The organism is Thermovibrio ruber, from assembly GCF_055380895.1.
This window is the reverse complement of record NZ_AP042397.1, coordinates 766,196-819,274: the sequence shown is the minus strand read 5'-3', so window position 1 is coordinate 819,274 and position 53,079 is coordinate 766,196. Positions and strand designations below refer to the sequence as shown.

Here is a 53,079-nt window from a genome sequence, read left to right as displayed (position 1 = left end):
AGGCAGAGAGAAGAGTTCCCCTCCAGTACGCAAGGAGAACAGTTGGCAGACAGGCGGTAGGTAGGTATGCAAGTTATCTCCCGGTAAAGCTCAACCCGGCAGGTGTTATGCCCATTATCTTTGCCGCTTCCGTTCTCATGTTCCCTGCGACGGTTGTTCGCTTTATCCACCACCCTATAGCCCAGGCTATTTACGATGCTCTTAGGCCAGGGACAACTCTTTACATGTTGGTTTACGGAGCTCTTATCTTCTTCTTTACCTACTTCTACACTGCCATTATCTTTAACCCGGAAGAGATTGCAGAGAACCTTAACAAAGCCGGCGGTTTTATCCCCGGAGTTAGGGCGGGAACTGATACGGCAAAGTACCTTGACAGGATAGTTTCAAGGTTGACTTTTGCAGGGGCTATTTTCCTAACCCTCGTTGCTATTATTCCCTTAATAATCGTTCAGAGAATGCACTTACCTTTTTACTTCGGTGGAACGGCAATTCTTATAGTCGTTGGTGTTGCACTTGACACTCTTCGCAGAATGGAAGCCTTTGCTTTAACTCTTTCCTACGAGAACTTTTTCCGCAGACGGCAGAGAAGGTTTAGCCTTGGAGGTTCAAGATGATAAGGCTTGTTTTTTTAGGCCCTCCTGGTGCGGGTAAGGGCACTCAGGCTCAGAGAATAGCTGAGAAGTATAACGTTCCCCATATCTCTACTGGAGACATCTTAAGGGCTGCCGTGAAGGAGGGAACAGAGCTCGGAAAGCTCGCTAAATCTTACATGGACAGAGGTGAGTTAGTTCCCGACGACGTTATTATTGGAATCATAAGGGAGAGACTATCACAGCCAGACGTTAGGGAAAGAGGTTTCATCTTAGATGGTTTCCCAAGGACTCTTCCTCAGGCAGAGGCCTTAGACAGGATGCTTGAAGAGCTCTCAATGCCCCTGGATAAGGTTGTCTACTTGAACGTTGACGACGAGGAAATAGTTAAGAGGCTCCTTTCAAGGGGAAGGGCAGACGATACGGAAGAGGTTATAAGGAACAGGCTGAAAGTTTACAGAGAACAGACTGCTCCCCTCATTGACTACTACTCTGAGAAGTGCCTCTTGGTTGAGGTTTACGGAGTAGGAGAAATAGACGAAATAACTAAGAAAATTGAAGAGCTCTTAGGTTTGGAAGGTTAAGCCTTGAGGAAAACAAAGCACGGAATCATTCTCAAGACCCCTGAAGAGATAGCAAAGCTCAGAATCGCTGCTGCGACAACGATGGAGATTCTTTTAAAAGTGGCAGAGGAGGTGGCTCCCGGGATTACTGCCTTAGACATAGATAAGCTTGCAAGGAGCTACTGTAAGGATTACGGCGTAAAGCCCGCTTTTTTGGGCTACGGAGGTTTCCCAGGAGCCATCTGCGTTTCTGTTAATGAGGAAGTGGTTCACGGGTTGCCCACGAAGAAAAAGGTTTTTAAGGAAGGGGATATCGTCTCCTTAGACTTTGGGGCAATCGTTGACGGCTGGATAGGTGACGTTGCCGTTACAGTTCCGGTTGGAAAGGTTAGTGAAACAGCCCAAAAACTCATTGACGTTACGAGGGAAGCCCTATACAGGGGAATTGAAGCTGCAAGAGTAGGAGGAAAGCTTATAGACATCTCAAGGGCAATTCAAAAGTACGTTGAATCTCACGGTTTCAACGTAACGAGGGGGTATGCAGGTCACGGAATAGGCCGCTCCCTCCACGAAGAACCCCAGATAACCAACTACGTCTACAAGGGTTACCCAGATATAAACCTTGAGCCCGGCATGACCTTTGCAATTGAGCCTATGGTAAACGAGGGAACTGGAAGGGTCAAAGTAAAGAGGGATAGGTGGACAGTTGTAACGAAAGACGGTAAACTTTCAGCCCACTTTGAGCACGATGTTGCCCTAACGGAGAACGGGACTATAATTATGTCCGCAATTTAAACTGGTTTACGGAGAAAGAATGGCTAAAGAGAAGGGTATACAGGTTGAGGGTAAGGTAGTAGAGGCTTTACCCAACGCCTATTTTAAGGTTGAACTTGATAACGGGCATCAGGTTCTTGCCCACGCTTCTGGAAAGATGAGAGTTCACTTTATTAGGATACTGCCAGGCGACCGTGTGGTCGTTGAGCTTAGTCCTTACGACTTAACGAGGGGAAGAATCGTTTACAGAAAAGGATAAACCGTCCCTTCACATACCGCGGCTAACGGCACGAATCACAAAAGGAGAGGTTGAGATGAAGGTGAGGCCATCTGTCAAGAAGATCTGCCCCAAGTGCAAGATCATTAGACGTAAAGGGGTAGTAAGAGTTATCTGTGAAAACCCGAAGCACAAACAGAGACAAGGTAAGTAAGGAGGAAGGCTGTGGCAAGGATAGCTGGAGTTGACATTCCAGACAACAAAAAGGTTCCTTATTCCCTTGCTTACATCTACGGCATAGGGATTAAGAGCGGCTTTAAGATTTGCGAAAAGGCTGGAGTAGATCCTGAAAAGAGGGTTAAAGACCTTACAGAAGACGAGATCGCAAGGATAAGGAAGATCATTGAGACTGAGTATAAGGTTGAGGGTGACCTGAGAAAAGAGATTGCAATGAACATTAAACGCCTTATTGAGATTGGATGCTACAGAGGCGTGCGCCACAGGCTTGGTCTTCCCGTTAGAGGGCAGAGAACCAGAACGAATGCAAGAACCCGTAAAGGACCGAGGAAGACCGTTGCCGGTAAGAAGAAGGCGCCTAAGAAGTAATTGAAGGAGGTAATTGATGGCTAAGGCTAAGAAAGGAACGAAAAAGAAGCAGAAGAGAACAGTTGGTTTTGCAATAGCTCACATTCAAACCTCTTTTAACAACACTATCGTTACTTTTACAGACAAAGAGGGTAATACGCTTTGTTGGGAAAGTGGCGGAACTGTCGGTTTTAAGGGAACAAGGAAGAGCACGCCATACGCTGCTCAGCTTGCAGCTACTAAAGCTGCGCAGAGGGCTATGAAGGAGTTTGGGGTTAAGGACGTTGAAATAAGGATTAAAGGTAACGGTGGCGGAAGGGAGACAGCCATCAAGGCCATAGCTGCAGCTGGATTAAACGTCAAGGTAATCCGTGATGTTACTCCTATTCCCCACGACGGTTGCAGACCACCAAAGAGAAGAAGGGTTTAACGGAGGTAGTAGATGGGTAGGTATACAGGACCAAAGTGGCGCATTGCAAGAAGGCTTGGAGTTAACATATACGTTGGTGAGGAGAAGTCCCAAAAGGGTAAGGCTATCCTTGACAGAAGACCTTACGCTCCAGGACAGCATGGTCGCTCCCGTAGGAAGATTTCCTACTATGGCCGTCAGCTTATGGAGAAGCAGAAGGTTAAATACTACTACGGTATAAGGGAAGGCCAGTTTAGGCGCTTTTACGAGATGGCCGAGCGTATGAGGGGGCAGACTGGAGAGAATCTCCTTAAGCTCCTTGAGAGCAGGCTTGACAACGTTGTTTACAGACTTGGCTTTGGTAAGTCCCACAGGCACGCAAGGCAGCTCGTTGTTCACGGCCACATCCTTGTAAACGGTAAGAAGGTAGACAGGCCTTCATACCTTGTGAAGCCTGGAGATGTTATTGAAGTTAAGGAGAAGAGTAGAGACATTCCTCAAATTAAAGAAGGAATAGAGCTTGCCCAGAGGAGGGGAATTCCATCCTGGCTTGAGCTTGACGCTGAAAACTTTAAGGGAGTTATTAAAGCAGAACCTACAAGGGAAGAGATTGAGATTCCTATTGAAGAGCACCTCATAGTAGAGCTCTACTCTAAGTAATAGCTAACGTCTTGTGGAGGAAAATAATGGTTGAGTTTATAACTCCCGATAATTTTAAGTGGGAGGAGCACTCCAGTACATACGGCCGTTTCGTAGTTGAGCCCCTTGAGAAGGGTTACGGTATAACGATAGGAAACGCTTTAAGGAGGGTTCTCCTTTCGTCAATAGAGGGAGCAGCTCCAACGGCTGTGAAGTTTGAAGGGGTTTACCACGAGTTTACAACTCTTCCCGGCGTTGTTGAAGACGTTACCGAGATTGTTCTCAACATTAAGAAGTTGAGGTTCGTTCTTCACGGAGAAGGTCCCGTTTTCATAGACCTTAAGAAGAAGGGAGCAGGTAAGGTCTACGCAAAAGATTTTAACCTTCCCTCTCAGGTAGAGCTCCTTACTCCAGACCAAGAGATAGCTACACTTGACAACGAGAACTCTGAAATAGAGATACACCTAAGGATAGACAAAGGAAAAGGTTTTGTCCTTTCTGAGGACATTCAGGAGATATTTGAGATAACGACTCTTGGCTGGATACCTCTTGATGCAGATTTCTCACCTGTTAAGAAAGTTACCTACAAAGTTGAGGACACGAGGGTAGGAAGGAGGACGGACTACAACAAGCTGACCTTTGAGATCTGGACTGACGGTAGCATTTCTCCGAAAGATGCCCTTGTAAGAGCTTCTAACATTCTGATAGATCACTTTTCCCTTGTTAGGGATAGGTTGGTTGAAGCTCTCTTTGCCGTTGAGGATGTTAAAGAGAAGACGGAATCTTCAGAGGTTCTCTCTCAGACCCTTGAGGAAGCTGGTTTAACCGGAAGAGCCCTTAAAGTTCTTAAGGAGCACGGTATAGAGACTGTTGCTGACCTTGTAAAGCTTACGAAGAAAGAGCTTGAAGGCTTGAAAGGGCTCGGTAAAAAGTCCATTGCTGATATAGAGAAGTTTTTAGCTTCTCTCGGACTTGAATTGGGAGGTAAAGAGTAATGAGGCATAGAGTAAAGAGAAAGAAGTTAGGTAGGCCTACAGAGCATAGAGTTTTGATGCTCAGGAACCTTGTTACGGATCTAATGGAACACGGGAAAGTCGTTACTACCGTTGCTAGGGCTAAGGAGCTCCGCCGTATGGCCGACAGGCTCATTACAAAGGCAAAGCAGGAAGATAAGGTAAAGGCAATAAGGGATGTTTTATCAGTTGTTACTAAGAAAGAGGTTGCTTACAAGGTAGTTAACGAAATAGCTCCAAAGTATAAAGATAGAAACGGTGGTTACACGAGACTTCTTCACTACGATTTCAGGAAGGGAGACGCTGCTCCTACCGCAATAGTTATGCTTGTTGAGCCTACAGAAGAGGTTGCTACAGAAGAAAAGTCTGAGTAGAAAATGAAAGGGAAAATCCAGAAAGCCCCCGTTTGGGGGCTTTTTTATTTGGGTTTTAGTTGTTCTTTACGGGAACTTCTATCTCTATTTTACCCTTCGTATTTTCACTTTCTGTTATGTGGATGTTTACTCCGCTTGTGTCTATAAATGGAAAATCCTCAAGGGCTTTCAGTATAGCTTCTTTAACTGCTTCAACGGCGTTTGGCGGAAGTCCGGCCCTATCGTATTTCAGAATCAGCTGAAGTCTCTTCTTTGCAACTTCCTTCGCTGGTGGTTTACTGAAAGCCTCTTTTAATCTATCTATAATTCCCATCATTTACTCCCAAAGAGCCGTTTTAGTTTTTCCAAGAATCCTTCTGAGTAAGTCCATTTAGGTATAGGAACGTCCTTTCCTAACAGTCTCTCGGCAATGTTCCTGAGCTCTTTTCCTGCAATTGAGTCTTCAAACAGGACTGCCGGCTCTCCTCTGTTTATGTATGAAACCATGTTCTTATCCTCAGGAACGACTCCTAACAAATCAAGGCTTAGCACCTGAAGGACGTCTTCAACGTCTAACATGTCTCCCCTTACGACTTTCTTCGGGTCAAGCCTGTTTATTACGAGTTTAGGTTCAGGTTTTTGCATTGCTTCACAGAGCCCCACAACCCTGTCTGCATCCCTTATAGAAGCCATCTCTGGGTTTGCAACGACAATGATCGTATCTGCAGGGGTTACTGCAGTTTTAAATCCTTCTTCAATTCCCGCAGGGGAATCTATGAATATAAAGTCAAACTTGTCCCGGAGCTCCTCAACAATCCTCACCAAATCCTCAGGCTTTACGGCGCTCTTGTCCTTTGTTTGAGCTGCAGGAAGGAGAAAAAGGTTCTTTGTTTTCTTATCCTTTACTAAGGCCTTTTCCGGAGGAACTACACCTTCAATTACGTGGACTATGTCGTAAACTATTCTGTTCTCAAGCCCCAAAACCAGGTCTAAGTTTCTAAGGCCTATATCTGCATCTATGGCTACAACTTTGTAGCCTTTCATTGCAAGCGCTGTTGAGATGTTTGCGGTTATCGTGCTCTTTCCTACTCCTCCCTTTCCAGAGGTTATGCAGATTACCTTTTCAGCCATTAACTTCTCCCCGTTTTGTGTTCAATTTTTATTCTGCCATCTTTTACTTTAATTTTAAAGTTGGTAAATGACTCTGCCCTTTCAAAGGGAACCTGTTTCCCGCAGACTTCTATTATCGGAGCTTTAAAGTAGAGAGCTCTCACCTCGCACTCTTTCTTCCCTATCCCCGCCTTTACAAACCCCATAAGGTTTCCTATAACGTAAACGTTCCCCCCTGCCTCTACTTCCGCTCCGGGGTTAACATCTCCCATGATTATTACGTCTCCCGTTGATGTAATTTTATCCCCTGAGCGCAAGGTTTTTTTAATAAATTTTATCTCTTCGTTTTCAGACCTCTCCTTAACCTTTTCAATCTCTAAACTTGAAAGGTCGCAAGGAATTCCCATTTTTATGCAGAGCTCCCTGTTCTCCTTCAGGTTTGTCTTGAAACCGCAGAATGTAATTTCATCCAAAGACTTGAACCGGTTAAGAAGCTCCTCAATTTCCGTTTCCTTCAGTTTGTAGTTCTCTACCGAGAGAATAAGCCGAGAGCCTTTTAGTAACTGTCTCTTCTCTAAAACGAATCTTTTGATATCCTCTACGTTGAAATTTGAGTCGTCGGTTAGGAGCTCTATTGCGATTACGTTCGTTCCCCTTAGTTTATAGTCCATTTTAAACTCCTTGTTTGGTTAATTTTAACAGCAACCGGAGGGTAAATGAAGTTTCTCTGTTCAAAGAAGAGTGGAAGAATAGGAATTTTCGGCGTTCCCTACGACTCAACGACCTGTTTTAGACCCGGTGCACGGTTTGGTCCCGACGGTATCAGGTTTTTCTCTGAGAACTTAGAGGAGTTCAGTTTGGCCTTGGGAAAGTCTTTGGAAAGTGTTGACTTTTACGACGCCGGAAACCTTGCAGTTCCGTCAGAGCCGGAGAAGATGGTTGAAACCGTTTACTCTTTCGCAGAAGATGTAGAAGTTCCGATTACGTTGGGAGGTGAGCACTCCGTAACCTACCCGGTAGTCAAAGCCCTATCTGAGAGGTTTAAAGACTTAACAGTTGTTCACTTTGACGCCCACGCAGACTTAAGGGACAGATACTCGGGAACTCCTTACTCCCACGCCTGCGTTATGAGGAGGGTTTTAGAGTTGGGAGTTTCAATTGTTCAGGTGGGAATAAGGAGTGCAACGAAGGAGGAGGCGGAGCTCCGAGCTGGAAGCCCCCAGATAACGGTTGTGGACTCTTTGGGGGAGCTCCTTACTCTCCTTCCGAAAGTTAAAACTCCTGTTTACTTTTCAATAGATATAGACTTCTTTGACCCTGCCTTTGCCCCCGGAACGGGGACTCCGGAGCCCCCGGGAGCAAATCCGGTTGAATTCTTTGAGTTCGTCTATAAATTACCAGCCGTCAACCTTGTAGGGTTTGACGTTGTGGAAGTATCTCCCCCTTACGACCCAAGCGGAATTACTCAGATGCTGGCAGCGAAAATGGTAAGGGAACTCTTAATTAAGTTCTGGGGGTAGCTATGCTCTGGTTTACAGAATACTACGAAGGTGAAGGGATGGAACTCTCCGGAACCGGTTTAACGGTGAAGGTAAAGAGCGCCCTTAGGAAGAAGACTCCCTATCAAGAGCTCCTCCTCTTAGAGACCGAAGACTGGGGGAAGATGCTTGTTTTAGACGGTGCCGTCCAGACAACTGAGAGGGACGAGTTCGTCTACCACGAGATGATAGTTCACCCTGCGGCCTTCTCTTTTACCAGAGATATTGAAAGGGTTTTGGTTATAGGTGGAGGAGACGGCGGAACTGTCAGAGAAGTTTTAAAGCACAGTCCGAAGCAGGTTGACATGGTTGAGATAGACAGGGACGTCGTTGAATTCGCTAAAGAGTATTTGCCGACCATCTCTTCTGGCCTTAGCGATGAGAGGGTAAACCTCGTATTCGGAGATGGAAGGGAGTTTATAAAAGACAAAGAAGGGGTTTACGACCTTATAATCGTTGACTGTTCAGATCCTATCGGCCCCTCAAAAGTTCTCTACGAGGAAGGGTTCTACAGGGATGCGCTGAAGGCTCTAAAGCCTGATGGAATCTTCGTTACTCAGTCTGAGTCCCCGTTTGCTCAGAACAGGGTTCATAGGCAGGTTGTAAAGGAGCTCTCTACGGTCTTTAAAATTGTCCGTCCATACCTTGCCTTCATCCCGACCTACCCAAGTGGAATGTGGAGTTTTACCATCGCCTCAAACAGGCTGGATCCCCTTGGCGTTCCCCCTTCAGCCCTCGGGAAACTCTATAAGGAGTTTATTGAAAAGAACGGGGAGCTCCGCTACTACAACCCCGAAGTCCACTACGGAGCCTTTGCAATACCAAACTTTGTTTATAGGGAGGAGTGAAAATGGAGATACTTGAGCAGATTGCAAGGGAGGCAGAGGCAAACACTCAGGTTCCGGCCTACCCGAGAAGCGTTGAGAAGGTCATTGCAGCTGTAATGTCCTCTTCAAGTTTTTGGAAAATCGTTGACCTGTCTGACGAGCCTCTTCCACTGGTTGCAGAGATTCTAAAGCTCTTAAACAAGCACGACATCGTTGTCTTTGAAGGAACACAGGTACTCCTTACTGAAGCTGGTGCTGAGCTTGCTAAGAAGCTCGGAATTGAGCCCTTTGTTTCCCACAGGTGCCCAACCTGCAAAGGTAGGGGAGTTATCATTGACGAGTCCTTAAGGCCTGCCTTTGAGAAGTTCTTAGAGATTCAGAAGAACAGGCCGCCTGCTATCCACCAGTACGATCAAGGTTACGTTACCCCTGAGAACACCTTTGCAAGGGTGGCACTTGCAGACGACAGGGGAGATTTAAGAGGTAAAAAAGTTGTAGTTCTTGGAGATGACGACCTTATGAGCATCGCCCTTGCTCTCTCTGGGCTTCCTGCAAAGGTAACGATCCTTGAGATAGACGAAAGATTGGTTAACTTTATCAGAGACGTTTCAGAGAAGTACAACCTCAACATAGACGCAAGGGTTCACGATCTCCGTCAGCCCCTTCCTGAGGACGTAGTTGGAGCTTACGACACATTCTTTACAGACCCACCTGAAACTGTTGAGGCTATAAAGGCCTTCGTCGGAAGGGGAGTTGCAACTCTCAAAGGGCCAAGGTGTGCCGGTTACTTTGGGGTTACCCGTAGAGAGTCCTCTTTAGACAAGTGGAGGAAGATTCAGGAAGTCTTAATCAATATGGGACTTGTCATTACAGACCTTCTCCACAACTTCAACGAGTATGTAAACTGGGACTACTACGAAGAGATGAGGGGCTGGCAGCTTACTCCTGTTAAGGAACCACCTAAAGACATTTGGTATAGGTCTACACAGTTTAGGGTTGAAACGGTAAGAGGCTTTGAAGGTTTCAATGAGTCCATTGTTGGAGATATATACAACGACGCAGAGAGCTCCACTACCTAAGGTTAAACTGCGGGCTTTTTGCCCGCTTTCTCTATCATCCAACTGAAGAGCTTAACGACGAAGGGGCCTACCAAGTTCTGAACGACACTGTAGAAAATGGCCGGAAGTGCGGCGAGAGCTCCCCAGTGTGAAACTGCCAAAACCGTAGCAAGTCCAGAGTTCTGCATTGCCGTTTCTATTGAGATAGTTATCCTCTCAACCTTTGGAACTCCCAAAAGTCTCGGAATTACGTATCCAAACCAGAAGCCGAAGAGCAGGTGTAGAAGAGAGCCTAAGAGAAGTATTTCAAATGTTTTTATCGGGAGAGAGAGGATTTTGTCCCTTCCGGCAGCAACGACAAACCCAACGATAAGGACTACGGCTACAGTTGAGTAAGTCGGTAGGTAGCGTTTAACCCTTCCCAACTTTTCACCGAAAGAGGTATTTATCCAGATTCCCACCAAAACGGGAATGAGGGTTATCTGAACCATGTCTAAAAAGAGCTTCAGAGCTTCCACCTTAACCACTTTTCCGGCAAGTAGTTTTGTTAAGAGTGGTGTAAGGAAAGGAGAAACAACGGTGTTTATGCCAGACAGCGTAAGTGAAAGTGCAAGGTTTGCTCCGGCTAAGAAGTTGTAAACGTTTGAAACGACGCCTGTAGGGCAGGAACCGGTTAATACCTGTCCTGCAACGAAAACTTTCGTAAGTCCGCTGTAGAGAAGAAGAGCAACAGCCCAACCTAAGAAGGGCATTACAGAGTATTGGGTTATTAACCCTATAAGAACGGTTTTCGGCTCCTTAAAAACGGCCTTAAAATCCTCAAACTTAAGAGTTAATCCCATTGAAAGGATGACTGAACCTAAAAGGGGCTTTATGATAGGTTTAAGTGGAAGGAATAGCATAGGAAATTTAAGTGCTACCGGCGTAATCAGTAAAACCCACAGCCAGAGGAGGTTGGCTATCAACTTTCACTCCCTAACTGTTTTCCAAAATTCTACTGCGGTTTTCAGAGAAAGGAGATTCCCTACTCTGAGTTTGTTAAAAGGGCAAATAAGAAAGCGGAACTGTTTAAGGTTGAGAAGTTGAGTGACGGGAGTGTAATCGTCTGGTTTAAGTGGTGATTTTAATTTGGTGGAGGTGGCGGGATTCGAACCCGCGTCCGGAGATGCGGCCCAGGTAGCTTCTACAGGCTTAGCCTGTGTTTTGACCTCTCGCTCCGGGGTTAGCCCACAGGCAGGCGCCCCGGAGCCAGCCCTCTCTCTTCTCGGGAGCTCCCCCGAGGGCGAGGGGAGACTCCCCAGCCCATCTCTCTGTCGCCCTACCCGGAGCCGACGGGCGGAGCTCCGGGGGACGTCGCTGCGCTAATTAGGCAGCGAGAGCAAGTTCTTCGTTGGCAACTATCTTAGGTGCCTTTTTTTACGAGGTTGGCTCCTCGGCCTGCCGCTACCTGAACCTCTGCATCCCCGTCGAAACCGGTCACCCCCGTATTCAACTGTCCTGAAATAAATATATACGAGCACAAATTTTGTGCAAGACTTAAAACTCTTTGTTTTTCAAAGTTTAAACAGCCACTCTTTCCAATTTTCTCCTATCTTTCCCTTACGGCGGTAGCGCTCCATCAGTCTTGGGCAGGGACATTTCCTCTCGTATGAGTTGAGCTTTTCAGAAACCCTCAGGACAATTTCCGGAAAGAGGGAAACCGCTCTGTCAACCTGTTTTCTCTCTTCATCAGACAGCATTCCCTCAAATAGAACCCCTTCTTTAAAGGAACTCTCTTTTATCCCTTCGGCGTAGTTGGTTACGTAACAGAGAGCCCCATAACACATCTCAAGTTCCTTTGCCAGGAAAACCTCGGGAACTAAAGTCATTCCAACGAGATCTGCTCCTAACTGCTTGAGCATTTTGATTTCAGCCTTCGTCTCAAGCCTCGGTCCTTCAGTGCAGGCGTAAACTCCCTTCGTATGGAAGCGCACCTTCATTTCTGATAACGAATCAGAAAGAGCTCTCCTGACGCCCGGGCAGAATACTGGACTCTGCCTTACGAAACCGAGGCCTCCGTTTTCAAAGAAAGTCGTTTTCCTCTGCCTTGTAAAGTCTAAAACGTCGTCCGGAACTACGAAATCTCCCGGTTTTAACTCCTCTCTCAGAGAGCCGGGTCCCGTCCAAGAAACGATAATTTCTGTGCTTAACTCCTTTGCGGCGTAGATGTTTGCTCTGTAGTTAACAAAGAGAGCGGTTGTGTCGTAGTCCTTCTCACCGTGCCTTGAGAGGAAGAGGTATCTAAAACCGTTGGGGTGTTTAATCTCGTAGATAGGGTTTGATAAACCGTAAGGGGTTTCTAACCTTTTAACACTCGAAATTTTTCCGAAGAGCTCCTTTTCAAGGGTGTAGGCTCCGCTTCCTCCGATTATTAAAACCTTAGCCACGGTTTCTCCTTATATCTGGAGGGGTTATCCTGTGAAGCTTAAACCTCTCTTTTGCAAGTTCTTCTACCCAGTCTACCTTCTGGAATCTTTGGACAAACGGGTCAATGGAGATACCCCCTCTCGGGTTAAACTCTCCGTAAACCTCTATGTAGAACGGGTTTAAGAGGTTAAACAGGTCGTCGGCTATCTGGTTAACGGCATCTTCGTGGAATCCTTTAGCGTTCCTAAAGGAGAACAGGTAGAGCTTTAAAGATTTGCTCTCAACCAACCACTTGTCGGGGATATACTGGATGTAGATGGTTGCAAAGTCCGGCTGGCCGGTTATGGGGCACAGCGTTGTAAACTCTGGGCAGTTAAACGATACCCAGTATATCCTGTCTGGGAACTTGTTCGGGAACTTTTCAAGGAGTTTCGGGTCGTAGTTAAACTCATACTCGGTTTTCTTCCCGAGCTTAGAAACTGTTCCGAAGTCTCTTCTCTCCAATGGGAGCTCCTAAAGTTTTTAGGAGATTTTACTACTGATTGCCGATTCTCGGTTTAAAATTTTGGAAAGAGGGGGCAGCCTCAGGCTGCCCATTTCTCCATAAAGGGGAGGGAGGGGGAAAAGGGGGGATTATGAAAACAATCCACCCTACATAATCTAAATCATAAAAAATTGGCGTCCCCAGGGGGATTCGAACCCCCGTCGCCGGCGTGAAAGGCCGGTGTCCTAGGCCGGGCTAGACGATGGGGACGCTTTGTGTTGATGGGAAATATAGTCGTCTTGCTTAGTTGTGTCAACCTGTTTGAGGAATATATTGGTTGAAAGTAAATAGGGAGGGAAATTATGGAGCAGTTAGTTGTTCTTTACGATAACAGGGCCGTAGAGGGGTTTAAGGCCGATTGGGGTTTTTCTCTTTTAGTTGAGCTTGAAGGAGAGACTATCCTCTTTGACACGGGGGCAAAGCCCGAAATTCTAAAACATAACGTAGAAGCGGCTGAGGTTGACGTTTTGTCCATAGATAAAGTCTTTATCTCCCACAACCACTGGGACCACGTTGGAGGTCTATCCTACATTCTTCAGTTTAATACGGAATTTGAGTTCTACGTTCCCGAGACCGACTGTTTTAAGTTTGAAGAAGAGTTCCCCGAGTCAGTTATCTGCGTTCCCGTTTCTGCTCCTACCTATATCTCTGAGAGAGCTCTCTCCACCGGCGTTATGCCAACGGGAATGGAAGAACCGGCAGAGGAGCAGTCTTTAGTTGTTTTCTCGGAAATGGGGCCAGTTCTCATAACTGGTTGCTCCCACCCTGGTATAGTAGATATAGCAAGGAAGGCCGTTTCACTCGTCGGAGAAGGGCTCTTCCTTACAATAGGCGGTTTTCACCTCTACAAGTCCACCAACGACGAGATAAGGGAAGTTTCTGAGGAATTAAAGAGATTTACTCGGTTTATAGCTCCTTGCCACTGCACGGGAGAGAGGGGAATTGAGATATTTAGGGAAACCTGGGGAGACCGCTTTGTGGAAGCTATGGCAGGAGTGGAAATTCCCTTAACGGAGGATTAGATGTTTGACGCTCTGGCAGAGAGAATTCAGTCAACTTTAGAAAAGCTCGGAAGAAAGGGAAGGATTGATGAAGAGACCCTACAAAAAGGGTTAAGGGAGATAAAGCTCGCCCTTTTAGAGGCCGATGTCAATTACAGAGTTGTCTCTCAGTTTATAAACGACGTTAAAGAGAAGGCCTTAGGAGCAGAGGTTGTAAAGGGAGTAAACCCTGCCCAGCAGCTTGTAAAGATAGTTTACGACGAGCTTGTTGAGGCCTTAGGAGGAGAAGAGTCAAAGCTTCAGCTGAAGAGTAAGCCTTCTGTAATCCTCCTCATAGGTCTTCAGGGTTCGGGTAAAACTACTACTGCAGCGAAGCTTGCCAACTATTTGAAGAAACAGGGTAAAAAGGTTCTACTTACCTCTGCAGACGTTTACAGGCCTGCTGCTATGCTCCAGCTCAAAAAACTGGGAGAGAAGATAGGAATTCCCGTTTTCTTGGAAGAGTGTGAAAAGGACGCCGTAAAGATAGCGAAAGATGCCCTTGAGAAAGCAAAGTCTGAAGGTTACGACGTTTTAATCATTGACACTGCAGGAAGGCTTCACATAGATGAGGAGCTCCTTGACGAAGCCCGCAGGATAAGGGAGGCAACAAACCCCGACGAGGTCCTCTTCGTTATAGACGCAATGACAGGTCAGGAGGCCGTAAACATAGCCAAGGCCTTCAATGAGGCCGTTGGAATGACTGGAACTGTTCTTACGAAGATGGATTCAGATTCCCGCGGTGGCGTTGCCCTTTCCGTTAAAGGGGTTACAGGAAAGCCCATAAAGTTTGCCGGAGTTGGAGAGAAGATAGAGGATTTTCAGCCTTTTTACCCCGACAGGGTCGCTTCAAGGGTTTTGGGAATGGGAGACGTTGTTTCGTTAGTTGAAAAAGCTCAGCAGGTTATAGACGAAAGGGAAGCCCTCTCTATGCAGGAGAAATTACTCTCCGGAGAGTTTACCCTTGAGGACTTTCGCCAACAGCTCAGGATGATTCAGCGTTTAGGTCCCATTCAGCAGATAATTAGGATGATTCCGGGGCTCGGAAGTCAGAAAGTTCTGAAACAACTCCAGCAGGCTATAGACGACAAGAAGCTGAAGAGGATTGAGGCCATTATCAACTCAATGACTCCTGAGGAGAGGAGAAACCACGCAATAATAAATGCAAGTAGGAAGAGGAGAATAGCAAGGGGAAGCGGAACTTCCGTTAAAGAGGTTGATGCTCTCATAAAACAGTTCGTTCAGATGAAGATGGCGATGAAACAGATGAAGAAGATGCAGAAAAAGATGGCAAAGAAAGGCGGCCGTTTCCCGTTTCCCTTTATTTAGAGCTTGAAGAAGATCCCATTTTGACTAAAATTAGAGCGCAAAACTTTAAGCAGGAGGAGTGAGTTGGTTAAGATAAGGCTCAAGAAGATGGGAAGGAAGAAGCTTCCCGTATATAAGATTGTTGTTGCTGAAGCTATGTCTAAGAGAGACGGAAGGGCTGTAGATATCCTTGGAACTTACAACCCAAAGTCTAAGGAGCTCCAACTTGACGTTGAGAAGGTGAAAGAGTGGCTTTCAAAGGGTGCCGAGCCTACCCCGAGAGTTGCTTCACTTATCAAGAGAGCTCTACAGTAAGGAGGTGAGAGATGTCTGCTCTTAAGGAGATCGTTGAGTGCGTAGCAAAAAGGCTTGTGGATAATCCGGACGCCGTGTCTGTAAATGAAACTGTAGGTGAAAGGACTGTCGTTATTGAGCTTAAAGTTGCTCCCAGCGATTTAGGAAAAGTTATCGGTAAGCAGGGTAGGACTGCAAAAGCCCTCAGGACTATCCTTTCTGCTGCTGCGGCAAAGCAGGGCAAAAAGGCTGTTCTTGAAATAATAGAGTAGCGGCGAGCCGCTACTCTTCTACTCTCTTCAGACTTTCTAACAGTTTGTTAAACACCTCATCTGCAGAGCTGTCTTTTTCAAGAAAGAAGTAGCTTAGCTTAAAGTTAATGAGAACGTTACGGCTACTGTATGTCTTTGCCTTTAGGTTTAAAAGCATAAACTTGAGTCTTTGTTCAACTGCTTCAATATCGTTTCTGTTCTTTAGTGGAAAGATTATCCCTATTGTTTCATCGTCTATCTTAAACAGAAGGTCGCTTGGGCGAACGTGCCTGTCAATGTAAGTTGCTATATAGGTTGTTATTGAATATTTATCGTTTTGATCAATTTCTCCTAAAACAGACATTTTTATCCCGACGCAGGCAAGTGTTTCCTCACCTGCAAACTTCATTCTGTCAATTAGCCTCTGTACTCTCTCCTTAACGAACCTAGCCTTTGGAATGAAAGATTCCTTGTCAACGAGGTCCCTGTAGTCCTCTATCTCTTTTTCAAGGAGCTCTAAAACGTACTCTATACTTTCAAGCTCCTGAATACTTTCCTTTATGAGCTTTAAAGACTGTTTAATCTTGTCAATTCTTAAACTGTCCTTTATTCCCAATTCCCCACTCCGTAAGTTTATTTCTCAAAAATTGTATCTCTGTCCGGGACTTTTGCCCAGTCTTCAAGGAACCTTTCAATTCCTATGTCGGTAAGAGGGTGTTTTGAGAGTTGCTTTATTACTTTAAATGGAATTGTTGCTATGTCTGCTCCTATGAGTGCTGCCTGTAAAACGTGCTGTGGGTGTCTTACGCTTGCGACAATTATCTCCGTTTCAAAACCGTAGTTTTCGTATATCTGAACGACTTGAGAGATAAGCTCCATACCATCGTGGCCTACATCGTCAAGCCTTCCTACAAACGGAGAGACGTAAGTCGCACCAGCCTTTGCTGCAAGTAGTGCCTGTAGCGGAGAGAAAACAAGTGTTACGTTCGTCTTTATCCCTTCTGATGAGAGGATTTTTACAGCCTTTAGCCCTTCTGTCGTCATAGGTATTTTTATCACTACGTTGTCTCCAAACTTTGCAAGCTGTCTTGCCTCGTCAACCATTCCTTGTGTGTCAAGACTTACAACCTCAAGGCTTACGGGGCCGGGGACTGTTTCAACTATCTCTTTTGCCACCTCAAGGAAAGGTCTTCCCGTTTTTGAGATGAGGGTTGGGTTAGTTGTAACTCCGTCTATCAGCCCCATCTCCATTGCTGCTTTTATCTCGTTTATGTCAGCCGTATCAATGAAGAACTTCATCTTTCCCTCCTATTTCCAGAGTTTTAACGAGCTATAGTCCAGATCTCCAGTTTTTACCTGGTAGATAAGGGCAGTTAACAGAAGTAGTATAACAAAGACTTCTCCCAACTTCCCTGTTTTAAACAGCTTAAAACTTAGCCTTGGGTAGTATTTTAGTTTGTAGGGTATTCCTAAGGGGGTTAGTAAGTCTAAAAGTAGATGGGAGGCGTATCCTACCGTAAACGAGAGCAGGTAAATTCCCAAGCTTTTACTGTATAGGTCTTTTGCTGAGATTGATAAGAAAAAAAGGGTTAAAACGATTGCCGGGTGGTGGGTTATCCCTCTGTGGGCGTTGAAGAGAGTCCTTTTTGGCGGAAAAGGAAGCCCCTTTTTTAGGTCAATATCCGGGAGTATTGATCCTAAAGCTGCCGGAACTACCGGCAGTTTCAGGTAAGAGGCTAAAACGATACCTGCAAGTATGTGGGTTCCCGCTGTCATCTCAAGAGTTCTCTGATAAACGGGTTGTGGTGGAGCTCCCTTTTAAGGTCTGTCGTCTGGCCGTGTCCAGGCATTACTATTGCTGAGTGGTCAACTTCTTTTAAGACCTTAAAGATGGAATTCTTGAGCTCCTGAAAGTTGCTCATAGGCAGGTCGTATCTTCCTACGCTATCCCTGAATATCAGGTCTCCTACCACTGCCACCTTTCCCTTAGGTGAGTATAAGACTATGCTTCCCGGTGAGTGGCCGGGTGTGTGAAGGATTTTAAAGGTGTATTTCCCTAAGTTAACGGTATCTCCCTCTTTTACGGTTCTGTCTGGGGGAGGGGAGTATTCGGCTCCGGCAAGCTGGCCTATTTCGTTTTCAACCCAGAAGTTTAAGTTTTCTGCAGCTTTTGGGTGCATTAGGAGCTCTGCTTCCAGAAAGGAGAGCTTTGCCCAGGCGTTTGCTGCTATGTGGTCTGGGTGTTCGTGAGTGTTCACTATGAACTTTACTTTAAGGTCTCTTCTCTCTACCTCGTCCTGGATATTCTCAACGGCTTCTTTACTTCCCGGGTCAACCACCATAGCTTCTTTCGTTGATTCGTCCCAGATTAGCAGCGTGTTAACGATAAAAGGGCCGTTTGGAAAGACTTTAATCTCCATTACTCTTCCTCTAAAACGATGAAGTCGGCGATCTCTTCTAAATCTATATACTCGTTTGCTGCCTGTATTATCTCTTTTGCCGTTATACTTTTAAACGAGATTACTTCAACCTTTATTCCTTTGGCTTTTAAGAAGTTTATTAGGTCAACAAAGTCTCCGTCTCCGCTCATTAAGACAACAACGTCAACTTTTCTGCTTTCGGCCATGGCTATTGCGTCTATGGCTATTCCCATGTCCCAATCGGCCTTATACTCTACTCTGTCCCAGTTGTAGAACTTCTTCGGTTCTTTAAGTTTCACTTCGTAGCCGATGTTTTTTAAGACGTGGATGAAGCTGTCTTGGTTAACCCTTTCAAGGTCTACAAGGTAGGCTATTGCTCTGTAAAGGCTTCTTCCTCTAACTCCGATTTTTAGAAGGTTTTTGAAGTCTACTTTTCTCTTTAACGTGTTTTTCGCTCCGTAGTAGAGGTTCTGCATGTCAACCAACACTGTAACCGATAGGTGTTCTTTTCCTTTATCTCTGTCAAAGAGTTCTTTCGCTTTCAACGTTTCCTCCGATGTCGCAGGTATACCTGTTCCAGACTGCAAGAGGAGGTTCGCAGTAAGGGTCTTGTTTCAGCTTTTTAAGGAAGCTCTTCAGGTTTTCTTCCGTTATCAGTTTCATTCCTATTCCATATGCCGACAGGGCGTATATTACTCCCTTTCCTAAAGGAAGGTTGTTAACGGCTATACAATCTACTCCTCTCTTTGCTAGTAATTCAACTAACTCTATACACTTTCCCAGCTTAAGGTCTTTTGCTGGGTTTTTGAGCCTCTCAACCGTTTTAAACTCGTCGTTTCCATGCTTCAGAATGAGTATTTCCGGACACTCTGCAAACCTGTCACACACCCTGTTTCCGTCTACCGGAACTGCGTAGAGCTCCGCCCTTTTTTCATCGGGTTCAAAGTGGATTACGAGCTTTTCTATGAAGGGAATTTCCCTCTTTACTACCGCCTCAACTTCATGGACTATGTTGTGGGCTTTCTCAAAATCGTTGGTTGATACCGTTACCTCTGCCTCTATGAACTTGTAGCTGCCGGAGCTCCGCCCCGTTATGCTCTTAACCTCAGAAATTAGGGGATGGGATTTAAGGAGCTCTTCAATTCTGTCAAGGGTCTCCTTGTCTATTGACGCGTCTAACAGAACTTTTAGGGCTTCAACAAGTATCTCGTATCCGGCATGGAAGATAAAGAAAACGATTATTAGAATGGCAACTTTCTCAACTGTAGGGTATCCTAAGTAATTTCCAATAATTCCGGCCAAAACCACAATCGCCGAGAACATGTCCGTCTTGATGTGTTCGGAGTCGGCTATGAGGCTTGGGGAGTGGAGCTCCTCTCCCTTTTTCCTCTCAAACTGGGAGAAGAGGTAGGTTACGAGTATCGTTATCAGAACTGCACCTACGGCAATTCCTACGTTCTCAATTCTGAAGCTTTTACTTTCAAGGAAAGTTTCCTTGACTATTTCATAGCCTGCAAAGAAGATTGCGAGGGAACTAACTAAAGAGATGAAGTTTTCAACCTTGTAGAGGCCATAGGGAAATCCCTTTACCTTCATGTTTGCTATAACGATGCCGGCGTATACGGAGAGGGACGCTGCAAGGTCTGCCAACGAGTGGATACCATCTGCAATAAGGGATTTGGAGCCTGAGAGGAAACCAGCTGTAAGCTTTAGGAGAGATAAGAACAAATTAACAAAAATAGAGTATAGGGCAATTTTTCTCTTTTCAGCTGCAACGTTTAGCTCCATTTAAAACTCCGGGTCAAAGATGTCTTTAAGTTCCTTCGTTGCTTGTTGGAGTTTCTCTTTGTATTTTTTCCAGCTTTCAACAGCGCTTATGTCGTTTCCGCTCCTCTTTGCCCTTGCCAGCTTTACTTTAACGAGGGCGGGGACAGAAATCATCTTTCCCATTAGAAGGGCTTCCCCAACGTTTAGAGATGGTAGCTGACTTACGAGGTCTGCACTTAATGACTCTGATGCCTGCTGAACGTGTCTCTGGTCCCCCGGCTCAACGAGCTTCAGTATTACCATGTTGTTTGCCTGAGAGAGGGCATTTGAGTCTAACGCCTTCGGCCTTTGAGTAACGAGGCACAGTCCAAGCCCGAACTTCCTTCCTTCCCTTGCAATCCTTGATATCCAATACCTTGAACGGGTGTTTACCGTAGAAGAGGCCAGTATGTGGGCTTCCTCCAAAACTATAAAGAGGGGGAACTCAAGGCCACTGGAGAGCTCCCTTACGTTCCTCTTCCTCGCCTCTAAAACGTTCCTTAAAACGTGGCTTACGATTATGTCTGCAATTTTCTCGTCTACGTGTGAAAGGTCTATAACGTTGAGCTTTCCGAACTCTATCTGCTCAACTATCGGAGACTGGTTTAGGGCAAAGAGCTCCCCGTAGGCTTCCTTCATATCCTCAACCTTGTTGAGGACTCCGGTAATTGACTTCCTGTCGTCCTTGTACGAGTCGTCCTCTGCCCACCCCTGGAGGAGTCCTTCAAGGTGTCCCCAGAACATATCTGCCTGTATCTCGCCGTTTACAACTTTCTCTACAGTTTCCTTAAAGGCTCTTCTTAAGTACCTGTCCTGTATGTAGGCGCTGTCGTCAACGTTTGCGAATATCCTAAACTCATGGTAGCTGAGCCTTACGGGGTTCAGTGCAAGTTCTATTCTCTTAACTGCAGGCCTTCTGTCCTTCTGGTAGTCAAAGTTCACGTATTCGCCGTGCATGTCAAAGACTAAAACTGTTCCGTCCTTTTCAAGCAGTCCCTCAAGAATTACAGAAACGGTGTTTGACTTTCCTCCACCGGTTACGGCCAAAACGGCAAGGTGGCGGTTTACAATGCTATCTATGTCTATGTAAACTGGAACGTCTTTTCTCGTTAACAGATGCCCTATGTGTATCTTCGTTCCATCGTCCTGGCCGAAAACTTTCTTGAGCGTTTCGGTAGACGCCTCGTAAAGGTACGTTCCAGGCTCGGGAGGAATCCTCGGTATGAACATATTTTTGTCGGGGTCTCCCAAGATTGTGAGCTTTCCGTAGAAGAAAGACCTACCTTTTGAAAACTGCCTTATCTTTTCGGCATCTTCAGGGTCTATCGTGTCATCTAAAGAACGGTTAAGTCTCTTTATCTCTTTAACGAGAGCTAAAACTCTGTGTCCTTCATACTCAAGCTCTAAGTAGTCTCCTAAAGCTATTCTCTGGTTGCTTATAAACTCTGCCTCGGAGGTGGTTAGCTCTCCAACGCATACTCCAACAGGTTTTCTCTTTTCCAATCTTCTTCCTCCAGAAACGCTGTGGATTAAATTATAAGAATAACTTTCTCAGGGAGGGTTAAATGTCTGTTCTCGTTGAGTTCGCCATGTTTCCTACGGATAAGGGGGAGAGTGTTAGTCAATACGTTTCAAGGATAATCAAGATGATTGATGAGAGCGGAATTCCATATAAGCTTACCCCAATGGGAACTGTATTTGAGACGGAGACGATGGAGGAGGCTTTAAAGGTTATAGAGAATGCCTACAAACAGCTTGAGCCCGACTGTAACAGGGTTTACTCTGTCGTTAAGTTTGACATAAGGAAGGGCAGGAGTAACAGGTTAGTTCAGAAGATAAAGTCTGTTGAGAGTAAACTCGGGAAAGAGGTTAGCAAGTAGGAAAAAGTTGCCTATATTAACTGTGGGAGCAGGACGAGAGGCCGCTCAAAGGGATAAGCCCTTTGGGAGGAAAGTCCGGGCTCCACAGGGCAGGGAGCCGGCGTTAAGCCGGGCAGGGGCGACCCTGCGGAAGGGCCACAGAGAGCAGACCGCCACCTACAAGGTGGTAAGGGTGAAAGGGTGGTGTAAGAGACCACCGCTCCGACCCGTAAGGGAAAGAGGCACGGCAACCCCCTCCCGGAGCAAGGCTAAATAGGCTGGCGTTTGAGGGTGGCCCGCCCGATGCCAGCGGGTAAGCCGCATAGATAAATGGCCTCTTAAAACAGAACCCGGCTTACGGACTGCTCCCGCTATCCTTCTATTACCTTTACGAAGACTCTTCTCGTCCTTGGGCCGTCAAACTCGCAGAAGTAGATACCCTGCCATGTTCCCAGTAGGAGCTTCCCTTCCTGAACGATTACTGTCTGGTTACATCCTATTAGGCTTGACTTTATGTGGGCTGCAGAGTTTCCCTCTGCGTGCTCGTAGAAGGACTCCCTCCAAGGAACTAACTTATCAAGCATTGAGATAATGTCCTTCCTTACCGTAGGGTCTGCGTTTTCGTTTATTGTTACTCCTGCAGTTGTGTGGGGAACGTAGATGACGCATATTCCCCTCTTTACTCCCGACTGGAGAACTACCGACTCAACCTGCCTTGTTATGTCAATAAACTGGTTCCTTCCGGTTGTTTTAAGTGTAATCTCGTAAACCATACTTCCTCCACAGAGTTAATTTTGAGTTGATTTTAACAATTAACCTGCTTCAGTTTTCTGAGAACGACATTCATTAGCTCAATGTGACTCTTAATTCTGCTGAAAATAAGGCCTCTTCAAGCCTTTTAAGAGCTCTCTCAAAGGTCTCTACCCTCTCTTTCAGAACTATCTCACTCCTTCTCTTAAGTGTGGAGCTCACCTCAGCTCAACCAAGTCAACCTTGTAGGGAGCTCTCCTCCAAAATTCCTCTTAGCTTGTTTCCCTTTTTATAGGTTTGTTCTTGAAAATTTCCTTTAAGAAGAGCTTCAAGTCTTCTAACTTTAGTTGCTTTTTTCACCTTAAAGGTTTTCCCAACCTGTGGTTGTCAATGAGTCTCGTTTTTCCAACAAAGACTGCAAGGGCTATTAAGTCTCCCTCTTTTACCTCTTTAACCGGCTTTAAGTTTTCCGGGTCAACTATCTCTACGTAGTCAACCTTTTCAACTTTTGGGTGGGAGAGAATAAACTCCTTAACCTTTCCCTTTATAACTTCCGGGTTTCTCTCTCCAGATTCAAAGAGCTCCTCCGCAAGCTTCAGCCCCCTGTAGAGCGAGAGGGCAGATTCCCTCTCCTCCGGTGAGAGGTAGGTGTTCCTTGAGCTCATTGCAAGGCCGTCTTTTTCCCTCACTATTGGACAGCCAACTACTTCAACGGGAATGTTTAAATCCCTAATTAACCTCTTTATCACCTGAAGCTGCTGGTAGTCCTTCTCTCCAAAGTAGGCTCTCGTTGGGCAGACGATGTTCAGGAGCTTTGTAACGACGGTTGCAACCCCCCTAAAGTGCCCCGGCCTCTTTGCTCCACACAATCCCTCCGTTAGACCTAAAACCTCAACAAAAGTTGAGTAGCCCTTGGGATACATCTCAGAGACGGAGGGAATAAAGAGGTAGTCAACTCCCTCTTTTTGAAGGAGTTCCCTGTCTCTCTCTTCGTCCCTTGGGTATCTCTCGTAGTCCTCGTTTGGCCCAAACTGTGTAGGGTTAACGAATACGCTGACAACGACGATGTCGTTCTCCTTCCTTGCCCTCCTTACAAGGGAGAGGTGCCCTTCGTGTAGGTACCCCATCGTCGGAACGAAACCTACCTCTTTCCCCGTTTTAAAGAGGCTCCTTGATATGGCCTGCATCTCCTTAATCGACCTAACTACCCTCATTGAGCTCCCCTTCTGCAATCAGTTTACCTTTAACTATACCTGCTCCTAACAGGATTACAGTTGCCGAGTAGTAAATCCAGATTAAAAAGATAATTACTGCAGCAAAGGAACTGTAGAGGATACTAACCTTTGAGACGTTTAGGATAAACCAGACGAAGAACCTTTCAAAAACTGCAAGTATTGAGAAGATGAGAGCAGATATTTTAAAGACCGTTTTAAATGGAACGTTTACGGGCAGTAGAAAGTAGTAAATGGCGGTGAGGACTACAAACATGAGAAACGGCGGAACTAAAGAGGAGAGGAAGGAGAGCTCCGGGAACTGAGGTAGAAGAACGGCTATGAGGTAGTGGGCAACGTAGAAGACGAACATCAGCATCCACAGGAGGAAGATAACCAAGATTATCGCTATGTGTCTGTATAGAAATCCTGCCGGGTTTTTAACTCCCAAGATTTCACAGAAAGAGCGCTCAATAGATGTAAAGATTCCCCTTGAGAACCAGAACATTACAAGGGCTGCTGTTCCGCTTATAATTCCAGATTTGTTTATAACCCTTTGAAGCTGTAGGATTATTGGTTTTAGAGGTAAGTCCATAAACTCTTTCGGAATAAACTCCTGAAAGTTAACGTGGAAGACGACCACTCCTAAGAAGAAGAGGAATATAAAGAGAGGAATAATAGACATGAGAGTATAGTAGGCGATTGATGCGGCGTAGAACATGTAGTCGCTCTCAAACAGGTCGCAGAGGGCAAAGGCGAGGTAGGAGATAGAAGAACCTCTCTTCAGGAGTTTTCTGCATATCATCCTTTAAGAGCTCTTTCAACGAATTTTACCCTCTCTTCCATCTTCTTCCTGTCCTTCTCTTCAGAGAAGAACTCAAGGAGCTCCTTTGTAGAAACCTCTAAACTGCCCCTCTCCTCAATCAGCTGACAGGCTTTTTCAGAGAGGGCTAAGAGCTTCTTACACCTCTTACTGGCCTTAAACCTACACTCAACTACTTTTCCGTTTTCTTCCCTAACGAAGAACTGGAGCCTGTGGACTCCTTCTTTTACTTCCGATAGAGCTTTAAGACCTTCCGGAGCTCCATCTACAAAGTGTTCCGTTCCGTTCTTTAGAAAATCAGACACCTTCACCTTCCACCTCCTTTAAAAGGACGAAGTCGTTCCTATGGATGCAGAGCTTAGACTTCTCAATTTTATCGCTGCTGCACCTGACGATTCCCTTACCTATCAGCTCGCCGCTTAAAGAGTAAACCTCAACCGCGTCTCCTTTCTCAAATCTTCCCTCTGCCCTTTTTACTCCCTTAGAGAGAAGGCTCTTCCCCATTTTAACTACTGCCTCTTCAGCCCCTTTGTCAATAAAGAGTTTTCCCTTGGGTTTCATAAGGTAGAGGATCCTGTAACCCTTGGCTTTCAGCTTCTTTTTTGGGATAAAGAGAGTCCCCACCTTCTCTCCTTCAGCAATTCTGACTAAAACGTTCTCTTCCCTTCCCCCTGCAACGATTACCGGAATTCCCTTCTTGGCGGCCTTAAGTGCAGCTTCAACTTTTGTTCCCATTCCTCCAGTTCCAAAAGTAGTCTTACAGGAGAAGTCACACTTTTCAAAGAGTTCTTCCTCATTCTCCACTACTGGTATTAGTTTGGCATCTGGGTTTGTAGTCGGGTCTTTATCGTAGATTCCATTTGCAGTTGTCAGGATTATCAGAAGGTCTGCGTTGACGAGGACAGAAACGTGGGCAGAGAGGTTGTCGTTGTCCCCTATCTTTATCTCCTCTACAGAAACTGTGTCGTTCTCGTTTACTACAGGAACTACGCGGAACTTAAGGAGCGACTCAAAAGTGTTCTTTGCGTTTAGGAACCTCTCCTTTGACCTTAAGTCTTCTGCAGTTAGAAGAACTTGGGCAACTTCCGTTCCAAACCGCTTAAAGGTTTTCCTGTACTCCTCCATTAGGTAAGACTGACCTACGGCTGAAAGGGCCTGCTTTTCAGAGAGAGAAAAGGGTTTCCTCTTAAGCCCCAGAGCCTTTATTCCTGCCAAAACGGCTCCGGAGCTAACCAAAATTACCTCCTTTCCCTTTTTTCGGAGCTCCTCAACCTGACGGGAGAGCTCCCCTATAAACTCTCCGTTAAGCCCCTCTTTCCCGGCAAGGAGCTGTGAACCTACCTTAACCACTATCCTTTTGGCTCTCTTCAGCATTCTCAATCTCCTTCAGCTTCCGGGAGACGAACCTCATTAGCTCCTTCATCCCCTCTCCCGTTACTGCAGAAATTGCAAAGAAAGGATAACCTTTCTCTTCAAAGTATCCCTTTAACCTTTCTATAACGCTCCTATCGGTTAGAGCATCAACTTTTGTTCCTACAACTATCTGGGGCTTCTTTGCAAGCTCTGGGGAGTAGAGGGAGAGCTCCCTGTTTATAGCCTCAAATGCTTCTTCAGGGCTCCTGGTTGAGTCTGTAAGGTCTATAAGGTGAAGGAGTAGCTTTGTCCTCTCAACGTGTCTTAAGAACTCGTGTCCTAAACCTTTCCCCTTGTGAGCTCCCTCAATTAGTCCAGGGATATCTGCAACTACGAATGAGTAGCCATCAACCTCGGTTACCCCAAGTATCGGCCTTAGGGTCGTAAACGGGTAGTCTCCAATCTCCGGCTTTGCCGCCGAAATCCTTGAGAGAAATGTAGACTTTCCGGCGTTTGGGAAACCGACGAGGCCAACGTCTGCAAGAAGTTTCAGCTCAAGCTCAATCCATCTCTCCTCTCCGGGCTCTCCCGGCTCTGCAAAGTCTGGGGCTTGTCTTGTCGGGGTTGCAAACTCAGCGTTTCCTCTACCTCCTCTTCCTCCCTTTGCAACTACTAACCTCTGGCCGTGTTCCGTTAAGTCTCCTAAAATTTCCCCTGTTTCTGCGTCCTTAACTACAGTTCCAACGGGGACTTTTACTACTAAGTCCTTTCCACTCTTGCCGCTCCTCTTGTTTCCCTCTCCGTGTCTTCCCCTTTCGGCCTTGTAGTGGCGTTTGTATTTAAAGTCCAAAAGGGTGTGGACGTTCCTGTCTGCCTCAAGGATTACATCTCCCCCCTTCCCTCCGCTTCCTCCTGAAGGCCCTCCTTTTGGAACGAACTTCTCCCGCCTAAAGGCAACACAGCCGTTGCCACCACGTCCTCCCTGGACAAAAATTTTAGCTCTATCAATGAACTGGGACATACTGACCTCCCTAAAAGGTTGCAGAACTAAGTTAGGTTTCTTAAAAAACAATTTCAATGGAGGGTAAAGTGAAGAGAGCCTTGAGTTTCCTGCTGGTTCTATTTGCCTTCCTGCTGCCACTGACTGGATGCTTCAAGAAAGAGGAAGCTCCAAAGGTTAACGGTGCCGTTCTGAAGGAGCTCCACTACAGAGGCCTAAAGTTCTACGAAACTGTTGGAGGCCACACTTTAAGGAAACACGTTGGGAAGGACTACAAGTGGCTGGTTAAAAGGCTCAAGGAAGAGCCGAGGCTAAGGTCTGCAAGTTCGTTCTACGACTACGAAACTGCAGAGAGGGTTGTAGAGGCTGCAATCTCCCGGAACGCCGAGAAGATAAAGAGTTGGCTATCAGACCCCAACTCTCCCGACAAGTTAGTTCTTATCTATAGAGGTGAAAAGCCCATAGGTATAAAAGTTGAGAGAAGGAAAGACCGCTTTGACGAGTACACCTGTAGAGATGCCAGGGTGGTATTGAAAAAAGATAAAAGGTTTGGTTTTATAGTTCTGACGGCATACCCAACTTAGCCGGAGGAGAGCGTGAACTACGAGAAGGAGAAACAGTTTGAGGAGAGATACCCGTTCTTCTACTCCCTCCTTGCAACCTTCTCCTATGGAGTTGAGGAGGGAAAGTCTGACTGGGACATCGTTAGGGAGGAGGTAAGGGACTGCCAAACTGCTGAGAAACTTCTTGAGGAGATTGAAACTTTCCTAAAGAACAGACCGGCCGACTTTGAGCACGTGGTTGGAGATGTTGCAAACTATTACTTTGACGACACAAACGACTTTTTAAGGTGGGTTGAGCAGGTTAAGAAGTATGTAGAGTCTCTCAAGAGGAGACTCTGTGGATAGGGTTGACCTTTCAACGTTCTTGAGTGATAGGTGTCGGTTCTACCAGTTTAAAGAGGGCTTTAGGTTCGGGACCGACACCTTTTTACTTACAGACTTCGTAAGGGTAAAGGGAAGGGAGAGGCTGATAGACCTCGGAACGGGCTGTGGAGTTATTCCCATTCTTCTCCTCCTTAAATACCCGAAACTTACAGCTGTTGGAGTTGATGTTCTGCCGGAGAATATAGAGCTCTCACTAAAAAACGCTGAAATAAACGGGGTTTTAGACAGGTTCTGTGCCGTTACTTTGAACGTTAAAGACGTAAAAAGCCGCTTTAAACCTTCTTCTTTTGACGTTGTTGTAAGCAACCCACCCTTTATAGAGGTTGGAACCGGAGACGTTCCAGAAGGCAAACTGAAAGCCTATGCGAGACAGGAAATTTCAGCAACCCTTTCAGACTTTGTTGACGCTGCAAGGTACCTCCTGAAAAACAGGGGGAGGTTCTACTTGCTCCTTCCCGTTCACCGTTTCGTTGACGCCGTTTACCTTTTAAGGGACAGGAAGCTTGAGCCTAAGAGGTTGAGGTTTATCTACCCATGTCCCGGTAAAAGTGCAAACCTGTTCCTCTTGGAGGCTGTAAAGGGAGGAGGAAAGGGAATAACAGTTGAGTCTCCTCTGGTTGTCTACAAGGACTGTAGTAGCAGGGTTTATACGGAGGAAGTTGAAGAGAAATACGCCAATTTTCTAAGTTAACTTTTCCCATTTTTGAACTTAAAAACAAAATGGTCTAAAATTCCACGAACCTGAGCCTATTTGGAGGAGAACGTGGGAAAGAGAGTGGTCCTTGCCTACTCTGGAGGACTTGATACTTCAGTAATCGTTAGGTGGTTAACAGACAGAGGTTACGAAGTAATCACTTACACAGCAGACGTTGGGCAGGGAGAGGAGCTAACTGAGATTCCGGAAAAAGCTAAGGCCTCTGGAGCAGTTGAGGCAATAGTTGACGACATAAAAGAGGAGTTTGCAAGGGAGTACTGTGTGCCCCTTATGAGGGCAGGAGCTCTCTACGAGGGCAAGTACACTCTCATTAGTGCCCTCTCAAGGCCTTTAATTGCCAAGAAGTTGGTAGAGGTTGCCCACAAGGTAGGAGCCGACTACGTTGCCCACGGCTCAACTGGAAAGGGAAACGACCAGGTAAGGTTTGAGGCTTCCGTTTGGGCTTTAGACCCGGACATTGAAGTCTTAGCTCCAGTAAGGGAGTGGGAGTTTAAGTCAAGGGAAGAGGAGATAGAGTACGCCCAGAAGCACGGAATTCCCGTTGTCGCAACAAAGGAGAAACCCTACTCCTACGACAGGAACCTTTGGGGAGTTGCTATTGAGGCCGGTCCACTTGAAGACCCTTACACTGAACCCCCAGAGGACGCCTTCGTTTTAACAGTTTCTCCGGAAAGAGCTCCAGATACCCCTGAATACGTTGAGATAGAGTTTGAAGAGGGAACCCCCGTTGCCGTTAACGGGAAGAGGTATGAGGAACTCTGGAGGCTCATCTGGGACTTAAACGAGATTGTAGGTAAGCACGGCTATGGCCGTATAGACATGGTTGAGAACAGGCTCGTTGGAATTAAGTCAAGGGAGGTCTACGAGTCCCCTGCAGGTCTCCTTCTAATCAGGGCTTACGATGAGCTTGAGAGCTTAGTTCTTGACAGGTTCACATACCACTACAAGCAGAGCCACGTTAAACACCCATACGCAGAGGCCGTTTACGAGGCCCTGTGGTTTACTCCGTTAAGGGAAGCCTTAGATGCATTTAACAACGAGATTGCAAAGTCGGTTACAGGAACCGTGAGGTTTAAGCTCTACAAGGGAAGCGCTCAGGTTGTAGGTAGGAAATCTCCTAACTCCCTTTACTCTGAGGACTTGGCTACTTACAGCCCGAAAGACGCATTTGACCATAAAGCAGGAGCGGCCTTTACAAAAGTGTGGAGCCTGCCGCTGAAAGTTATGGGAAGAGTCAGGAAGAAAGGAGGGGAAAGATGAAATACCAGCTTGAGAAACAGGGAGACGTAATTTACAGGCTTACTATTGAAGGGGAGCCTGAAGAGGTAAAGAGAGAGGTGGAAACAGTTTGTAGGGAAATCGGAAAGAGGGCTAAAGTCCCTGGGTTCAGGCCTGGGAAGGCTCCAGCTTCCGTTATTAAGAAGTTTTACGAGGACGACATAAAGGGAGCTCTCCTAAGGAGCTACATTCCTGTTAAACTTGCGGAGGTCGTTGATAAGGAGAACCTGAAGCTCATCAGCGACCCGGCCGTTGAGTCCTACGACTTAGACCTTAATAATAACGAGCTAAAAGTTGTTCTTCTCCTTGAGGTTAAGCCCGAGATAGACCTTAAGCTGGAGGACTATAAGGGAATAAAGGTCAAGAGGGTTAAGAGGGAGCTCTCTGAAAAAGACGTTGAGAAGGTCATTGAAGGACTCAGGAACCAAGCTGCAACCTGGGAGGAGGTTGACAGAGAGGTAAAAGAGGGAGACTTAGTTGACATTGAGTATGAAACCCAAGTTGAGGGAGACGAGAACGTTCACAAAGGAAGTGTCTCCGTCATTTTGGGTCAGAACCAGCTCTGGCCTGAGGTTGAGAAAGAGGTCCTCGGTAAGAAAGCTGGAGAGGAAGGAGAGGTTGAGTTTACAGCTCCTGAGGACGAAAAATATGGAGAGGCAAAGGGTAAGAAAGTAAAGGTTAAGTTTAAGGTCAAGTCCGTTAAGGAGAAAAAACTTCCTGAGGTAGACGACGAGTTTGCCAAAAGGTTTGGATTTGAAAACCTTGAGGACATGAAGAAGAAGATAATGGAAGACCTTGAGACTGCCGAGACCATAAGGGAACAGGAAGAGGTAGAAGACCAAATTGTTGAGGAACTCCTCAAGAAAGTAAGTGTTCCTGTTCCCCCTTCAATGCTTGATCTTGAGATTAGGGCACAGGCCCAGAACCAGATTAACAGGCTTGCTCAGATCGGCGTGAACGTTCAGCAGCTGAACCCTGAAGCTATCGTTGAGATGGTTAGGCCAGCTGCGGAGAAGACCGTTAGGGTTAAGCTTCTCCTTGAGAAGGTTGCAGAGCTTGAGGGGATAGAGGTTACAGACGAAGACCTTGATAAGGAGATCCAAAAACTCGCAGATGCAGCCTTTGGTGGAGACTACGTTCAGGCAAGGCAGTCCCTTGAAGAGAAGGGGCTTGTTGAGATGGTTAAGCAAGACATTTTGAGACAGAAGGCCTTAGACAGGCTCATTGAGCTTGCAGAGATTGAAGAGGTAATGGCCTCTGAAGAAGAGAAGAAAGCGGAAGAAACTGAAAAGTCAGAAGAAAAGGAAGAGGGTTAACCTTCCTCTCCCCCCTTCTGGGGGGAGTATTTATCAAGCCTGTATCTAAATTCTCTGAGGGTAAGTCCTAACAGTTTGGCAGCCTTAGTCTTCTTCCCTCCGGCCAACTCAAGGGCTTTAAACAGGTATTCCTTCTCAATCTGGGAAAGGAGCTCTTTTAAGTTTATCCCCTCTTCAGGTATCTCAACCTCTTTTAAATTCTCCTTTTCACCTGTAGAAGAGTAGCCGCTTCCCAGTATTTCACCTTCGGAGAGGATTACCTCCCTCTCAACGATGTTCCGGAGCTCCCTCACGTTCCCCTCAAGGGGCAGGCTCATCAGGTAGTTTATAAACCCTTTTGATATTCTCCTTATCTCCTTTCCGTATTTCTTTCCGAACTCCCTTGCGAAGAACTCAACCAAGAGGGGTATGTCCTCCCTCCTCTCCCTCAGTGGGGGAACTTCAATGACTATCGTTGCAAGCCTGTAGTAGAGGTCTTCCCTGAAGTTTCCTTTCTTAATCTCTTCCTTCAGGTTCTTGTTAGTTGCAGCAACCACTCGAACGTCAACTTCCTTCTCCTCCGTTGAGCCTAAGGGAATAAACCTTTTGGTTTCAAGGAACCTTAAGAGCTTTGCCTGAAGAGAGAGAGGCATGTCTCCAATCTCGTCTAAAAAGAGAGTTCCGCCGTTTGCCTTCTCAATTAAACCTTTCTTGTCTGAAACTGCTCCTGTAAATGCCCCTTTCTTGTAGCCGAAGAGCTCGCTCTCAAGGAGCTCCGGCGGTAGCGCCGCACAGTTTATTGCAACGAAAGAACTTTTCCTCCGGGGGCTTAAAGTGTGAATGGCCTTGGCTACGAGTTCTTTTCCGCTACCGCTTTCCCCTAAAATCAGAACGTTTACGTCGTACGGGGCAACCTTTTTTATCGTCTCTTTCAGTTTCTCAACGGCTTTAGACTTCCCGATTATCTCCGGTATTTCCTGGGTCTGCTTCCGTTTAAGTTTTATTTTGTCTGTAACATTTCTCAATATCAGCTTCAAGTCCTCTAACTTGAAGGGCTTTTCTACGTAGTCGTAGACTCCTAAATCAAAGGCCTCTTTTATGGTCTCAGTTGACGCGAAGGCCGTTATGATTATCACTTCCGTTTCAGGTTTTTCCTTCTTAACCTTTCTAACGAGCTCCATTCCGGAGCCGTCGGGAAGCCTAAGGTCTGCCAGTATTAGGTCGTATTCTTCCTGCCCGACTTTCTCCATTCCCTCTTTCAGGTTTTCAGCCTCGTCTATTTCGTAATCAAACTCTGAGAGGACTATTGAGAGTATCTCCCTCAGAGAACTCTCGTCTTCAAGGATTAGAGCTCTCATCTTCCGGCTCCTTAGGTACTCTTAAGGTAAACGAAGCTCCTCCAAGAGAACTTCTCTTTATGAAGACAAACCCGCCGTGCTCAACTGCAAACTTCTTTACGACTGAAAGCCCAAGGCCAGAACCGTCCTTCCTCTTTGAGAAGAAGGGCTCAAAGACCCTCTCCCATTCATCTTCGGGTATTCCGGGGCCATCGTCTTCAACGGTTATCTCAACCCAGCCGTTTTTCTCCCTTAAAGATACCCTTACCTTTTTTTCTGCCCAGTAGACTGCGTTCCTTATCAGGTTGTCAACTGCAGAGAGAAAACTTTTAGGTTCAACTGTCGCCTCTACCTCTTCCCCTTCAACTGTGCACTCCTTTTCGTTGAACTTCCTACACACCTCTTCAACAAGGCTTTTTATGTTTACTTTCGTCTTTTCAGCCGGTATAGGTCTTGCTATATTGAGGAAGTTTTTAATTATTGAGTCGAGTCTCTCTGTTTCGTCTAAAACAATTTTTAGTAACCTTTCGTTTCTGTGGCCTTCCTTAAGGAGCTCCACTGCTCCCTTTATTGAGGCCAGCGGGTTTTTTAGCTCGTGGGCAAGGTTTGCGCTTATCTCGTAGAGCCTCTTGTAGAAGGCTGTTTCCTCTTGGAGTTTCTTTAGCTCAGACAGGTAGTTCTCCTGACTTTCAAGCTTTTCCTTTATCTTCTGACCCAAAACGGTGATGAGGATAAGCCCCGTTCCGTTGAGGAAGAACTGGATTAGGTTCTCAATACTGAAACTGCCGGAGCTGAAAGCAAAGTAGATGAGCTGTAAGAAAAGGGCTACGACCATTGCCGCTAAGCTCTGTTCCCTGTTGAGGAAAAGTGACGCAAAGAGAATGGGAAAGAGGAGAAATATTGAGAAGAATCCGTAGGAGAAGGCTCCTTTTATCACCAGCAGAAACAGAAATAGCTCGTCTAACAGGAACTCAAAGAGGAGAGCTCTCTTCCCCGTTACAAATAGAACTGTGCTTACAACTGTGTAGATGGCAAGGACAACGAGGGAGTACTTGTCAATAATTGCTCTGTTTATTGAGTAGATGGAGAGCAATAGAACCAAGAGGCCGGCGGAGAAGGAGAGCCGGCCAACTTTGTATATGAGCTGAAGTTTCTCAAACGGAGAGCTAACCCTGTAGTCCAAGCTCCTTCTCTAAAGCAGTTTCATAGATTCCTTTTATCTCTTTAACGGAAAGGTTTACGAGCTCTTTTCCTCTGTGTCTGATGATACCTCTTTCTCCCGATACCCTTCCTATAACCTTTGCAGGAACGGTTTTCTTCTCAAAGAAATCTAAAACCTCGTTAACCTTTTCCGGAGAGACCGAAATTACTACTTTGCTCTGGTCTTCACCGAAGAGCAGGAAGTCGCTCCTTATCTCGTCGTCAAGTTCAACCTCAAATCCTAACTCCCTCTCAAAAGAGGACTCAAACAGGTTAACTGCCAGTCCTCCTTCGGAAACGTCGTGGGCGTGTTTTATCACTCCATTTGAGATGGCTTCAAGGAGAGATCTCTGAAGTGTCCTCTCAAAGGCAAGGTCTATGCTCTGACCAGTTCCTTTAAACTCACCTATCCTTAACTTCTGATACTCTGAGCCTGAAACGTTTCCGGTGTTCTCTCCCAGCAGGATAATAACGTCTCCCTCGTCTTTAAAGTAAGAGGTCATTCTCTTCTCTACGTCCTCAAGGACTCCGACGCAGACGACAGTCGGAGTCGGGAAGACAGCCCTCTTTCCCTCCTCTGTCTTTGTCTCATTGTAGAAGCTCACGTTTCCGCTTACTACTGGGGTCTCTAAAACCCTGCAGGCGTCTGCCATTCCGTCGGTTGCCTTAACAAACTGCCACATAATCTCCGGGTCTTCGGGGCTTCCAAAGTTCAAACAGTCTGTAATAGCCCTGGGGAGAGCTCCGGAACATGCAACGTTCCTTGCCGCCTCTGCAACGGCGATCTTCCCTCCCTCGTAAGGGTTCAGGTAACAGTATCGTGAGTTACAGTCGCTGCTTATGGCGATTCCTCTCCTTGTTCCCTTAACCCTTAAAACGGCTGCGTCTGAGCCAGGATAAACGACAGTGTTTATCTGAACCATGTGGTCGTACTGCTCCCAGATCCACCTCTTGCTGGCAATCGTCGGGGAGGAGAGGAGCTCCTTTACAACTTTGTTGTAGTCTTCAGGTTCAGGGATCGTGTTCTGGTCATAGTTCCTGTTTTCCAGGATATACTTGGGAACTCTAAACTGACGATAGTAAACGGGAGCTTCGTCGGTTAAGGCTTTGATGGGGAGCTCTGCAACAACATTTCCGTGCCAGTAGAGTTTTAGGACGGGTTCTTCAATAACCTCTCCTATTACTGTTGCGTCAAGCCCCCACTTTCTAAAGACCTCCATAATCTCATTTTCCTTTCCCCTTTCACATACGACCAACATCCTCTCCTGAGACTCTGAGAGCATTATTTCGTATGGAGTCATTCCCTCTTCCCTCGTGGGAACTTTGTCTAAGTAGAGAACGACTCCAACCCCTCCACGGGAAGCCATCTCAACGGAAGAGGAGGTTAATCCCGCAGCTCCCATGTCCTGAATGGCAACGATTCCCTCCTTCTCCATTGCCTCAAGACAGGCTTCTATGAGAAGTTTTTCCATAAACGGGTCGCCTACCTGAACATTTACCTTTTTCTCAACTTCCTCCTCAGAAGAGAACTCCTCGGAGGCCATAGTAGCTCCGTGGATTCCATCCCTTCCAGTTTTCGCTCCAACGTAGATAACGGGATTTCCGACCCCTGCAGCCCTTGCGTAGAAGATCTTGTCCTTCTTTACAATTCCCAGGGCGAAGGCATTTACCAGCGGGTTCGTTTGGTAACAGGAGTCAAAGTAGACCTCTCCGCCGACAGTCGGGACTCCGACGCAGTTTCCGTAGTGGCTTATCCCTGAAACGACCCCTTTCGTTACGTACCTCATCTTAGGGTCGTGAAGCTCTCCAAACCTTAAAGAGTCCATACAGGCAACAGGCCTTGCACCCATCGTAAAGACGTCCCTCAGTATTCCCCCAACTCCCGTTGCTGCTCCGTGGAACGGCTCAATGTAAGAGGGGTGATTGTGGGATTCAACCTTAAAGGCTGCGCAGGTTTGGGTTTCCTCGTCAACCATTATGATTCCTGCGTTCTCTCCAGGTCCCTGAACAACCCAGGGGGCTTCCGTTGGGAATTTCTTAAGGTGTGGCCTTGAGGACTTGTATGAGCAGTGTTCAGACCACATCGCAGAGAATATTCCGAGCTCAACCAAGTTCGGTTCTCTTCCAAGGAGCTCCACTATCCTCTCATACTCTTCCCAAGTAACGTGCTGCTCTATAACCTTCCTGTCCATTAATACTCCCCAAAACTGTTGTGTTAACGTATTATACGATTGAATTTGAGAGGCTTTAAACTTAAATTCTCCACTAGAAAAAGCACAGGAGGGAGTGATGGCAGTAGTAGGATTTGCAAAGCTTGAAGCTCTTATGAGGAAAGCTGCAGGTCTTGACATTGACAAGAACAAGGCCAAGGAGATTACAGACATCGTAGAGAAGAAGCTCTACGACCTTCTCCTTATCGGAGAGAGGAACGCAAAGTTCAACAACAGAGAGGTTATCTGGGAGTGTGACGTTCCTCTTACAAAGGGTTTCTTTGAGTCTATGCAGAAGTTTAGAGAGCTTGAGGAGGAGCTCCCGCTCCAAGACGTTTTAGACTTCCTCGCAACAAAGCCGCCCCTTAAGTACCCTCTTGAGGCCGAGCTTGAGAAGAGACTACCAGAAATAGTTGGAACGCTCCTCTACATCCTTGCAAGGATTATGAAAGAGGTTGACCCGGCTTGCAGACAGCCTTCAAGTGAGGACATTGAAAGGGCTGTAAGAATTTTAGACCTTACCATGTAGTTCTTGGGGGAGCTCTCCCCCAATTATTTAAGGAGGCCGTGTTGGAAAAACCGACTTTAGACATGACCCTAAAGGAGTGTTTAGATAAGTTTCCGCAGCTAAAAAATAAACTCTACGAGCTAATAGAGGAGTGTATATATTGTGAAGGCTTCAAGGAGGAAACCCTAAGAGAAGTATTTGAAGCTCACCGTTTAGACCCAGAAAAGGCAATTAAGGAGCTTGAGGGAGCTCTGGAGGGGTAATGGAATTTCCCTACTACTCGGCAGTAAAGACTGTTGCAGAGCTTATGTGCTGCAGTGCAATAACGGCTCCAAAGGGAAAGGGGATAAACCTTCTTTACACCAAAATTTTTGAAGGCGAAGAAAAGGAAAAAGTATCTGACTTAATGGAGAAAATCGGAAAGGAGAAAGGAATTCCCTTCTTCGTAAGGGATGCAAAGAACGTAAGGGATTCGTTACTCGTTGTCTTCATAGGGACGGAGGTTAAGCCGAGGGGAGTGCCGTTTTGCGGTTTCTGTGGTTTTGAAAACTGCGAAAAGTCTGCTGCAGCTGGGGCTTACTGTGCCTATGCAGTTGGAGACTTGGGTATAGCCATAGGTTCGGCCGTAAAGTTGGCTTCAGAGAACAATTTAGACAACAGAGTAATGTTCTCTTTTGGGAAGGCGGCTATCATCGGAGGGTTCGTTCCGGGTAAAATAAAGCTTGGCTACGGAATACCCCTTTCCGTTTCCGGTAAAAACATATTCTTTGACAGGAAGCCTTAATGGAAAACATAGCTTGGATAGTTGTTCCTTCCGGAGAGACCATTACTACCGTAGCTGCTCCCGTATCTTCACTAATTGAAAACAGAGACCTCTTAAAGAAAAAACCCCTCTGGATACACTTTAGGCGTTTGGACGAGGCTGTAGAGGAGCTCCTGTCAGAGGAGTTTAGCGTAAACGAGCTTTCCATAGAGGACTGTAAGTCGGAGGCAAGGTCTAAAGCAGAGTTCTTTGAAGATTATCTCTTTATGCTTCTCATCTACTTTGACGGAGGCATAAGCCGGCAGAAGAAACTCTGTCTTTTCTGGGGAGAGGACTTTGTCCTGACGATTGGAAGTCGGAGGCTCTTTGAGGAGGCAAAGAAAGATTTAATGCTTGAGGAAGAGCCTTTTGAAGAGGGAGTAGAGAAGATAGTTTGGATAATATCTTCCTTGATAACCGATAAATTTAAATACGTTACAGATCTTTTAGAAGACCAATCAGACGAGATAGAAGCAAAGGTCTTTAAGGAGCAGAGCCCGGAGCTCCTTGAGGACATCTCAGACCTCTCATACGAGATTCTGGCTTTAAGGAGAACTCTCAAACAGATAAGAGAAACCTACCGGTTTGCCATGTCCTTCTCAGGGAAGTTTGCAAATCCCGAAAACGTCCACTACTTCAGAGACCTTTTAGATGAAATCAGCATCCTCTATGACAGGGCTGAAACACTACATGAGTTTATTCAGAACGTCTTAAACGTCTTCTCCTCACTTGTTAACTTTAAGCTCAACGACATAATGAAAACCCTAACCATTTTCGTTGCCGTTCTTGAACCTATTATGTTCGTTACCTCTTACTACGGAATGAACGTTCAAAACCTTCCCTTAGCCTCAAATCCCTACGGAGTAGTTATTATATCCTTCTTTATGCTTCTTATCAGCTTGAGTCTTCTCTACTACTTTAGGCGGAAAAACTGGATTTAGGGAGAGCTTTGAAAGTTCTTGTCTACCAGACTGCCTTTTTGGGAGACCTTATTCTCACCTCTCCACTTTTAAAGTCAATTTACAAAACTTTTGGCTGTCAGGTTTATCTCGTTTTGAGAAAAGGTTTTGAAGAGGTTTTTAAAGGTTTTGACTTCATAAAACCGATTCCCGTTTCTAAGCCCTCTCCCTTCTCCCTCTCCAAAATTTTAAGGAGTTATTCGTTTGACGTTGCCCTTTCCCCCCACCGTTCCCACAGAGCTTCAATTACCCTCTTCCTCTCTCAAATTCCAAAGAGAATAGGATTTGACAGGGCGGGTTTTTCTTTCCTCTATACAGATACAGTTCCCCACCGTTTTAAGGAAGGCCTTCACGAAATTGAAAGGAACCTTTCACTTTTAAAGCCTTTGGAAAAGAAATTTCCTGTAGTTTACGACAGTGAACCGGAGCTCCCCGTTAAAGAAGAAGAGGTTGAAACAACCCTTCGGAAATTTGACCTGAAAAAACCCTACATAGTTGTAGCTCCCGGCTCTGTATGGCCTACTAAAGCGTGGCTTCCGGAATACTATGGCAAGGTAATAAAACATTTCTACAAAAAGGGTTATGGGCTTGTAATAGTCGGTTCAAGGTCTGATTACCCTTACTGTGAAAAGGCTTGGGAATCTTCTGGAAAGGTGGCTCTTAACCTCTGCGGAAAAACCACCTTGAGGGAGTTCTTCGCAGTTATAAAGGGAGCCGAGCTTGTCATTTCCAACGATTCCTCTCCCGTTCATGTCGCCGTCTCTGTAAAAACTCCGGTTGTTGAAATTTACGGGGCCACGGTTCCTGCTTTCGGCTTTTTCCCCTATGGCAAGGGTGATGTTGTAGAGCTGAAAAAACTTAAGTGTCGCCCCTGCGGTCTTCACGGCGGGAAAGCGTGTCCTGAAGGCCACTTCAGATGTATGGTAGACCTTAAACCGGAGCTTGTGATAGAGAAAGCAGATAGACTTTTATCGGCCACTTAAAAGGTGGTATATTTCCTTCACCTAAACAACTGATACGGGAGGCAGTTAAATGAACGTTAGAGTAACTCCGCTTGATACCCAGCCTGTAAACGTTCAGGAGATTGAAATCGTTGAAAGGAAAGGGCTGGGACATCCCGATACGATCTGCGATGCCCTTGCCGAGAAGCTCTCTGCGGAACTCTGTAAGTTCTACTACGAAAAATTTGGATTTGTTCTCCACCACAACGTAGACAAGAACCTTCTTGTTGGAGGTAGTGCCCTCCCGAAGTTTGGAGGAGGAGAGATAAAAGAGTCTATAGAGATATTCCTCTCAGGTAGAGCGATAAAGGAGTATAAGGGAGTAAAAATTCCTGTTGACGAAGTAGCTGTTGAGAGCGCCAAGGAGTGGTTAAAAGAAAACATACACGCCATAGACCCAGAGAAGCACGTCAGGATTTATACATACATAAGGCCGGGTTCCGTTGACCTTGTTGACATATACATGAGGCAGCTGAAGGAGGGATTGCCCCTTTCAAACGATACTTCCTTCGGCGTCGGATATGCTCCTTTTGACGACCTTGAGAGCGTCGTTTACCACATTGAGAAGAGGCTTAATGACAAGGAGTTTAAGAAAGTTCACCCAGAAGTCGGAGAAGACATTAAGGTAATGGGCGTTAGAATCGGAGAGAAGATAAAGATAACAATTGCCTGTGCCTTTGTAGACAGGTTTGTTAAAGACATTGACGACTACGTAGAGAAAAGAGAAAACGTGAGAAAGACAGCTTTAGACGTTGCCAAGAGGTTTACAAACAGAGAAGTTGAGGTTGATATAAACACCGGTGACGATATAGAGAATGCAAACGTTTACATTACAGTTACCGGAACTTCTGCGGAGGCAGGAGACGACGGAGAAGTTGGAAGAGGAAACAGAGTAAACGGCCTCATTACTCCTTACAGGCCTATGAGCCTTGAGGCTGCAGCAGGTAAAAATCCAATAACCCACGTTGGAAAGCTCTACAACATAACGGCCAACGAAATAGCAAGAGAGGTTGTAAAAGGAGTTCCGGAGATTGAAGAAGCTTACGTATACATGGTTAGTCAGATAGGGAAGCCTGTAAATCAGCCTTTAGCTGTTGACGTGAAAGTGAGGAGCTCCCAGCCTGTTGAGTCTTTCCAGCCTAAGCTGGAAGTCATCGTTAACGAAAAGCTCTCTGAAATGAAAGACATCTGGAGAAGACTTGTAAACGGAGAGATAACGGTTTACTAACCCCTTTCGGCGGGAGCTCCACTCCCGCCTTTAAATCCCACTTGTTCAGATAAAACGCAGTATGAGGTGCTGGTTTAATTATTTATGTTAGTAGTTTAGATTTTCTTGTTAAATAGGCTGTTATTTTTTTTGTTCCTGTAAGTAGGGCTTTGGCCGAACAGCTCTTTTTCTATCTCTTCAAAGAAAGAGAGTCCATTGGTAATGAGAGCAGTTATGGATGCGTTGAGCTTTTGTATCTCTAAAAGGAGCTCCCTTTCCATTTCAACCTTTTCCTTTTCAAAGGAGGAGATTTTTAGAAGGAGCTCCTTTTTCTCCTCCTGAACTTTTTCAAACCTATCCACGTCTTTCAAAGGAAAGGAGAGGAGGAGCTCCCTCTCTTCTTCTAATAAGCTTTTTAACTCTAAGAGTAGTTTTTTTAGTTCCATAACTAATCTAATAACATCCTAATGTTGTTCAGTATTTCTCTCTGTCTCTCTACAACATACCTGTGTAGTAAGTTTCTGTTGTAGCTATCCAAATTAATAAACTTTATTCCAACTATTTTGTCCTTCCCAGTATCCTCAACGTGTCTAACCTCTGCAGGGATTTGGAAACGACCGTAGGGAAATTCAACTTCAACATTTATCTTGTCTCCAACCTTAAAATGGTCTACAACAGTTCTGAATCCTATACCCATCTCAGATACATCCTTTATTCTATACTCTTTTGGTCTTTCACTTTTACCAATCACTCTTAGCTTTATAGGTAGTTTCTCAGAAACCGTAACTCTTGGAAATTCCCTTCTAAACCTTGGTTCGTCAAAAGGTCTAAAGTGCGTTGTTTCTATAAACTTGTCGTTGTAGTAGGTAACGTCTGCAACGAGAGGTCTTTTCTTGTTATAAGCTGGGTCGTGGAAAAAGGTATAAACCCTGCCGAAGTTACTTATGGCAAGGTTAAGCTTTGGGTTACTTTCCCACTGGATAGAGTTTTCCTCTATAGCAAGGGGTTTAATCTTTGCTTTTATAGGGAGTTCCTCGTAGAAACTTATGAGCTCTATAGGTTCCTTTTTGTCTATAATATCTTGAAACCACTTCTCTATTCTCTTATTCACGTTCACTTCTAAAATCCCCCTTTCTATTAAGAGAGTCTTGCCAAATTTTACACTATTGCCTAAATTAGGATACCGTCAATTCGGGGCATAGCTCAGCTTGGTTAGAGCGCGTGCCTTGGGAGCACGAGGTCGCCCGTTCAAATCGGGCTGCCCCGACCATTTTCTTATAATCCTTCCTTTTGGGCCCGTAGCTCAGCTGGATAGAGCAACGGACTTCTAATCCGTAGGTCGGAGGTTCGAATCCTCCCGGGCCCGCCATTTGAGAATCTTCCTTCTCTGTAAAAGCTTGAAATAAAGAATTCCAATGTATTCTCTGAAACCATTTAAGGAATCTTGAAGAAAGTCAACCCTTGGTATGAAGGAGAACCAGCCATATCCTGTTCTGTAAACCCTGTAGTCTGCAGGAATTGGCGTTACTTTAAATCCTACCTTTTTGAATATCGTTACGCTTCTTGGCATATGGTAGGCAGAGGTAACGAGGCATATATCTTTAACTCCTTTTTTTCTGAGTAATTTGTATGAAAAGAGTCCGTTTTCTAGTGTATTTCTGCTTTTTTTCTCTTTCACTATTTCGTTTGCCGGAACACCTATGGTTTCTAAAAACCTTGCCATCGCTTCAGCTTCGCTCTCGCTATCTTTCCTGAAGACTTTTCCACCGGAAACTAAGATGGGGAGCCCCTTTTCCTTATAAAGCTTAAAAGCCTCGTAGAGCCTTTTGGCAACATCTGGTCTTACAGATGCCTTCCCGTTCTCTGCTGGGGAATGTGGAATTTCGCCTCCTCCTAAAACTATAATGTAACTACAGTTGACTTTGGTAAGCTCCGGGTAAGGGTAGGCGTTCTCAAGTGGAGAGAGTATCAGGTCTTTACCCGGTTCTGTTGAGATAAAGTAGATAAAGAAAAGCGTAAGAGAGAGGAGAAAAGTGCCGATTTTGTGTTTTTTTAAAAGGAAAAGCAAAAGGGAAAGGGAGAGGAGGAGGATGAAAAGGCCGGGAGGAACTGTAAAAGCGCCAATGGTTTTTGAGAGGGTAAAGAGCATTTTCCGTTAGCTACTCTTTACTGTAACGTTTTCCGGTTTTATTTTGGCAAAGCGCCTCTTACCTACCTGAAGAATGACTTCACCTTTTAAAACGTCTATCTTAACCTGGTCGTCTGTAACTTTTTTACCGTTTACCCTTACGCCTCCTCCTTTTATCTGGCGTCTTCCCTCGCTTGTTGAAGAAACGAGTCCCGCTTCTTTTAAAAGTCTTGGAAGCCAAACTGGATTTTCAGGAACTTTTACCTTGGGCTCTGGGAGGTTTTCGGGGAGCTCCCTCCTTGAAAAGACTTTCTCAAAGTGTTCCCTTGCCTTCTTTGCTGCCTCTTCTCCGTGGAAGGTTTTAACTATCGTCTCAGCAAGTTTTTTCTTCGCTTCCATCGGATGGAGCCTTCCTTCCTTAACTGCTTTCTCCATCTCCTCTATCTCTTCTTCAGGGACTCTCGTAACCAGCCTGTAGTAGCGCCACATCAGTTCGTCTGAAATCCTCATAACTTTTCCAAACTGTTCCTCAGGGGGCTCTAAGATTCCTATGTAGTTGCCCAAAGACTTACTCATCTTTTGAACGCCATCTAAACCTTCAAGGATGGGCATCATTATGCAGACCTGCTCTTCCTGCCCAAACTCCCTCTGAAGATGTCTTCCTACCAGAAGGTTGAACTTCTGATCTGTTCCCCCGAGCTCAACGTCTGCCTTGAGCTCAACTGAGTCGTAACCCTGAAGGAGAGGGTAGATGAACTCGTGGATGTGGATAGGCCTTCCTTCTCTAAAGCGCTTTGAGAAGTCGTCCCTCTCAAGCATTCTGGCAACTGTGTATTTTGAGGTGAGTTTTATAAGGTCTGCAGCCGTCATTGAGCCGAGCCACTCGCTGTTGAAAACGACTACAGTTTTCTCAGGATCAAGTATCTTAAAGACCTGCTGGGCGTAAGTTTCTGCGTTTTTGAGGACTTGCTCCCTCGTCAGCGGTGGCCTCGTTTCATTCTTTCCAGTTGGATCTCCTATCATTGCAGTAAAGTCACCTATGAGAAAGTAAACCTCGTGGCCAAGCTCCTGAAAATCCCTCAGTTTCCACAGTAGAACTGTATGACCAAGGTGTAGGTCGGGAGCCGTTGGGTCAAATCCTGCTTTTACTCTTAACTCCCTTCCGCTCTTTAGTTTCTCTAAGAGCTCTTCCTCGTTTATTATCTCAGCAGTTCCTCTCTTTATGACTTTCAGCTGCTCTTCCGGTTTCATCTTCTCCTTCTCCGTTAAGTATTATCTCCATTGCGGTTTCATCGCAGTTGGGAAATTTAACACAGTTTATGCAGTCCCTCCAGATTTTCTGGGGTAGGAGCTCCTTGTCTATCACTCTAAATCCTAACTTCTTGAAAAATTCAACCTGGTATGTAAGGGTGAAAACCCTGTTTATTCCAAGCTCCTGTGCTTCTTTTAAGGCAGTTTTGACGAGGGAGCTCCCTATTCCCTTCCTCGTGTACTGAGGAGATACTGCTAAAGACCTAACCTCTGCCAAATTCTCCCAGAAAACTGTTAAGGCACATACTCCAAGAACTTTACCGTTCTCTTCGTAAACCCAGAAGTCCCGTATGTTCTCGTAAATACTGTGAATAGTTCTGGGAAGCATAAGGCCTAATTTTGCGTACTCGTTTATTAGGAACTGTATTTCCTCAGCATCTTTTATTTTTGCCTTTCTGATAGTTCCCCTCAATTATTCCTCTCCCATTCTTAAAACTTTAACGGGGTCGGTCTTTGCAGCCTTAAGAGCCGGGTAAATAGTTGCTCCAACGCTTATTAAAATAGCAGAAACGGCGGCTATTAAGCATTCTAACGGGTGGAGTTTAAAAGGCAAGTGGTCTATGTAGTAAACGTCTGGTGGAAGCGGAATTAGCTTGAACTTTTCCCCTAAGAGTGAGACGGAGATTCCTATAATTTCTCCAATAATTGTGCCGATTAGTCCTATTATGAATCCCTGAAATACAAAAATCTTTAAAATAAATTCGTTAAAAGCACCTACAGTTTTTAAAATTGCTATATCTTTTGCTCTTGAGTTTACGTTCATCATTAAAAGACTTGAGATATTAAAAGAAGCAACTATAACGATAAGCGTCAGTATTAAGAACATAGCCAGTTTTTCCAGTTTAAGTGCCGAGAAAAGACTTTTATTCAGTGAAATCCAGTCTTCAGCAGTGTAATTTTTCCCTAAATTTTTTTCTATTTCCTTTTCTACCCTTTTAACGTTCTCAAGTTTATTAACTTTAACCATTATTCCCGTTGCTACGTCTCCGAAACCGAAGTCTTTCTGAACCGTTTTGAAGTGTGCAAGGATGAGCGACGAGTCAAACTGATACATTCCGACTTCAAAAATTCCAACAACCGTGTAGGCTACGCTCCTGGGGATTATTCCAAAAGGGGTTTTCCTTCCAATTGGAGATATCAGTTTTATCTTATCTCCAAGGGTTATTCCAAGGTTATCTGCAAGCTGTTTCCCGATTACAACTCCCCTTTCGCTTCTCTTAAAGATTTCCCAGTCTCCGAGTATCAGGTGTTTTGGAATGGTTGTAACGGAAGGTTCTTTTTCCGGAATGCACCCTCTTAGTGAACCGCTTGACGCCGATGAGACAGAGTTGCTTGCCACCATTACGGGAACGTAGATGAAAGGTTCAGTTCCAACTACGTGCTTTAGCTTCCTTATCTTCCTCTCTGCGTAATCGTAACGGTAAAACGGGCGGCCGTCGTTTCTCATTACGATGATGTCTGCGTTTGCAGAGAGGAGCCTCTCCTTTATTGCGTCCTGAAATCCCGTCATTACAGAGTTAACGATGATGAGGGCGGCAACGCCGACGACCACCCCCAAAACGGCTATGATAAACGCAAAAGAGAGGTAGCCCTTACGGAGCTTGATTCCCCGAAGGGCTAACCACCTTAGAAGCGGGTTCATTCTTTTTTCTTCTCCGGTTCAATTTCGCAGATCTCCTCTCCGCACCTCTTTTCGGGACGGAGTTGAGGGAAGAGGAGAACTTCTCTGATGGAGTCTTGGTTTGTGAAGAGCATCACGAGCCTGTCTATTCCGATTCCCTCTCCGGCAGTCGGCGGCATTCCGTGTTCTAAGGCTGTTATGAAGTCTGCGTCGTACTCCATAGCCTCTTCGTCTCCTTTGGCCTTCTCCTCAAGCTGCTGTTTGAACCTCTCTTCCTGCTCTTTCGGGTTGTTGAGCTCTGTATAGGCGTTTGCGATTTCCCTTCCGAACACAAAGAGCTCAAACCTCTCAACGAGCTCCGGGTTCCCTCTCTTTTCCTTTGCCAGTGGGGAGATGGCCTTTGGGAAGTCTATAACGAAGGTTGGCTGAATCAGTTCAGGCTCAACTAAGGCCTCAAAGAGCTCCTGAACTCTCTTAAAGTGGGAAAGTTCCTCTGCCCTCTCTATTCCCACCTCTTTTGCCACCTTTAGAACTTTCTCCTCGTCGTGAAGGAGCTCTTCTTCAGAAAGCCCCGTCTTCTTTGAGAGCTCCCCAAGGTATGAGATCCTCCTGAAGGGCCTCTTGAAGGAAAGTTTTGTTCCCTGGTACTCAATCTCGCGGATGCCCTTTCCGAATATTTCATCTAAGAGGAACTCAAAGAGTTCCTCCGTCATTTCCATAAGGTCGTTGTAGTCGGCGTAGGCCATGTACCACTCAACCATGGTGAATTCCGGGTTGTGGCGGGTAGATATTCCCTCGTTCCTGAAGTTCTTTCCGAGCTCGTAAACCCTCTCAAATCCTCCGACTAAGAGTCTTTTTAGGTAGAGTTCCGGTGCAATCCGTAGGTAAACATTTATGTCAAGTGCGTTGTAGTGAGTAATGAACGGTTTTGCGGCAGCTCCGGAGGCGATGGGCTGGAGTATTGGGGTCTCAACCTCCATGAACCCTCTGCTGTCTAAGAACTCCCTTATTTTCTTTATTACCTTTGTTCTTACTCTGAATATCTCCCTAACTTCTGGGTTTACAATTAGGTCTAAATACCTCTGGCGATAGCGTTTCTCCGTATCCTTCAGTCCGTGCCATTTCTCAGGTAGCGGCCTTAAAGACTTTGTAAGTAGAGTGAGCTCCTTAACCTCTAACGTGAGCTCTCCCGTCCTCGTTCTGAAGAGAGTCCCTCTAACTCCTACGATGTCTCCGATGTCTATGAGCTTTTTAAACACCTGATTGTAAAAGTCAGCTCCAACCGTATCCCTTCTTATGTAACACTGGATCCTGCCGGACTCATCCTGAATGTGGAAGAAGGCGGCTTTACCCATAATCCTCATAGACATAATTCGGCCGGCCAGTGAGAACTCCTCTTTTGGGAGCTCCTCTTTCTCCCTCTCCTCTTCACTCTTTGTTTTTCCAAACTTCTCTAAGAGCTCTCCCGCCTTTGCGTTTACCTCGTATCTGTAGGCGTAAGGTTCAAATCCCAGCTCTCTTATCTTCTCAACCTTCTCCTTTCTCTGCTCTAAAATCTTTTCCTCTGCCATACTCCTCTCCTTTATTTGAGAATAAGCCAAAAAATTTTAATACTTGAGTTTTGTATAATCCAAAGGTCTTTAAAATAACTCTAAAAACCCGAGGCGGGGTAAATTGCTTGTAAAACTGTTTGAAGCGATAGGAAGTGCAGTCCTCTCCTTTTTAGAGTTCTGGGGAAGGTGGTTCTTACTCTCTATCAAAGCACTCTCCTTTGCTTTTAAAAAACCTTTAAGGTTTGGAAGATACCTCTACTACTTTGCCGACATTGGAGCAGCCTCAACACCCGTTGTGGGAATTACTTCCCTCTTTACCGGTGGAGTTATAGCCCTTGAAACCTACAACGCTTTCCACAGGTTTAACGCCGAGTATATGATAGGTGCCGTTGTTGCCATTTCAATGGCGCGGGAGTTGGCACCTGTCCTGTCTGCCCTCCTGGTAACTGCCCGCTCCGGCTCTGCTATGGCTGCAGAGATAGGAACGATGCGTGTTACAGAGCAGATAGACGCCCTTGAGATGATGGCCGTAAACCCTGTTAAGTTCTTGATAACTCCGAGAATTTATACGTCAATAGTTTCTCTTGTTCTACTTACAATAATTGCCGACATCATCGGATACGTAGGGGGGTATTTAGTAAGCGTTTATCTCTTTGGAGTTAACAAAGTCCTCTTTATCCGCTACACACAGAACCTTGCAGAGATGGACGACGTTTACCACGGCCTTATAAAAGCCGCGGTTTTCGGGTTTCTCCTCTCTACAATCAGCTGTCTCTACGGTTACTATACCAGAGGGGGAGCAAAAGGAGTAGGAGAGTCTACTACGAAAGCCGTTGTTTCTTCCTCTATGGCGATTCTGATTTTTGACTACCTGATTACATACATCTTGAGGCTCTTTAACCTATGAGAGAGAAAGCTATTGTTGTTGAGAACTTGAAGAAGAGTTTTGGGAGTAAGGTCGTTCACAATGGGGTCTCTTTTACGGTTTATGACGGTGAGATTTTCGTCATTATGGGGCCTTCCGGAACGGGAAAGAGCGTTCTCTTAAAACAGATTGCAAGGCTCATTGAACCCGATGAGGGAAAGATCTTCGTTTACGGAATGGATGTTTTGAACTTAAAGTATGAAGAGATTGAAAAGTTCAGAGAAACTCTCACTTACGTTTTTCAGAGCGGAGCTCTCTTTGACTCCTACCCGGTCTGGTATAACGTGGCCTTCTACCTGATAGAGAAGAAGGGAGTAAAGGAGAAAGAGGCGCGAGAGAAGGCGAAATACTACCTCTCTCTTCTTGGACTTTCTGGGACTGAAGATTTATACCCTTCGGAGCTCTCCGGCGGAATGAGGAAAAGGGTTGCCGTGGCGAGAGCTCTCTGCATGAACCCTAAGTGTATCCTCTTTGACGAGCCTACAAGCGGTTTAGACCCGGTTATGACCGCAATCTTGGATAGGCTTATAATTAGACTCAGGAATGAATTTAACAAAACCTGCGTTGTTGTAAGCCACGACGTTAACAGTGCCTTCAGAATAGCAGACAGAATTGCTATTTTGTTTAACGGAAAAATAGTTGAAATAGGAACTCCCGACGAGATTAGAAAAAGCACTAACCCTGTAGTTAAACAGTTCATCAACGGAGAACCGGAAGGACCAATAACAGAAGTTCTGGAGCAGGAAGATGGGTAAGCTCTCCCTTGAAGCGAAAGTCGGAGCCTTTGTTGTAACAGGTCTTGTAGGTCTTGGGATTATAGCAACTACGCTGGAGCCTTTAAAGTTCCAGAGGGGAAAAGTTTCTCAGGAGTATACGGTTTACTTTAGCAACGCTTCCGGCCTTGAGAAGGACGCTCCGGTTAGAGTAGCTGGCGTAACTGTGGGAAAGGTTCTGAGTGTAGGAGTTGTAGACGGTAAGGCAAAGGTTGAGCTTATTTTTACAAAACCTGTAAAGCTCTACAGTAACGCCGTTGCAAAGATAGAGACAATGGGACTTATGGGGGAGAAGTACGTTGAGATAAACCCGGGTCATCCTCCTGCTACTGTTCTCCCTCCCGGTTCAACGATAGAGAACACTCAAGTCCCAGCCTCTATGGATGAGGTGATGTCCTCACTTAACTATCTTCTTACAAAGTTCAATCAGGCACTTATAACGCCGGATGGTAGGAACAGACTTGCAGTGATTATGGATAAAGTAACTCAGTTGACAGACAGCGTTAGCAGGGCTGTCAACGACCTTGACTCTGTAGTTGCAGAGAACAGAAAGACCGTTAAACAGGTTCTTGAGAACGCTCTTGCCCTTTCTGAAATGTTGAGGGAAGACCTTCCTCAAATACTTGATAACGTAAATACCCTTACGGTTCAGCTTTCTGAGTTAACCCTTGAGAACAGACAGGACGTAAGGCAGATAGTTGTTAACCTGAAAGAGGCCAGCGAGAGAGCTCCACAAATAGCCCAAAACCTTAATCAGTTGACTGAGCGGCTTCAGAGTCTTTTAAACGAAAACGACACTAAAAACATAAAAGAGACGATAGCAAACATAAAGGAGACTACCCAAGAGCTCAGGGAGCTCCTTGCCAAGGTTAATGAAGGTAAAGGAACTATAGGAAAGCTCTTCAACGACGAGAAGCTCTACCAGAACCTCTCTAAAACAACAGAGACCCTCGGAAAACTCGCAGAGAAAGTTGAGAAAACGGAGACTTACATAGGGTTTAGGGGAGACGTTAACACGAGGACGGGAGAAGGTAGAGGAGTCTTTACCTTCCAAATTGTTCCTTCAAAAGACCACTACTACTTGTTAGAAGTTGTCGGAGACTCTCAGGGTAAGGTTGATAGGAAAAAATACTATGTAAACAACGGCTCGTCTTCCCACTGGGAGGAGGAGATAGAGACAAACTACAGAACTGAGTTCACTCTTCAGTATGCAAGGGTCTTTGAGGATAATTGGCTCCATCCCGGTTCAAAGTTTGTTCTTAGAGGTGGTTTAAAGGAGAGCACGGGAGGTTTTGGGTTGGACTACGTCTACAGTCCGAAGCTCGTCTTCACTTCAGACATTTGGGATACAGGAAGGAAAGACTCAGACGGAGACGACATTCCTCCGCACCTAAGGGTTGGCGCCAGATACTTCTTTAAGAAGAACTGGTTTGTTTACGGCGGTGGAGATGAGCTTCTCTACCACAAGTGGCGTGGAGCCTACTTAGGGTTTGGAGTCCTCTTTGGAGATGAGGACATTAAATACCTCTTAGGTTCAATGCCCGGGGGTATAAAGTGATTGCAGTTGTTGACTACGGAATGGGAAACTTAAGAAGCGTCAGCAAGGCAATAGAGCACGTTGGGGTACAGGTTAAAGTGACGAGAGATCCAAAAGACCTGAGGGACGCCCAAGGAATTGTCCTTCCGGGAGTTGGAGCTTTTAGAGATGCAGTTAGGAACTTAAAGGAGTTTGGCCTTTGGGACGCGATAGTTAACGAAGTAGAGAAAGGAAAACCTTTTTTGGGAATATGTTTGGGGCTTCAGCTCCTATTTGAAAAGAGTTACGAGTTTGGGGAGGCAGAAGGTTTCGGGTTTATAAAGGGAGAGGTCGTCAGGTTTGACCTTCCGAGGGAATACAAAATTCCCCACATGGGTTGGAATCAGGTTTACAAGAAGAAGGAGTCGGAGCTCCTTAAAGAAATAAAAGAGGGAGAGTTTTTCTACTTTGTCCACTCCTACTACGTAAAACCGAAAGACGAGGGTGTCGTTTTAACAGAAACCGACTATGGAATCTACTTTACCTCATCAGTTGAGAAAGAAAACATCTTCGCAACCCAGTTCCACCCTGAGAAGAGTCAGAAGGCAGGTCAGAAACTTCTCTCAAATTTCGTTAATATGGTTAAGAGAAGTTAGCCATTTAGGATAAATTTTGCTTTTCTCCCTTATGAAGGGGGACAGACTTTGACAGCTTAGAGGGTGAGGATTCGGTTTACGTTGTGGGGGAGCTCCCAAGAAAGGGGTATATTATTTAAGGCTCTAAGAGCCTTTTAGATTTAAGGGTTTTTCGGAAAGGCCTTAAACTTTCTCATCTATTTACGATAATAGAACTTAGACCACCTGGTGGAGGCGGAATGTCTCTTTTTGGAGCTCTCACTGCAGCAAGCCAAGCTCTCCTTTCCCAGAAGATAGGAATAACGACAACTAATAGGAACATGAACAACGTTTATACGGAAGGTTACTCAAGGGAGACACCGGTATTTGCTGACCTTCCCGGTTTGGGCGTTCAGGTAGAAACTGTTAAACGGGTTTTTGGCAGGGCTTACTTTAAGAGGCTCCTCTCTGAGAACGGAGACAACTCTCAGCTTTCGGCATACAAGAGTATTCTTTCCCAAGTTGAGAGCCTCTTTAACGACCCGATGGGCAGCGGCCTTTCTGAGGTAATTAACCAGTTCTTCAACTCACTACACGACATAGCCGTAAAGCCTGATGATATTGCGGCAAGAGCCAATTTTCTCTCTGTTGCCCAGATGTTTGTAGGCAGGGTGAGGGATACCTATTCTTCTCTTGAGGAGGTTGAAACAACCTCTATTTCCCACTTAAAAGATGTTATCTCCGAGGTTAACAGGTTAACCAAAAAGTTGGCTGAAATTAACAAGAACATGCTTATCTTCAAAGACTCTCCTGAGCGTTTTAACCAATATTTAGACGAGAGGGATAGAACTTTAAAAGAGTTGAGCTCTTTGGTTGACGTAAAGGTTGTTTACCTACCAGATGAAAGAGTAAGGGTATTTACGGCCAAAGGTTTTCCTCTGGTTTTAGAGGAGAGGAACTTTAACCTGTCTGTTGAACAGGACTCAAACGGAGTTAAGGTTTTAGCAGATGGCATTGATATTACGGGAGAGTTTAAAAAGGGGAAGGTTGCAGGCATAGTTTCCGGAATTAACGCAATAGAAAAGTATAAACAGAAACTGAACCTTCTGGTTTCAACATTTGCAGAGAAAGTAAATCAGCAGCACGAGGCTGGCTACAACCTCTACGGGGAGACAGGGGTTAGCCTTTTTACTTCCGATAACGGTCAGCCGATAGATGCTTCCAACGTTGCCCTGGCTTTTCAAGATCCGAAAAAGGTTGCTGCTGCTTCCGATCCCAATTATCTAAACTCAGACAATACAAACGTTAAAGAGCTCATAAAACTGGGGCAGGAGGTGTTCTCTGAGCTTTCAGATTTGAGCTTTTCAGAGTATTACGGAACTGAAATAACCTCTTCTATCGGAAGTGAGGTTGAGTCTGTTGACGACCGTTTAAAGGCTTCCAAGTTTAGGCTTGAGTCTATTGAGGAGAAGGTTAAGGAGCTCTCCGGCGTAAACATTGATGAGGAGCTTGTAAATCTTACCAAGTATCAGAGGGCTTATCAGGCAGCTGCAAGGGTTGTTACCGTTACAGACGAGCTTCTCCAAACAGTTCTTGGTATGGTGAGGTAGCTATGAGGGTAACAGACGGAATGATTTTTGACATACTTCTTAAATACGATAGGCTCAGGAGCTCCCAGCTAAAGAGGAGCACAGAGGAGCTCTCTTCCGGTAAGGCGATACTGAAACCGTCAGACAATCCCGTTGATTTTGCAAGGAGTTTAAGGTTTCAGCGGTTTATTGAAGGGGTTAAGAGATTCAACAGGAACATAGACCTTACAGATAACGTTCTTAAAACGGCAGAAACCTCTATGACCTCTGCCATAAACATTCTTCAAGAGGCGAGGGTAAAGATAATTCAGGTTTTAAACACCGGAGTTCTCAACGGTGAAGATGCCAAAGTCCTTGCCGACTACTTCAAGAGTGTGGCTTCCTACGTTGTAAATATGGGAAATACAAAGGTGGGAGATTCCTACATTTTTGGAGGGGTTAAGAGCCAGAGCTCTCCCTTCAGCAGCAACGGAACTTACAACGGAGAGGCCGTTGAGACAACCGTTCCAGTTGCAAACGGCGTAGAGATAAACACAACCTTTAACGGGGCTGACTATTTCGGAGTTAACAAAGTTTCAAACAGGATTACCGTTGTAGAAGTCCTTAACAGAATTGCCGACATTTTGGACTCTGGAGACTTAAACAGGCTTCACACAGATACTGTTCAGGTTGACTTAGGAGATGGGGTTCAGAACCTAAAACTGTTAGACGCTTTTGACAAAGGGCTTTCTCAGATAGAGGCTTACAGATCAATTTTGGGAACTCAGGAGAGGGTTGTTGAGGATATAAAGAGCCAGAACGACGCCATAGCCGTTCACTTTAAAGAGTTAAAGTCAAAAATAGAGGATG

The 53,079-nt window shown here is 45.6% G+C and carries 64 protein-coding genes, 3 tRNA genes and 2 other RNA genes (2 of these 69 only partly in view); 38 read left to right on the top strand and 31 right to left on the bottom strand.

The window, feature by feature from the left end; translation table 11 throughout:
* The 10 genes in view from secY to rplQ are tightly spaced (at most 55 nt apart) and all read left to right on the top strand, a layout consistent with a single transcriptional unit that may run on beyond the window.
* On the top strand, nucleotides 1-614 hold the 3' end of the coding sequence (gene secY, locus ACZ424_RS04270) for a preprotein translocase subunit SecY (protein WP_464903768.1). Its footprint begins 715 nt before the window's first position; only the last 614 of its 1,329 coding nucleotides appear in the window; its start codon lies beyond the left edge, outside the window; its stop codon occupies nucleotides 612-614.
* Complete coding sequence (locus tag ACZ424_RS04265) at nucleotides 611-1,174, top strand: adenylate kinase (protein ID WP_464903767.1); 564 nt, start codon at nucleotides 611-613, stop codon at nucleotides 1,172-1,174. The genes secY and ACZ424_RS04265 overlap by 4 nt, the downstream gene beginning before the upstream one ends.
* Before the next feature lie 3 nt (nucleotides 1,175-1,177).
* Complete coding sequence (map, locus tag ACZ424_RS04260) at nucleotides 1,178-1,948, top strand: type I methionyl aminopeptidase (RefSeq protein WP_464903766.1); 771 nt, start codon at nucleotides 1,178-1,180, stop codon at nucleotides 1,946-1,948.
* 19 nt (nucleotides 1,949-1,967) lie between these two features.
* Nucleotides 1,968-2,186, top strand: a complete 219-nt coding sequence (infA, locus tag ACZ424_RS04255) for a translation initiation factor IF-1 (RefSeq protein ID WP_041439693.1) — start codon at nucleotides 1,968-1,970, stop codon at nucleotides 2,184-2,186.
* Nucleotides 2,187-2,241: 55 nt separating this feature from the next.
* Entirely contained in the window at nucleotides 2,242-2,358 is a 117-nt protein-coding gene (rpmJ, locus tag ACZ424_RS04250) for a 50S ribosomal protein L36 (RefSeq protein WP_013537040.1), read from the top strand.
* A gap of 11 nt (nucleotides 2,359-2,369) precedes the next feature.
* Nucleotides 2,370-2,750: a 30S ribosomal protein S13 gene (rpsM, locus tag ACZ424_RS04245; RefSeq protein ID WP_121171329.1), complete on the top strand. Its 381-nt coding sequence runs from the start codon at nucleotides 2,370-2,372 to the stop codon at nucleotides 2,748-2,750.
* A gap of 16 nt (nucleotides 2,751-2,766) precedes the next feature.
* A complete protein-coding gene (gene rpsK / locus ACZ424_RS04240; RefSeq protein ID WP_464903765.1) occupies nucleotides 2,767-3,159 on the top strand; it encodes a 30S ribosomal protein S11 in 393 nt (130 codons plus the stop codon).
* 12 nt (nucleotides 3,160-3,171) lie between these two features.
* Nucleotides 3,172-3,798: a 30S ribosomal protein S4 gene (gene rpsD, locus ACZ424_RS04235; RefSeq protein ID WP_464903764.1), complete on the top strand. Its 627-nt coding sequence runs from the start codon at nucleotides 3,172-3,174 to the stop codon at nucleotides 3,796-3,798.
* A 26-nt stretch (nucleotides 3,799-3,824) separates the two neighbouring features.
* On the top strand, nucleotides 3,825-4,772 hold the full coding sequence (locus ACZ424_RS04230; RefSeq protein ID WP_464903763.1) for a DNA-directed RNA polymerase subunit alpha: 948 nt from the start codon (nucleotides 3,825-3,827) through the stop codon (nucleotides 4,770-4,772).
* On the top strand, nucleotides 4,772-5,164 hold the full coding sequence (gene rplQ, locus ACZ424_RS04225; protein WP_464903762.1) for a 50S ribosomal protein L17: 393 nt from the start codon (nucleotides 4,772-4,774) through the stop codon (nucleotides 5,162-5,164). The genes ACZ424_RS04230 and rplQ overlap by 1 nt, the downstream gene beginning before the upstream one ends.
* A 55-nt stretch (nucleotides 5,165-5,219) precedes the next feature.
* Here the strand turns inward: rplQ and ACZ424_RS04220 are convergent, their stop codons facing one another.
* From ACZ424_RS04220 to ACZ424_RS04210, 3 genes are read right to left on the bottom strand one after another with little or no spacing between them, the layout of a single operon-like run.
* Nucleotides 5,220-5,477, bottom strand: coding sequence for a cell division topological specificity factor MinE (locus ACZ424_RS04220; protein WP_464903761.1), 258 nt, complete (start codon nucleotides 5,475-5,477; stop codon nucleotides 5,220-5,222).
* Nucleotides 5,477-6,274, bottom strand: a complete 798-nt coding sequence (minD, locus tag ACZ424_RS04215) for a septum site-determining protein MinD (RefSeq protein ID WP_464903760.1) — start codon at nucleotides 6,272-6,274, stop codon at nucleotides 5,477-5,479. Before minD ends, ACZ424_RS04220 begins: the two co-directional genes overlap by 1 nt.
* The gene (locus ACZ424_RS04210) at nucleotides 6,274-6,924 is read right to left on the bottom strand and encodes a septum site-determining protein MinC (RefSeq protein ID WP_464903759.1); all 651 of its coding nucleotides are present in this window, start codon (nucleotides 6,922-6,924) and stop codon (nucleotides 6,274-6,276) included. The genes minD and ACZ424_RS04210 overlap by 1 nt, the downstream gene beginning before the upstream one ends.
* A 45-nt stretch (nucleotides 6,925-6,969) precedes the next feature.
* Between ACZ424_RS04210 and speB the strand changes: the two genes are divergently transcribed.
* From speB to ACZ424_RS04195, 3 genes are read left to right on the top strand one after another with little or no spacing between them, the layout of a single operon-like run.
* Nucleotides 6,970-7,773, top strand: coding sequence for an agmatinase (gene speB, locus ACZ424_RS04205; RefSeq protein ID WP_464903758.1), 804 nt, complete (start codon nucleotides 6,970-6,972; stop codon nucleotides 7,771-7,773).
* 2 nt (nucleotides 7,774-7,775) lie between these two features.
* Nucleotides 7,776-8,639 (top strand): polyamine aminopropyltransferase, encoded by an 864-nt coding sequence (gene speE, locus ACZ424_RS04200; protein WP_464903757.1) that lies wholly within the window; start codon nucleotides 7,776-7,778, stop codon nucleotides 8,637-8,639.
* A 2-nt stretch (nucleotides 8,640-8,641) separates the two neighbouring features.
* The gene (locus ACZ424_RS04195; RefSeq protein WP_464903756.1) at nucleotides 8,642-9,697 is read left to right on the top strand and encodes a bis-aminopropyl spermidine synthase family protein; all 1,056 of its coding nucleotides are present in this window, start codon (nucleotides 8,642-8,644) and stop codon (nucleotides 9,695-9,697) included.
* A 2-nt stretch (nucleotides 9,698-9,699) separates the two neighbouring features.
* On the opposite strand, the gene ACZ424_RS04190 is transcribed toward ACZ424_RS04195, so the two are convergent.
* The 5 genes from ACZ424_RS04190 to ACZ424_RS04170 all read right to left on the bottom strand — a co-directional run bounded on the left by ACZ424_RS04190 (nucleotide 9,700) and on the right by ACZ424_RS04170 (nucleotide 12,836).
* The gene (locus tag ACZ424_RS04190) at nucleotides 9,700-10,641 is read right to left on the bottom strand and encodes a bile acid:sodium symporter family protein (RefSeq protein ID WP_464903755.1); all 942 of its coding nucleotides are present in this window, start codon (nucleotides 10,639-10,641) and stop codon (nucleotides 9,700-9,702) included.
* Nucleotides 10,642-10,805: 164 nt separating this feature from the next.
* Nucleotides 10,806-11,160: a transfer-messenger RNA gene (gene ssrA, locus ACZ424_RS04185) on the bottom strand.
* A gap of 69 nt (nucleotides 11,161-11,229) precedes the next feature.
* A complete protein-coding gene (locus tag ACZ424_RS04180; RefSeq protein WP_464903754.1) occupies nucleotides 11,230-12,102 on the bottom strand; it encodes an MTAP family purine nucleoside phosphorylase in 873 nt (290 codons plus the stop codon).
* Nucleotides 12,095-12,586, bottom strand: coding sequence for a preQ(1) synthase (gene queF, locus ACZ424_RS04175; RefSeq protein ID WP_464903753.1), 492 nt, complete (start codon nucleotides 12,584-12,586; stop codon nucleotides 12,095-12,097). Before queF ends, ACZ424_RS04180 begins: the two co-directional genes overlap by 8 nt.
* A 172-nt stretch (nucleotides 12,587-12,758) precedes the next feature.
* A tRNA-Glu gene (locus ACZ424_RS04170) sits at nucleotides 12,759-12,836 on the bottom strand.
* A gap of 92 nt (nucleotides 12,837-12,928) precedes the next feature.
* Between ACZ424_RS04170 and ACZ424_RS04165 the strand changes: the two genes are divergently transcribed.
* From ACZ424_RS04165 to ACZ424_RS04150, 4 genes are all read left to right on the top strand, one after another.
* Nucleotides 12,929-13,648, top strand: a complete 720-nt coding sequence (locus ACZ424_RS04165; protein WP_464903752.1) for an MBL fold metallo-hydrolase — start codon at nucleotides 12,929-12,931, stop codon at nucleotides 13,646-13,648.
* Complete coding sequence (gene ffh / locus ACZ424_RS04160) at nucleotides 13,649-14,995, top strand: signal recognition particle protein (protein WP_464903751.1); 1,347 nt, start codon at nucleotides 13,649-13,651, stop codon at nucleotides 14,993-14,995.
* A gap of 63 nt (nucleotides 14,996-15,058) precedes the next feature.
* Nucleotides 15,059-15,289 carry a 30S ribosomal protein S16 gene (rpsP, locus tag ACZ424_RS04155; protein WP_464903750.1) on the top strand — a complete coding sequence of 77 codons (231 nt, stop codon included), beginning with the start codon at nucleotides 15,059-15,061 and terminating at the stop codon, nucleotides 15,287-15,289.
* A gap of 11 nt (nucleotides 15,290-15,300) precedes the next feature.
* The gene (locus tag ACZ424_RS04150; protein WP_464903749.1) at nucleotides 15,301-15,540 is read left to right on the top strand and encodes a KH domain-containing protein; all 240 of its coding nucleotides are present in this window, start codon (nucleotides 15,301-15,303) and stop codon (nucleotides 15,538-15,540) included.
* A 10-nt stretch (nucleotides 15,541-15,550) separates the two neighbouring features.
* On the opposite strand, the gene ACZ424_RS04145 is transcribed toward ACZ424_RS04150, so the two are convergent.
* Genes ACZ424_RS04145 through ACZ424_RS04115 form a run of 7 tightly spaced genes read right to left on the bottom strand, consistent with a single transcriptional unit; the run spans nucleotide 15,551 to nucleotide 21,248 of the window.
* Nucleotides 15,551-16,135 (bottom strand): hypothetical protein, encoded by a 585-nt coding sequence (locus ACZ424_RS04145; protein ID WP_464903748.1) that lies wholly within the window; start codon nucleotides 16,133-16,135, stop codon nucleotides 15,551-15,553.
* A gap of 17 nt (nucleotides 16,136-16,152) precedes the next feature.
* Nucleotides 16,153-16,818, bottom strand: a complete 666-nt coding sequence (gene fsa, locus ACZ424_RS04140; protein ID WP_464903747.1) for a fructose-6-phosphate aldolase — start codon at nucleotides 16,816-16,818, stop codon at nucleotides 16,153-16,155.
* A gap of 9 nt (nucleotides 16,819-16,827) precedes the next feature.
* Nucleotides 16,828-17,295, bottom strand: a complete 468-nt coding sequence (locus ACZ424_RS04135) for a metal-dependent hydrolase (protein ID WP_464903746.1) — start codon at nucleotides 17,293-17,295, stop codon at nucleotides 16,828-16,830.
* Nucleotides 17,292-17,939 carry an MBL fold metallo-hydrolase gene (locus ACZ424_RS04130; RefSeq protein ID WP_464903745.1) on the bottom strand — a complete coding sequence of 216 codons (648 nt, stop codon included), beginning with the start codon at nucleotides 17,937-17,939 and terminating at the stop codon, nucleotides 17,292-17,294. Before ACZ424_RS04130 ends, ACZ424_RS04135 begins: the two co-directional genes overlap by 4 nt.
* Nucleotides 17,939-18,484 (bottom strand): LabA-like NYN domain-containing protein, encoded by a 546-nt coding sequence (locus tag ACZ424_RS04125; protein ID WP_464903744.1) that lies wholly within the window; start codon nucleotides 18,482-18,484, stop codon nucleotides 17,939-17,941. Before ACZ424_RS04125 ends, ACZ424_RS04130 begins: the two co-directional genes overlap by 1 nt.
* Nucleotides 18,462-19,727, bottom strand: a complete 1,266-nt coding sequence (locus tag ACZ424_RS04120) for a cation diffusion facilitator family transporter (protein ID WP_464903743.1) — start codon at nucleotides 19,725-19,727, stop codon at nucleotides 18,462-18,464. Before ACZ424_RS04120 ends, ACZ424_RS04125 begins: the two co-directional genes overlap by 23 nt.
* Nucleotides 19,728-21,248, bottom strand: a complete 1,521-nt coding sequence (locus tag ACZ424_RS04115) for a helicase HerA domain-containing protein (RefSeq protein WP_464903742.1) — start codon at nucleotides 21,246-21,248, stop codon at nucleotides 19,728-19,730.
* A gap of 62 nt (nucleotides 21,249-21,310) precedes the next feature.
* Here ACZ424_RS04115 and ACZ424_RS04110 point away from each other — a divergent pair, with 62 nt between their 5' ends.
* Both ACZ424_RS04110 and rnpB read left to right on the top strand, forming a co-directional pair.
* Nucleotides 21,311-21,625, top strand: coding sequence for an MTH1187 family thiamine-binding protein (locus ACZ424_RS04110; RefSeq protein WP_464903741.1), 315 nt, complete (start codon nucleotides 21,311-21,313; stop codon nucleotides 21,623-21,625).
* A 25-nt stretch (nucleotides 21,626-21,650) separates the two neighbouring features.
* Nucleotides 21,651-21,977: RNase P RNA component class A (gene rnpB, locus ACZ424_RS04105), an RNA gene on the top strand.
* Here the strand turns inward: rnpB and ACZ424_RS04100 are convergent.
* The 6 genes from ACZ424_RS04100 to obgE form a co-directional block, all read right to left on the bottom strand.
* Nucleotides 21,976-22,377, bottom strand: coding sequence for a secondary thiamine-phosphate synthase enzyme YjbQ (locus ACZ424_RS04100; protein ID WP_464903740.1), 402 nt, complete (start codon nucleotides 22,375-22,377; stop codon nucleotides 21,976-21,978). The genes rnpB and ACZ424_RS04100 overlap by 2 nt on opposite strands.
* A gap of 333 nt (nucleotides 22,378-22,710) precedes the next feature.
* Entirely contained in the window at nucleotides 22,711-23,568 is an 858-nt protein-coding gene (gene panC, locus ACZ424_RS04095; RefSeq protein ID WP_464903739.1) for a pantoate--beta-alanine ligase, read from the bottom strand.
* Nucleotides 23,555-24,370 carry a YihY/virulence factor BrkB family protein gene (locus ACZ424_RS04090; RefSeq protein ID WP_464903738.1) on the bottom strand — a complete coding sequence of 272 codons (816 nt, stop codon included), beginning with the start codon at nucleotides 24,368-24,370 and terminating at the stop codon, nucleotides 23,555-23,557. Before ACZ424_RS04090 ends, panC begins: the two co-directional genes overlap by 14 nt.
* Nucleotides 24,367-24,699, bottom strand: coding sequence for a nicotinate phosphoribosyltransferase (locus ACZ424_RS04085; RefSeq protein ID WP_464903737.1), 333 nt, complete (start codon nucleotides 24,697-24,699; stop codon nucleotides 24,367-24,369). The genes ACZ424_RS04090 and ACZ424_RS04085 overlap by 4 nt, the downstream gene beginning before the upstream one ends.
* Nucleotides 24,686-25,762 (bottom strand): glutamate 5-kinase, encoded by a 1,077-nt coding sequence (gene proB / locus ACZ424_RS04080; protein ID WP_464903736.1) that lies wholly within the window; start codon nucleotides 25,760-25,762, stop codon nucleotides 24,686-24,688. The genes ACZ424_RS04085 and proB overlap by 14 nt, the downstream gene beginning before the upstream one ends.
* Entirely contained in the window at nucleotides 25,731-26,762 is a 1,032-nt protein-coding gene (obgE, locus tag ACZ424_RS04075) for a GTPase ObgE (RefSeq protein WP_464903735.1), read from the bottom strand. Before obgE ends, proB begins: the two co-directional genes overlap by 32 nt.
* A 68-nt stretch (nucleotides 26,763-26,830) precedes the next feature.
* Between obgE and ACZ424_RS04070 the strand changes: the two genes are divergently transcribed.
* From ACZ424_RS04070 to tig, 5 genes are all read left to right on the top strand, one after another.
* Entirely contained in the window at nucleotides 26,831-27,325 is a 495-nt protein-coding gene (locus tag ACZ424_RS04070) for an RNase A-like domain-containing protein (protein ID WP_464903734.1), read from the top strand.
* A 12-nt stretch (nucleotides 27,326-27,337) separates the two neighbouring features.
* The gene (locus ACZ424_RS04065; RefSeq protein ID WP_464903733.1) at nucleotides 27,338-27,649 is read left to right on the top strand and encodes a hypothetical protein; all 312 of its coding nucleotides are present in this window, start codon (nucleotides 27,338-27,340) and stop codon (nucleotides 27,647-27,649) included.
* Nucleotides 27,642-28,379, top strand: coding sequence for a tRNA1(Val) (adenine(37)-N6)-methyltransferase (locus tag ACZ424_RS04060; protein WP_464903732.1), 738 nt, complete (start codon nucleotides 27,642-27,644; stop codon nucleotides 28,377-28,379). The genes ACZ424_RS04065 and ACZ424_RS04060 overlap by 8 nt, the downstream gene beginning before the upstream one ends.
* A 72-nt stretch (nucleotides 28,380-28,451) precedes the next feature.
* Nucleotides 28,452-29,663: an argininosuccinate synthase gene (locus tag ACZ424_RS04055; RefSeq protein WP_464903731.1), complete on the top strand. Its 1,212-nt coding sequence runs from the start codon at nucleotides 28,452-28,454 to the stop codon at nucleotides 29,661-29,663.
* Complete coding sequence (gene tig, locus ACZ424_RS04050; RefSeq protein ID WP_464903730.1) at nucleotides 29,660-30,997, top strand: trigger factor; 1,338 nt, start codon at nucleotides 29,660-29,662, stop codon at nucleotides 30,995-30,997. Before ACZ424_RS04055 ends, tig begins: the two co-directional genes overlap by 4 nt.
* Here the strand turns inward: tig and ACZ424_RS04045 are convergent.
* The 3 genes from ACZ424_RS04045 to purL are packed head-to-tail and all read right to left on the bottom strand — an operon-like array spanning nucleotide 30,994 to nucleotide 35,705.
* Nucleotides 30,994-32,334: a sigma-54-dependent transcriptional regulator gene (locus ACZ424_RS04045; RefSeq protein ID WP_464903729.1), complete on the bottom strand. Its 1,341-nt coding sequence runs from the start codon at nucleotides 32,332-32,334 to the stop codon at nucleotides 30,994-30,996. The two genes, tig and ACZ424_RS04045, sit on opposite strands and share 4 nt — an antisense overlap.
* Nucleotides 32,315-33,496, bottom strand: coding sequence for a sensor histidine kinase (locus ACZ424_RS04040; protein ID WP_464903728.1), 1,182 nt, complete (start codon nucleotides 33,494-33,496; stop codon nucleotides 32,315-32,317). Before ACZ424_RS04040 ends, ACZ424_RS04045 begins: the two co-directional genes overlap by 20 nt.
* A complete protein-coding gene (purL, locus tag ACZ424_RS04035) occupies nucleotides 33,480-35,705 on the bottom strand; it encodes a phosphoribosylformylglycinamidine synthase subunit PurL (protein ID WP_464903727.1) in 2,226 nt (741 codons plus the stop codon). Before purL ends, ACZ424_RS04040 begins: the two co-directional genes overlap by 17 nt.
* Before the next feature lie 97 nt (nucleotides 35,706-35,802).
* Between purL and ACZ424_RS04030 the strand changes: the two genes are divergently transcribed.
* From ACZ424_RS04030 to ACZ424_RS04005, 6 genes are read left to right on the top strand one after another with little or no spacing between them, the layout of a single operon-like run.
* Nucleotides 35,803-36,252, top strand: coding sequence for a DUF1931 family protein (locus ACZ424_RS04030; protein ID WP_464903726.1), 450 nt, complete (start codon nucleotides 35,803-35,805; stop codon nucleotides 36,250-36,252).
* 41 nt (nucleotides 36,253-36,293) lie between these two features.
* On the top strand, nucleotides 36,294-36,494 hold the full coding sequence (locus ACZ424_RS04025) for a hypothetical protein (RefSeq protein WP_464903725.1): 201 nt from the start codon (nucleotides 36,294-36,296) through the stop codon (nucleotides 36,492-36,494).
* On the top strand, nucleotides 36,494-37,015 hold the full coding sequence (locus ACZ424_RS04020; RefSeq protein ID WP_464903724.1) for a ferredoxin domain-containing protein: 522 nt from the start codon (nucleotides 36,494-36,496) through the stop codon (nucleotides 37,013-37,015). Before ACZ424_RS04025 ends, ACZ424_RS04020 begins: the two co-directional genes overlap by 1 nt.
* Complete coding sequence (locus ACZ424_RS04015; protein WP_464903723.1) at nucleotides 37,015-37,974, top strand: magnesium transporter CorA family protein; 960 nt, start codon at nucleotides 37,015-37,017, stop codon at nucleotides 37,972-37,974. Before ACZ424_RS04020 ends, ACZ424_RS04015 begins: the two co-directional genes overlap by 1 nt.
* A gap of 8 nt (nucleotides 37,975-37,982) precedes the next feature.
* The gene (locus ACZ424_RS04010; protein ID WP_464903722.1) at nucleotides 37,983-38,975 is read left to right on the top strand and encodes a glycosyltransferase family 9 protein; all 993 of its coding nucleotides are present in this window, start codon (nucleotides 37,983-37,985) and stop codon (nucleotides 38,973-38,975) included.
* Between the two features lie 49 nt (nucleotides 38,976-39,024).
* On the top strand, nucleotides 39,025-40,221 hold the full coding sequence (locus ACZ424_RS04005) for a methionine adenosyltransferase (protein ID WP_464903721.1): 1,197 nt from the start codon (nucleotides 39,025-39,027) through the stop codon (nucleotides 40,219-40,221).
* Nucleotides 40,222-40,316: 95 nt separating this feature from the next.
* Here ACZ424_RS04005 and ACZ424_RS04000 read toward each other — a convergent pair whose 3' ends face one another.
* Together ACZ424_RS04000 and ACZ424_RS03995 are read right to left on the bottom strand one after the other, a co-directional pair.
* Nucleotides 40,317-40,646, bottom strand: a complete 330-nt coding sequence (locus ACZ424_RS04000) for a hypothetical protein (RefSeq protein WP_464903720.1) — start codon at nucleotides 40,644-40,646, stop codon at nucleotides 40,317-40,319.
* Between the two features lie 2 nt (nucleotides 40,647-40,648).
* Nucleotides 40,649-41,317: a flagellar brake protein gene (locus ACZ424_RS03995; RefSeq protein WP_464903719.1), complete on the bottom strand. Its 669-nt coding sequence runs from the start codon at nucleotides 41,315-41,317 to the stop codon at nucleotides 40,649-40,651.
* Nucleotides 41,318-41,392: 75 nt separating this feature from the next.
* On the opposite strand from ACZ424_RS03995, the gene ACZ424_RS03990 reads away from it, so the two are divergent.
* Both ACZ424_RS03990 and ACZ424_RS03985 read left to right on the top strand, forming a co-directional pair.
* Nucleotides 41,393-41,470 (top strand) — tRNA-Pro (locus ACZ424_RS03990).
* 22 nt (nucleotides 41,471-41,492) lie between these two features.
* Nucleotides 41,493-41,569 (top strand) — tRNA-Arg (locus tag ACZ424_RS03985).
* Here the strand turns inward: ACZ424_RS03985 and ACZ424_RS03980 are convergent.
* From ACZ424_RS03980 to lysS, 5 genes are read right to left on the bottom strand one after another with little or no spacing between them, the layout of a single operon-like run.
* Entirely contained in the window at nucleotides 41,528-42,349 is an 822-nt protein-coding gene (locus tag ACZ424_RS03980; protein ID WP_464905209.1) for a YdcF family protein, read from the bottom strand. The genes ACZ424_RS03985 and ACZ424_RS03980 overlap by 42 nt on opposite strands.
* 6 nt (nucleotides 42,350-42,355) lie before the next feature.
* Entirely contained in the window at nucleotides 42,356-43,579 is a 1,224-nt protein-coding gene (gene tyrS, locus ACZ424_RS03975; protein WP_464903718.1) for a tyrosine--tRNA ligase, read from the bottom strand.
* Nucleotides 43,533-44,051: an N-acetyltransferase gene (locus ACZ424_RS03970; RefSeq protein ID WP_464903717.1), complete on the bottom strand. Its 519-nt coding sequence runs from the start codon at nucleotides 44,049-44,051 to the stop codon at nucleotides 43,533-43,535. Before ACZ424_RS03970 ends, tyrS begins: the two co-directional genes overlap by 47 nt.
* Entirely contained in the window at nucleotides 44,052-45,281 is a 1,230-nt protein-coding gene (locus ACZ424_RS03965) for an ABC transporter permease (protein ID WP_464903716.1), read from the bottom strand.
* Nucleotides 45,278-46,831 (bottom strand): lysine--tRNA ligase, encoded by a 1,554-nt coding sequence (lysS, locus tag ACZ424_RS03960; protein ID WP_464903715.1) that lies wholly within the window; start codon nucleotides 46,829-46,831, stop codon nucleotides 45,278-45,280. The genes ACZ424_RS03965 and lysS overlap by 4 nt, the downstream gene beginning before the upstream one ends.
* 103 nt (nucleotides 46,832-46,934) lie before the next feature.
* On the opposite strand from lysS, the gene ACZ424_RS03955 reads away from it, so the two are divergent.
* The 6 genes from ACZ424_RS03955 to flgL form a co-directional block, all read left to right on the top strand.
* Nucleotides 46,935-47,720, top strand: coding sequence for an MlaE family ABC transporter permease (locus ACZ424_RS03955; protein ID WP_464903714.1), 786 nt, complete (start codon nucleotides 46,935-46,937; stop codon nucleotides 47,718-47,720).
* Entirely contained in the window at nucleotides 47,717-48,493 is a 777-nt protein-coding gene (locus ACZ424_RS03950) for an ABC transporter ATP-binding protein (RefSeq protein WP_464903713.1), read from the top strand. Before ACZ424_RS03955 ends, ACZ424_RS03950 begins: the two co-directional genes overlap by 4 nt.
* On the top strand, nucleotides 48,486-50,069 hold the full coding sequence (locus ACZ424_RS03945) for an MlaD family protein (protein WP_464903712.1): 1,584 nt from the start codon (nucleotides 48,486-48,488) through the stop codon (nucleotides 50,067-50,069). The genes ACZ424_RS03950 and ACZ424_RS03945 overlap by 8 nt, the downstream gene beginning before the upstream one ends.
* The gene (hisH, locus tag ACZ424_RS03940; RefSeq protein WP_464903711.1) at nucleotides 50,066-50,683 is read left to right on the top strand and encodes an imidazole glycerol phosphate synthase subunit HisH; all 618 of its coding nucleotides are present in this window, start codon (nucleotides 50,066-50,068) and stop codon (nucleotides 50,681-50,683) included. The genes ACZ424_RS03945 and hisH overlap by 4 nt, the downstream gene beginning before the upstream one ends.
* A gap of 218 nt (nucleotides 50,684-50,901) precedes the next feature.
* The gene (gene flgK / locus ACZ424_RS03935; protein ID WP_464903710.1) at nucleotides 50,902-52,251 is read left to right on the top strand and encodes a flagellar hook-associated protein FlgK; all 1,350 of its coding nucleotides are present in this window, start codon (nucleotides 50,902-50,904) and stop codon (nucleotides 52,249-52,251) included.
* 2 nt (nucleotides 52,252-52,253) lie between these two features.
* Nucleotides 52,254-53,079, top strand: partial view of a flagellar hook-associated protein FlgL gene (flgL, locus tag ACZ424_RS03930; RefSeq protein WP_464903709.1) — the 5' portion only. It continues 116 nt past the right edge of the window; the window shows 826 of its 942 coding nt (coding positions 1-826); it begins with the start codon at nucleotides 52,254-52,256; its stop codon lies off the right edge, out of view.

What these genes read in the sequence shown, in the direction of transcription:
- ACZ424_RS04265 (WP_464903767.1), top strand. Translation starts at nt 611, where the DNA reads ATGATAAGGCTTGTTTTTTTAGGCCCTCCTGGTGCGGGTAAGGGCACT.
- infA (WP_041439693.1), top strand. Translation starts at nt 1,968, where the DNA reads ATGGCTAAAGAGAAGGGTATACAGGTTGAGGGTAAGGTAGTAGAGGCT.
- rpmJ (WP_013537040.1), top strand. Translation starts at nt 2,242, where the DNA reads ATGAAGGTGAGGCCATCTGTCAAGAAGATCTGCCCCAAGTGCAAGATC.
- rpsK (WP_464903765.1), top strand. Translation starts at nt 2,767, where the DNA reads ATGGCTAAGGCTAAGAAAGGAACGAAAAAGAAGCAGAAGAGAACAGTT.
- rpsD (WP_464903764.1), top strand. Translation starts at nt 3,172, where the DNA reads ATGGGTAGGTATACAGGACCAAAGTGGCGCATTGCAAGAAGGCTTGGA.
- ACZ424_RS04230 (WP_464903763.1), top strand. Translation starts at nt 3,825, where the DNA reads ATGGTTGAGTTTATAACTCCCGATAATTTTAAGTGGGAGGAGCACTCC.
- rplQ (WP_464903762.1), top strand. Translation starts at nt 4,772, where the DNA reads ATGAGGCATAGAGTAAAGAGAAAGAAGTTAGGTAGGCCTACAGAGCAT.
- ACZ424_RS04220 (WP_464903761.1), bottom strand. Translation starts at nt 5,477, where the DNA reads ATGGGAATTATAGATAGATTAAAAGAGGCTTTCAGTAAACCACCAGCG.
- minD (WP_464903760.1), bottom strand. Translation starts at nt 6,274, where the DNA reads ATGGCTGAAAAGGTAATCTGCATAACCTCTGGAAAGGGAGGAGTAGGA.
- ACZ424_RS04210 (WP_464903759.1), bottom strand. Translation starts at nt 6,924, where the DNA reads ATGGACTATAAACTAAGGGGAACGAACGTAATCGCAATAGAGCTCCTA.
- speB (WP_464903758.1), top strand. Translation starts at nt 6,970, where the DNA reads ATGAAGTTTCTCTGTTCAAAGAAGAGTGGAAGAATAGGAATTTTCGGC.
- speE (WP_464903757.1), top strand. Translation starts at nt 7,776, where the DNA reads ATGCTCTGGTTTACAGAATACTACGAAGGTGAAGGGATGGAACTCTCC.
- ACZ424_RS04195 (WP_464903756.1), top strand. Translation starts at nt 8,642, where the DNA reads ATGGAGATACTTGAGCAGATTGCAAGGGAGGCAGAGGCAAACACTCAG.
- ACZ424_RS04165 (WP_464903752.1), top strand. Translation starts at nt 12,929, where the DNA reads ATGGAGCAGTTAGTTGTTCTTTACGATAACAGGGCCGTAGAGGGGTTT.
- ffh (WP_464903751.1), top strand. Translation starts at nt 13,649, where the DNA reads ATGTTTGACGCTCTGGCAGAGAGAATTCAGTCAACTTTAGAAAAGCTC.
- ACZ424_RS04150 (WP_464903749.1), top strand. Translation starts at nt 15,301, where the DNA reads ATGTCTGCTCTTAAGGAGATCGTTGAGTGCGTAGCAAAAAGGCTTGTG.
- fsa (WP_464903747.1), bottom strand. Translation starts at nt 16,818, where the DNA reads ATGAAGTTCTTCATTGATACGGCTGACATAAACGAGATAAAAGCAGCA.
- ACZ424_RS04135 (WP_464903746.1), bottom strand. Translation starts at nt 17,295, where the DNA reads ATGACAGCGGGAACCCACATACTTGCAGGTATCGTTTTAGCCTCTTAC.
- ACZ424_RS04130 (WP_464903745.1), bottom strand. Translation starts at nt 17,939, where the DNA reads ATGGAGATTAAAGTCTTTCCAAACGGCCCTTTTATCGTTAACACGCTG.
- ACZ424_RS04120 (WP_464903743.1), bottom strand. Translation starts at nt 19,727, where the DNA reads ATGGAGCTAAACGTTGCAGCTGAAAAGAGAAAAATTGCCCTATACTCT.
- ACZ424_RS04110 (WP_464903741.1), top strand. Translation starts at nt 21,311, where the DNA reads ATGTCTGTTCTCGTTGAGTTCGCCATGTTTCCTACGGATAAGGGGGAG.
- ACZ424_RS04100 (WP_464903740.1), bottom strand. Translation starts at nt 22,377, where the DNA reads ATGGTTTACGAGATTACACTTAAAACAACCGGAAGGAACCAGTTTATT.
- panC (WP_464903739.1), bottom strand. Translation starts at nt 23,568, where the DNA reads ATGAGGGTAGTTAGGTCGATTAAGGAGATGCAGGCCATATCAAGGAGC.
- ACZ424_RS04090 (WP_464903738.1), bottom strand. Translation starts at nt 24,370, where the DNA reads ATGATATGCAGAAAACTCCTGAAGAGAGGTTCTTCTATCTCCTACCTC.
- proB (WP_464903736.1), bottom strand. Translation starts at nt 25,762, where the DNA reads ATGCTGAAGAGAGCCAAAAGGATAGTGGTTAAGGTAGGTTCACAGCTC.
- obgE (WP_464903735.1), bottom strand. Translation starts at nt 26,762, where the DNA reads ATGTCCCAGTTCATTGATAGAGCTAAAATTTTTGTCCAGGGAGGACGT.
- tig (WP_464903730.1), top strand. Translation starts at nt 29,660, where the DNA reads ATGAAATACCAGCTTGAGAAACAGGGAGACGTAATTTACAGGCTTACT.
- ACZ424_RS04045 (WP_464903729.1), bottom strand. Translation starts at nt 32,334, where the DNA reads ATGAGAGCTCTAATCCTTGAAGACGAGAGTTCTCTGAGGGAGATACTC.
- purL (WP_464903727.1), bottom strand. Translation starts at nt 35,705, where the DNA reads ATGGACAGGAAGGTTATAGAGCAGCACGTTACTTGGGAAGAGTATGAG.
- ACZ424_RS04030 (WP_464903726.1), top strand. Translation starts at nt 35,803, where the DNA reads ATGGCAGTAGTAGGATTTGCAAAGCTTGAAGCTCTTATGAGGAAAGCT.
- ACZ424_RS04020 (WP_464903724.1), top strand. Translation starts at nt 36,494, where the DNA reads ATGGAATTTCCCTACTACTCGGCAGTAAAGACTGTTGCAGAGCTTATG.
- ACZ424_RS04015 (WP_464903723.1), top strand. Translation starts at nt 37,015, where the DNA reads ATGGAAAACATAGCTTGGATAGTTGTTCCTTCCGGAGAGACCATTACT.
- ACZ424_RS04005 (WP_464903721.1), top strand. Translation starts at nt 39,025, where the DNA reads ATGAACGTTAGAGTAACTCCGCTTGATACCCAGCCTGTAAACGTTCAG.
- ACZ424_RS04000 (WP_464903720.1), bottom strand. Translation starts at nt 40,646, where the DNA reads ATGGAACTAAAAAAACTACTCTTAGAGTTAAAAAGCTTATTAGAAGAA.
- ACZ424_RS03980 (WP_464905209.1), bottom strand. Translation starts at nt 42,349, where the DNA reads ATGCTCTTTACCCTCTCAAAAACCATTGGCGCTTTTACAGTTCCTCCC.
- tyrS (WP_464903718.1), bottom strand. Translation starts at nt 43,579, where the DNA reads ATGAAACCGGAAGAGCAGCTGAAAGTCATAAAGAGAGGAACTGCTGAG.
- ACZ424_RS03965 (WP_464903716.1), bottom strand. Translation starts at nt 45,281, where the DNA reads ATGAACCCGCTTCTAAGGTGGTTAGCCCTTCGGGGAATCAAGCTCCGT.
- lysS (WP_464903715.1), bottom strand. Translation starts at nt 46,831, where the DNA reads ATGGCAGAGGAAAAGATTTTAGAGCAGAGAAAGGAGAAGGTTGAGAAG.
- ACZ424_RS03950 (WP_464903713.1), top strand. Translation starts at nt 47,717, where the DNA reads ATGAGAGAGAAAGCTATTGTTGTTGAGAACTTGAAGAAGAGTTTTGGG.
- ACZ424_RS03945 (WP_464903712.1), top strand. Translation starts at nt 48,486, where the DNA reads ATGGGTAAGCTCTCCCTTGAAGCGAAAGTCGGAGCCTTTGTTGTAACA.
- flgK (WP_464903710.1), top strand. Translation starts at nt 50,902, where the DNA reads ATGTCTCTTTTTGGAGCTCTCACTGCAGCAAGCCAAGCTCTCCTTTCC.